The 54,442-nt window shown below is 64.0% G+C and carries 60 protein-coding genes (1 of these 60 only partly in view); 27 read left to right on the top strand and 33 right to left on the bottom strand.

Features of this window, described 5'->3' with window-relative positions; genetic code table 11:
• Window positions 1-8 carry the 5' portion of a DUF7533 family protein gene (locus tag AMS69_RS05790; RefSeq protein WP_053967141.1) on the bottom strand. 244 nt of this gene lie to the left of the window's left edge, so 8 of the gene's 252 nt are visible here — the first part of the coding sequence; the start codon lies at window positions 6-8; the stop codon falls past the left edge of the window.
• Between the two features lie 111 nt (window positions 9-119).
• Here AMS69_RS05790 and AMS69_RS05795 point away from each other — a divergent pair, with 111 nt between their 5' ends.
• Window positions 120-611: a metallophosphoesterase gene (locus AMS69_RS05795; protein WP_053967142.1), complete on the top strand. Its 492-nt coding sequence runs from the start codon at window positions 120-122 to the stop codon at window positions 609-611.
• 3 nt (window positions 612-614) lie between these two features.
• Here the strand turns inward: AMS69_RS05795 and AMS69_RS05800 are convergent, their stop codons facing one another.
• Window positions 615-1,679, bottom strand: a complete 1,065-nt coding sequence (locus AMS69_RS05800) for a type II glyceraldehyde-3-phosphate dehydrogenase (protein ID WP_053967143.1) — start codon at window positions 1,677-1,679, stop codon at window positions 615-617.
• A gap of 192 nt (window positions 1,680-1,871) precedes the next feature.
• On the opposite strand from AMS69_RS05800, the gene AMS69_RS05805 reads away from it, so the two are divergent.
• Window positions 1,872-2,831, top strand: coding sequence for an aminopeptidase (locus tag AMS69_RS05805; protein WP_053967144.1), 960 nt, complete (start codon window positions 1,872-1,874; stop codon window positions 2,829-2,831).
• Between the two features lie 121 nt (window positions 2,832-2,952).
• Here AMS69_RS05805 and AMS69_RS05810 read toward each other — a convergent pair whose 3' ends face one another.
• Complete coding sequence (locus AMS69_RS05810; RefSeq protein ID WP_053967145.1) at window positions 2,953-3,369, bottom strand: DUF1648 domain-containing protein; 417 nt, start codon at window positions 3,367-3,369, stop codon at window positions 2,953-2,955.
• A gap of 110 nt (window positions 3,370-3,479) precedes the next feature.
• Here AMS69_RS05810 and AMS69_RS05815 point away from each other — a divergent pair, with 110 nt between their 5' ends.
• The 3 genes from AMS69_RS05815 (at window position 3,480) to AMS69_RS05825 (ending at window position 5,551) form a co-directional block, all read left to right on the top strand.
• Window positions 3,480-4,133, top strand: a complete 654-nt coding sequence (locus AMS69_RS05815; RefSeq protein WP_053967146.1) for an HVO_0476 family zinc finger protein — start codon at window positions 3,480-3,482, stop codon at window positions 4,131-4,133.
• A gap of 1 nt (window position 4,134) precedes the next feature.
• Window positions 4,135-4,758, top strand: a complete 624-nt coding sequence (locus AMS69_RS05820; protein ID WP_053967147.1) for a protein-L-isoaspartate(D-aspartate) O-methyltransferase — start codon at window positions 4,135-4,137, stop codon at window positions 4,756-4,758.
• A gap of 61 nt (window positions 4,759-4,819) precedes the next feature.
• Window positions 4,820-5,551 (top strand): protein-L-isoaspartate O-methyltransferase family protein, encoded by a 732-nt coding sequence (locus tag AMS69_RS05825; RefSeq protein ID WP_053967148.1) that lies wholly within the window; start codon window positions 4,820-4,822, stop codon window positions 5,549-5,551.
• Here AMS69_RS05825 and AMS69_RS05830 read toward each other — a convergent pair.
• Entirely contained in the window at window positions 5,548-5,994 is a 447-nt protein-coding gene (locus tag AMS69_RS05830) for a DUF7382 domain-containing protein (RefSeq protein WP_053967149.1), read from the bottom strand. The genes AMS69_RS05825 and AMS69_RS05830 overlap by 4 nt on opposite strands.
• Window positions 5,995-6,069: 75 nt before the next feature.
• Between AMS69_RS05830 and AMS69_RS05835 the strand changes: the two genes are divergently transcribed.
• Window positions 6,070-7,134 (top strand): ATP-binding protein, encoded by a 1,065-nt coding sequence (locus AMS69_RS05835; protein ID WP_053967150.1) that lies wholly within the window; start codon window positions 6,070-6,072, stop codon window positions 7,132-7,134.
• Window positions 7,135-7,146: 12 nt separating this feature from the next.
• On the opposite strand, the gene crcB is transcribed toward AMS69_RS05835, so the two are convergent.
• Genes crcB through AMS69_RS05850 form a run of 3 tightly spaced genes read right to left on the bottom strand, consistent with a single transcriptional unit; the run spans window position 7,147 to window position 8,239 of the window.
• Window positions 7,147-7,506, bottom strand: coding sequence for a fluoride efflux transporter CrcB (gene crcB / locus AMS69_RS05840; protein WP_053967151.1), 360 nt, complete (start codon window positions 7,504-7,506; stop codon window positions 7,147-7,149).
• Complete coding sequence (locus tag AMS69_RS05845; protein WP_053967152.1) at window positions 7,506-7,889, bottom strand: fluoride efflux transporter FluC; 384 nt, start codon at window positions 7,887-7,889, stop codon at window positions 7,506-7,508. Before AMS69_RS05845 ends, crcB begins: the two co-directional genes overlap by 1 nt.
• Before the next feature lie 2 nt (window positions 7,890-7,891).
• Window positions 7,892-8,239, bottom strand: a complete 348-nt coding sequence (locus AMS69_RS05850; protein WP_008307758.1) for a hypothetical protein — start codon at window positions 8,237-8,239, stop codon at window positions 7,892-7,894.
• Between the two features lie 305 nt (window positions 8,240-8,544).
• On the opposite strand from AMS69_RS05850, the gene AMS69_RS05855 reads away from it, so the two are divergent.
• From AMS69_RS05855 to AMS69_RS05870, 4 genes are all read left to right on the top strand, one after another.
• The gene (locus AMS69_RS05855; RefSeq protein ID WP_053967153.1) at window positions 8,545-10,506 is read left to right on the top strand and encodes an archaea-specific SMC-related protein; all 1,962 of its coding nucleotides are present in this window, start codon (window positions 8,545-8,547) and stop codon (window positions 10,504-10,506) included.
• A gap of 44 nt (window positions 10,507-10,550) precedes the next feature.
• Complete coding sequence (rdfA, locus tag AMS69_RS05860; RefSeq protein WP_053967154.1) at window positions 10,551-11,168, top strand: rod-determining factor RdfA; 618 nt, start codon at window positions 10,551-10,553, stop codon at window positions 11,166-11,168.
• A gap of 216 nt (window positions 11,169-11,384) precedes the next feature.
• Window positions 11,385-12,488: an aminotransferase class V-fold PLP-dependent enzyme gene (locus tag AMS69_RS05865; protein WP_053967155.1), complete on the top strand. Its 1,104-nt coding sequence runs from the start codon at window positions 11,385-11,387 to the stop codon at window positions 12,486-12,488.
• Window positions 12,489-12,561: 73 nt separating this feature from the next.
• Entirely contained in the window at window positions 12,562-13,857 is a 1,296-nt protein-coding gene (locus tag AMS69_RS05870; RefSeq protein WP_053967156.1) for an NUDIX domain-containing protein, read from the top strand.
• A gap of 24 nt (window positions 13,858-13,881) precedes the next feature.
• On the opposite strand, the gene AMS69_RS05875 is transcribed toward AMS69_RS05870, so the two are convergent.
• Window positions 13,882-14,628: an MBL fold metallo-hydrolase gene (locus AMS69_RS05875; RefSeq protein ID WP_053967157.1), complete on the bottom strand. Its 747-nt coding sequence runs from the start codon at window positions 14,626-14,628 to the stop codon at window positions 13,882-13,884.
• Window positions 14,629-14,725: 97 nt separating this feature from the next.
• Between AMS69_RS05875 and AMS69_RS05880 the strand changes: the two genes are divergently transcribed.
• Together AMS69_RS05880 and AMS69_RS05885 are read left to right on the top strand one after the other, a co-directional pair.
• A complete protein-coding gene (locus tag AMS69_RS05880; protein WP_053967158.1) occupies window positions 14,726-15,862 on the top strand; it encodes a site-2 protease family protein in 1,137 nt (378 codons plus the stop codon).
• A 110-nt stretch (window positions 15,863-15,972) separates the two neighbouring features.
• On the top strand, window positions 15,973-16,827 hold the full coding sequence (locus AMS69_RS05885) for a ZIP family metal transporter (protein ID WP_053967839.1): 855 nt from the start codon (window positions 15,973-15,975) through the stop codon (window positions 16,825-16,827).
• Window positions 16,828-16,841: 14 nt separating this feature from the next.
• Here the strand turns inward: AMS69_RS05885 and AMS69_RS05890 are convergent, their stop codons facing one another.
• The 5 genes from AMS69_RS05890 to AMS69_RS05910 all read right to left on the bottom strand — a co-directional run bounded on the left by AMS69_RS05890 (window position 16,842) and on the right by AMS69_RS05910 (window position 21,560).
• Window positions 16,842-17,141 (bottom strand): CPCC family cysteine-rich protein, encoded by a 300-nt coding sequence (locus AMS69_RS05890; RefSeq protein WP_004590819.1) that lies wholly within the window; start codon window positions 17,139-17,141, stop codon window positions 16,842-16,844.
• A 68-nt stretch (window positions 17,142-17,209) separates the two neighbouring features.
• Window positions 17,210-17,494: a DUF6360 family protein gene (locus AMS69_RS05895; protein WP_004515308.1), complete on the bottom strand. Its 285-nt coding sequence runs from the start codon at window positions 17,492-17,494 to the stop codon at window positions 17,210-17,212.
• A 34-nt stretch (window positions 17,495-17,528) separates the two neighbouring features.
• Window positions 17,529-18,689 (bottom strand): nicotinate phosphoribosyltransferase, encoded by a 1,161-nt coding sequence (locus tag AMS69_RS05900; protein ID WP_053967159.1) that lies wholly within the window; start codon window positions 18,687-18,689, stop codon window positions 17,529-17,531.
• 62 nt (window positions 18,690-18,751) lie between these two features.
• Window positions 18,752-20,110: an Hvo_1808 family surface protein gene (locus tag AMS69_RS05905; RefSeq protein WP_053967160.1), complete on the bottom strand. Its 1,359-nt coding sequence runs from the start codon at window positions 20,108-20,110 to the stop codon at window positions 18,752-18,754.
• Window positions 20,103-21,560 (bottom strand): Hvo_1808 family surface protein, encoded by a 1,458-nt coding sequence (locus AMS69_RS05910; RefSeq protein WP_053967161.1) that lies wholly within the window; start codon window positions 21,558-21,560, stop codon window positions 20,103-20,105. The genes AMS69_RS05905 and AMS69_RS05910 overlap by 8 nt, the downstream gene beginning before the upstream one ends.
• A 145-nt stretch (window positions 21,561-21,705) precedes the next feature.
• Here AMS69_RS05910 and AMS69_RS05915 point away from each other — a divergent pair, with 145 nt between their 5' ends.
• Complete coding sequence (locus AMS69_RS05915) at window positions 21,706-22,278, top strand: cysteine hydrolase family protein (protein ID WP_053967162.1); 573 nt, start codon at window positions 21,706-21,708, stop codon at window positions 22,276-22,278.
• Between the two features lie 105 nt (window positions 22,279-22,383).
• Here AMS69_RS05915 and AMS69_RS05920 read toward each other — a convergent pair whose 3' ends face one another.
• Entirely contained in the window at window positions 22,384-23,238 is an 855-nt protein-coding gene (locus AMS69_RS05920) for a hypothetical protein (protein ID WP_053967163.1), read from the bottom strand.
• A 227-nt stretch (window positions 23,239-23,465) separates the two neighbouring features.
• Here AMS69_RS05920 and AMS69_RS05925 point away from each other — a divergent pair, with 227 nt between their 5' ends.
• Window positions 23,466-24,149, top strand: a complete 684-nt coding sequence (locus tag AMS69_RS05925; protein ID WP_053967164.1) for a lipoate--protein ligase family protein — start codon at window positions 23,466-23,468, stop codon at window positions 24,147-24,149.
• Window positions 24,150-24,173: 24 nt separating this feature from the next.
• A complete protein-coding gene (locus tag AMS69_RS05930; protein WP_053967165.1) occupies window positions 24,174-25,505 on the top strand; it encodes a dihydroorotase in 1,332 nt (443 codons plus the stop codon).
• Here AMS69_RS05930 and AMS69_RS05935 read toward each other — a convergent pair.
• The 5 genes from AMS69_RS05935 to AMS69_RS05955 form a co-directional block, all read right to left on the bottom strand.
• Entirely contained in the window at window positions 25,497-25,862 is a 366-nt protein-coding gene (locus AMS69_RS05935; protein ID WP_053967166.1) for a DUF7268 family protein, read from the bottom strand. The genes AMS69_RS05930 and AMS69_RS05935 overlap by 9 nt on opposite strands.
• Window positions 25,862-26,791, bottom strand: coding sequence for an ABC transporter permease (locus tag AMS69_RS05940; RefSeq protein WP_053967167.1), 930 nt, complete (start codon window positions 26,789-26,791; stop codon window positions 25,862-25,864). The genes AMS69_RS05935 and AMS69_RS05940 overlap by 1 nt, the downstream gene beginning before the upstream one ends.
• Window positions 26,788-27,870, bottom strand: coding sequence for an ABC transporter permease (locus AMS69_RS05945; RefSeq protein ID WP_080508806.1), 1,083 nt, complete (start codon window positions 27,868-27,870; stop codon window positions 26,788-26,790). The genes AMS69_RS05940 and AMS69_RS05945 overlap by 4 nt, the downstream gene beginning before the upstream one ends.
• A 20-nt stretch (window positions 27,871-27,890) precedes the next feature.
• Window positions 27,891-29,636 (bottom strand): ABC transporter substrate-binding protein, encoded by a 1,746-nt coding sequence (locus tag AMS69_RS05950; protein WP_053967168.1) that lies wholly within the window; start codon window positions 29,634-29,636, stop codon window positions 27,891-27,893.
• A 97-nt stretch (window positions 29,637-29,733) separates the two neighbouring features.
• The gene (locus AMS69_RS05955; RefSeq protein ID WP_053967169.1) at window positions 29,734-32,406 is read right to left on the bottom strand and encodes a dipeptide ABC transporter ATP-binding protein; all 2,673 of its coding nucleotides are present in this window, start codon (window positions 32,404-32,406) and stop codon (window positions 29,734-29,736) included.
• 86 nt (window positions 32,407-32,492) lie between these two features.
• On the opposite strand from AMS69_RS05955, the gene AMS69_RS05960 reads away from it, so the two are divergent.
• The gene (locus AMS69_RS05960) at window positions 32,493-33,011 is read left to right on the top strand and encodes a DUF7529 family protein (RefSeq protein ID WP_053967170.1); all 519 of its coding nucleotides are present in this window, start codon (window positions 32,493-32,495) and stop codon (window positions 33,009-33,011) included.
• 18 nt (window positions 33,012-33,029) lie between these two features.
• On the opposite strand, the gene AMS69_RS05965 is transcribed toward AMS69_RS05960, so the two are convergent.
• Together AMS69_RS05965 and AMS69_RS05970 are read right to left on the bottom strand one after the other, a co-directional pair.
• Window positions 33,030-33,470, bottom strand: coding sequence for a hypothetical protein (locus AMS69_RS05965; protein ID WP_053967171.1), 441 nt, complete (start codon window positions 33,468-33,470; stop codon window positions 33,030-33,032).
• Window positions 33,471-33,481: 11 nt separating this feature from the next.
• A complete protein-coding gene (locus AMS69_RS05970) occupies window positions 33,482-34,213 on the bottom strand; it encodes a DUF5806 family protein (protein ID WP_053967172.1) in 732 nt (243 codons plus the stop codon).
• 115 nt (window positions 34,214-34,328) lie between these two features.
• Here AMS69_RS05970 and AMS69_RS05975 point away from each other — a divergent pair, with 115 nt between their 5' ends.
• Entirely contained in the window at window positions 34,329-34,700 is a 372-nt protein-coding gene (locus AMS69_RS05975) for a universal stress protein (protein ID WP_004515292.1), read from the top strand.
• Window positions 34,697-35,218 (top strand): GNAT family N-acetyltransferase, encoded by a 522-nt coding sequence (locus AMS69_RS05980; RefSeq protein ID WP_053967173.1) that lies wholly within the window; start codon window positions 34,697-34,699, stop codon window positions 35,216-35,218. The genes AMS69_RS05975 and AMS69_RS05980 overlap by 4 nt, the downstream gene beginning before the upstream one ends.
• On the opposite strand, the gene AMS69_RS05985 is transcribed toward AMS69_RS05980, so the two are convergent.
• The gene (locus AMS69_RS05985; protein ID WP_053967174.1) at window positions 35,215-35,649 is read right to left on the bottom strand and encodes a universal stress protein; all 435 of its coding nucleotides are present in this window, start codon (window positions 35,647-35,649) and stop codon (window positions 35,215-35,217) included. The two genes, AMS69_RS05980 and AMS69_RS05985, sit on opposite strands and share 4 nt — an antisense overlap.
• 124 nt (window positions 35,650-35,773) lie before the next feature.
• Between AMS69_RS05985 and AMS69_RS05990 the strand changes: the two genes are divergently transcribed.
• The 4 genes from AMS69_RS05990 to AMS69_RS06005 all read left to right on the top strand — a co-directional run bounded on the left by AMS69_RS05990 (window position 35,774) and on the right by AMS69_RS06005 (window position 40,542).
• The gene (locus tag AMS69_RS05990; protein WP_053967175.1) at window positions 35,774-36,238 is read left to right on the top strand and encodes a universal stress protein; all 465 of its coding nucleotides are present in this window, start codon (window positions 35,774-35,776) and stop codon (window positions 36,236-36,238) included.
• 96 nt (window positions 36,239-36,334) lie between these two features.
• Window positions 36,335-38,644, top strand: coding sequence for a PAS domain S-box protein (locus tag AMS69_RS20405; protein WP_162230985.1), 2,310 nt, complete (start codon window positions 36,335-36,337; stop codon window positions 38,642-38,644).
• 84 nt (window positions 38,645-38,728) lie between these two features.
• Entirely contained in the window at window positions 38,729-39,820 is a 1,092-nt protein-coding gene (locus tag AMS69_RS06000) for a DHH family phosphoesterase (RefSeq protein WP_053967176.1), read from the top strand.
• A gap of 284 nt (window positions 39,821-40,104) precedes the next feature.
• On the top strand, window positions 40,105-40,542 hold the full coding sequence (locus AMS69_RS06005; RefSeq protein ID WP_053967177.1) for a hypothetical protein: 438 nt from the start codon (window positions 40,105-40,107) through the stop codon (window positions 40,540-40,542).
• Here AMS69_RS06005 and AMS69_RS06010 read toward each other — a convergent pair whose 3' ends face one another.
• A complete protein-coding gene (locus tag AMS69_RS06010; RefSeq protein ID WP_053967178.1) occupies window positions 40,543-40,974 on the bottom strand; it encodes a DUF5807 family protein in 432 nt (143 codons plus the stop codon). It lies immediately after the preceding gene.
• Window positions 40,975-41,078: 104 nt separating this feature from the next.
• Here AMS69_RS06010 and AMS69_RS06015 point away from each other — a divergent pair, with 104 nt between their 5' ends.
• Window positions 41,079-41,504, top strand: a complete 426-nt coding sequence (locus AMS69_RS06015) for a dCTP deaminase (protein ID WP_053967179.1) — start codon at window positions 41,079-41,081, stop codon at window positions 41,502-41,504.
• A gap of 26 nt (window positions 41,505-41,530) precedes the next feature.
• On the opposite strand, the gene AMS69_RS06020 is transcribed toward AMS69_RS06015, so the two are convergent.
• From AMS69_RS06020 to cheB, 10 genes are all read right to left on the bottom strand, one after another.
• Entirely contained in the window at window positions 41,531-43,426 is a 1,896-nt protein-coding gene (locus tag AMS69_RS06020; protein ID WP_053967180.1) for a hypothetical protein, read from the bottom strand.
• Window positions 43,423-43,905 (bottom strand): hypothetical protein, encoded by a 483-nt coding sequence (locus AMS69_RS06025; RefSeq protein WP_053967181.1) that lies wholly within the window; start codon window positions 43,903-43,905, stop codon window positions 43,423-43,425. Before AMS69_RS06025 ends, AMS69_RS06020 begins: the two co-directional genes overlap by 4 nt.
• Window positions 43,906-43,988: 83 nt before the next feature.
• The gene (locus tag AMS69_RS06030) at window positions 43,989-44,867 is read right to left on the bottom strand and encodes a CheF family chemotaxis protein (protein WP_053967182.1); all 879 of its coding nucleotides are present in this window, start codon (window positions 44,865-44,867) and stop codon (window positions 43,989-43,991) included.
• 100 nt (window positions 44,868-44,967) lie between these two features.
• The gene (locus tag AMS69_RS06035; protein ID WP_053967183.1) at window positions 44,968-45,396 is read right to left on the bottom strand and encodes a DUF7112 family protein; all 429 of its coding nucleotides are present in this window, start codon (window positions 45,394-45,396) and stop codon (window positions 44,968-44,970) included.
• A 5-nt stretch (window positions 45,397-45,401) separates the two neighbouring features.
• Window positions 45,402-45,788 carry a 30S ribosomal protein S6e gene (locus AMS69_RS06040; RefSeq protein ID WP_053967184.1) on the bottom strand — a complete coding sequence of 129 codons (387 nt, stop codon included), beginning with the start codon at window positions 45,786-45,788 and terminating at the stop codon, window positions 45,402-45,404.
• Between the two features lie 66 nt (window positions 45,789-45,854).
• On the bottom strand, window positions 45,855-46,718 hold the full coding sequence (locus AMS69_RS06045; RefSeq protein ID WP_053967185.1) for a CheF family chemotaxis protein: 864 nt from the start codon (window positions 46,716-46,718) through the stop codon (window positions 45,855-45,857).
• 59 nt (window positions 46,719-46,777) lie between these two features.
• The gene (locus tag AMS69_RS06050) at window positions 46,778-48,010 is read right to left on the bottom strand and encodes a HEAT repeat domain-containing protein (protein ID WP_053967186.1); all 1,233 of its coding nucleotides are present in this window, start codon (window positions 48,008-48,010) and stop codon (window positions 46,778-46,780) included.
• Window positions 48,011-48,016: 6 nt separating this feature from the next.
• Window positions 48,017-48,826: a CheR family methyltransferase gene (locus AMS69_RS06055; protein WP_053967187.1), complete on the bottom strand. Its 810-nt coding sequence runs from the start codon at window positions 48,824-48,826 to the stop codon at window positions 48,017-48,019.
• Complete coding sequence (gene cheA, locus AMS69_RS06060; protein WP_053967188.1) at window positions 48,823-50,802, bottom strand: chemotaxis protein CheA; 1,980 nt, start codon at window positions 50,800-50,802, stop codon at window positions 48,823-48,825. The genes AMS69_RS06055 and cheA overlap by 4 nt, the downstream gene beginning before the upstream one ends.
• A gap of 2 nt (window positions 50,803-50,804) precedes the next feature.
• Window positions 50,805-51,914, bottom strand: a complete 1,110-nt coding sequence (gene cheB / locus AMS69_RS06065) for a chemotaxis-specific protein-glutamate methyltransferase CheB (RefSeq protein ID WP_053967189.1) — start codon at window positions 51,912-51,914, stop codon at window positions 50,805-50,807.
• Window positions 51,915-52,084: 170 nt separating this feature from the next.
• On the opposite strand from cheB, the gene AMS69_RS06070 reads away from it, so the two are divergent.
• From AMS69_RS06070 to AMS69_RS06085, 4 genes are all read left to right on the top strand, one after another.
• Entirely contained in the window at window positions 52,085-52,519 is a 435-nt protein-coding gene (locus AMS69_RS06070; RefSeq protein ID WP_004515274.1) for a chemotaxis protein CheW, read from the top strand.
• Window positions 52,520-52,607: 88 nt separating this feature from the next.
• Window positions 52,608-53,333 carry an RAD55 family ATPase gene (locus AMS69_RS06075; protein ID WP_053967190.1) on the top strand — a complete coding sequence of 242 codons (726 nt, stop codon included), beginning with the start codon at window positions 52,608-52,610 and terminating at the stop codon, window positions 53,331-53,333.
• 156 nt (window positions 53,334-53,489) lie between these two features.
• Window positions 53,490-53,825 carry an ArsR/SmtB family transcription factor gene (locus AMS69_RS06080; protein WP_004515272.1) on the top strand — a complete coding sequence of 112 codons (336 nt, stop codon included), beginning with the start codon at window positions 53,490-53,492 and terminating at the stop codon, window positions 53,823-53,825.
• An 83-nt stretch (window positions 53,826-53,908) separates the two neighbouring features.
• Window positions 53,909-54,184 (top strand): DUF7521 family protein, encoded by a 276-nt coding sequence (locus AMS69_RS06085; RefSeq protein ID WP_004590763.1) that lies wholly within the window; start codon window positions 53,909-53,911, stop codon window positions 54,182-54,184.
• Window positions 54,185-54,442 lie beyond the last annotated feature (258 nt).

The following is a 54,442-nucleotide window of genomic DNA, read 5'->3' on the forward strand; positions in this document are numbered from 1 at the left end:
CGTGCCATCGGTCGTCGTAGACGGTGCCTGAACAAAAGCATCGTGCCTGCGTGACGCCTGCGGCCTCACCAGCGGCGGGGGACATACGTTGAAGTCGCTGCCGACTGAAGGTCGCTGGTATGCTGATCGGCATCGTCTCGGACACGCACGACAACGCGCCGCAGGTCGAAGCCGCAGTTGAGACGTTCGCTGACACGGGCTGTGAGACGGTCGTCCACTGCGGCGACTTCGTCGCCCCGTTCTCTGTGACGCCGTTCGACGGCGACTGGTCGTTCTACGCCGTTCGCGGCAACAACGACGGCGAGTGGGCGGTCCAGTCCACCGTCGAGGACTTCGGCACGTACTTCGGCGAGATGGGCGAGCTAACCGTTGACGGACACGGCATCGCCGTGTACCACGGCACCAGCGGCGAACTCGTCGACGCGCTGGTCGAGTGTGGCACCTACGACTACGTGCTCCACGGGCACACCCACGAACGCGGCCGCGAGGAGCGCGGGGGCACGGTACGAATCAACCCCGGCGGTATCTCGATTCCGCCGGCTCCCGAGCCGTTCTCGGTCGCGACGCTCTCGACGGAGACCGGCGAGGTCGAATTCCACGAACTGGGGTGAGAATCAGTCGTCGGCGTGACTGTCGACGCGCTGTGGGCTGCCGTCGTGTTCGACGAGGCCGCGACCGACACCGAGCGCTTCGTCGGTGCGTCGGATGCTCTTCTCGGCGCTTGCGGTCCGTTCGGAGAGCGCGCGAATGGCGTCGATGTTCTCCGGCACGACATCGGCTTCCTGGTGGATGGCCTGGAACAGGTAGAGGTCCCGGCCTTCGACCGTGATGGATTCGGCCCAGATACAGTTTTCCCACACGTCACCGCGCGGGCGACCAGCGTCGCGGGTGTACTCCTTGAGCTTCCCTGCACCGTCGATACCAAGCGTCTCAGGAATGAGGAACAGCCGCGATTCGTCAGTCAGCAGTGACGTGACCTCCTCTGTCGTTGGCTCGCTTTCCAGCGTGACATTGACACTGTGAGTGTGCATCTGCGTTGTCGGGACCTTCATTCCCATCGTGTCGATGTCGAGGTCGGGAAAAATCGTCTGGACGTCAGGACCGTGGTGGGAGGGGATTTCGACGGGGTCGGGAAGTGTGTCGTTGATCGGGCCGCGCCCGGTCTGGCCCGGATCAGCACCGCGCCGGACCAGTGTCACACGTGATTTCTCAACGCCGTATGATTCCTTGAGCGGTGCGAGGAGGCGTGACAGGCCTGTTGTATTGCAGGAGACGACGCGGGCCGTGTCAGCCCCGACCGCATTTTCGTAGTTTGCGCGAGCATTGAAACTCACATCTGCCACAGCAGCGTCCTCCCCACCCTGGAAGATGGCTGGCGTGTCGTGTTCGGCATACAGCGATGCGTTAGCCGCGCCGACGCCACTTGGCGTGGTGTCGACGATCACGTCGCTCGTTTCAATGAGGTCATGGACCGTACCGGCCGTCGCGAGATCGGCTTCATCGAACGGTTCGCGGCCGTCCGCGGCATAGAGGTCGTAGCCGCGGTCGTCTGCGATAGTTGCCTCGAAGTTCGGCGAGCGCTTTGCGACGCCCGCTACTGTCATATCTGGCTGGACACGCACCGCGTCAGCGACGCGTTTCCCGATGGTGCCGAAGCCGTTGATGCCCACGTGGAGCATGTACGCACATACCTCCGGGGAGAGTATATTCTTTGTGATTAATATACGGAGAAATTAACTCAGATAGTTGTACCTCTGGATATTGTGAACTTTTAGCACGAATTATCAGAAAACACCGAGATGTGGCGTGTTTCCATGCAATACGCCGACAGTCTATCAAGAGTTATTCAGGCGGAGTACGCAGTCAGTTGTATGGACAACTCGTCGCTCCGCGCGCCCGCCGAGACTGCCGTCAAACAGTGCCTGAACCTCCAGTCCGACGAATCGTGTGCGGTTGTCACTGACGACCAGCGGAAATCAATCGGCGAAGCGCTGTATCGCGTCGCCACAGAGATTACCGACGACTCCGTTTTCGTTCGCTACCCGCCGGGCGAACAACACGGTGCGGAGCCGCCCGCGCCGGTCGCTGGCGCGATGGCAACCGCCGATGTCGTGCTCGCCCCGACGACCAAGAGCCTGAGCCACACCGAGGCCCGGACCGACGCCAACGAGGCCGGTGCTCGCGTTGCGACCCTGCCCGGGATTAGCGAGGGCGTGTTCCTCATGGGGTTAGACGCCGACTACCACCGCATCGAACAGCACTGCGAGGATGTGCTGGCACAGGTGAAAGACGCCGATGAAATCCGGGTCACCTCGCCACAGGGTACCGACATCACGTTCGGCATCGGCGCTCGCGAGTGGCATATGGACACTGGCATCGTCCACGAGCCCGGCGAGATGTCGAACCTCCCTGCCGGTGAAGTGTTCCTCGCCCCGGAGACGGCCGACGGCACATTCGTCGTCGACGGGACGATGCGCCCCCACGGCAAACTCGACGGGAAGCGCCTCACCTTCGAGGTCGAGGACGGCTACGTCACGGATATCGACGACCCCGACATCCGCGCGCAGGTCGAGGACGCCGCCGATGAGGTCGGACGGGACGCCTACAACCTCGCCGAGCTCGGTATCGGCACGAACGTCGCTGTGACCGAACTCGTCGGCTCCGTCCTGTTAGACGAGAAGGCCGGCGGGACGGTCCATATCGCTATCGGCGACGACCACGCGATGGGCGGGGACGTCCATGCGCCGATTCACCTGGACGGGATTCTGACGGAACCGACCGTGTATGCAGATGGGGAGGTTATAGACCTCCCAGAAACGAACGGCGACTGACGGGAGCCGTGAGGACGGCGAGGAAGCGGAACTTCCTCGCGTTGAGTACGAGGCCAGAACGGTTCTGCGACAAACAGAAATAGAAGCGTGGGTCGCCCATGCCGACCGCTGGTAGTTTCTGCTACCCGTGTGCATATTCCGTCTTCACAGCGTACCCGACGACGAAAGCCGCCCAGACGAGCGATCCGACGAGGACGAGGTCGAACGGGACCGGGTAGCCGAGGTTCCACGCGAGTACGAGCCCGTGTATCGCCCCCATGAACGCCATCGTTGCGACGGTGACGGTGGCCGCTACGTGCGGCACGTCCGGCGGGTCGTAGCGGAACGTCCACTTTAGCACGACGAGCGTAGCGATCATCAGTGCCGGCATAAGAACGACACCGACCGGCTTCGAAACGTAGTTATCGGGCCTGCCCGACGCGGAGAAGTGAATCGCGACTTCGGCGGGGAGGCGAGACCAGACCGCCACGCCGGCCAGGGCTGTCAGGGCGATGATGACACCGCTTACGATGTCGGCACGGCTCTGTTGGCGCGCCATACCCGTCGTTTGATCCGGCGGCGCAAGAAAGGCAGCGTGACTATGCGAGACAGAACCACGAGCAGCGCCGTGGCGACGACCATTTACGGGAGCGCAGTCAACGCCTGCATATGACAGACGCTACACCGGGCGACCGCATCGCCCTCCCGTGTCCGGCCTGCTCGCCGGACCTGGAAACGGTTCACGAGGTGCTGAAGCCGGGCGGCCACGTGACGGTTCGCTGTACGGACTGTGACCACGTCCACAAGGAACAACTGCCGGAGGAGGAGACACTAGAGCGAAGCGTCGTCGTCTCACAGGACGGGGACTCCTTCACCGCGGAGGTCGACGTGCCAGCCGAAGAAGAACTGTCCGTCGGCGAGGAGTTCCTGCTGGAGACCGAAGAGGCCGTCGTGACCGCGCGCATCACCAGTTTAGAGACCGCGGACGGCCGCGAAGACGAGGCGGCCGCCGAGGACGTCGAGACCATCTGGTCGCGGGCCGTCGGCAACGTCTCGGTCAACGTCACGATGCACCCGAAAGACGGCACGCACGACGAGACCGAGAGCTTCAAACTCCACGTCCCCGGCGACTACGAGTTCGTCGTCGGCGAAACCGAAGCGTTCGGTGAGGAGGAGTTCACCGTTGAGGGGATTCACGTCCGCGACGACGCCCACGGCTACGACCACGAGAACATGGACCACGACGGTGACATGGGCATCGCGAAGGACATCAACCGGCTGTACGTCAGGGACGAGTCGACCACGGCGTGGTCTGCGTGGTAGGATGGCGGACTGGGACCGGCAGCGGTCGCGGCTGTCTGACCGTCTCCGAGAGCGGGTCGTCGACGAGGACGTTCTCGCGGCGATAGCGTCGGTTCCGCGCCACCTGTTCGTCCCGGACGACAAGCGACACGCTGCCTACGCCGACCGCCCGCTCCCGATCGGGTCGGGTCAGACGATTTCTGCGCCACACATGGTCGCAATCATGGCTGAGATACTCGACCTGTCTCCCGGAGACCAGGTGCTTGAGATCGGCACTGGGTGTGGCTACCACGCCGCGGTGACTGCTGAACTGGTCGGCCCCGAGAACGTCTACAGCGTGGAGTACCATGCGCCGCTCGCCGACGACGCACGGGAAACGCTAGATGCGACCGGCTACGGCGAGGTTTCGGTTCGAGCCGGCGACGGCAAGCAGGGGTGGCCAGAACACGCGCCTTATGACCGGACGTATCTGACCTGTGCCGCGCCGGAGTTCCCCGCCCCGCTCGTCGACCAGACCCGCGACAGCGGTGTCCTCCTGGCCCCGCTCGGCGACGGACAACAGCGCCTTATCCGGGCGGAGAAACAGGCTGACGGCACAGTTAATCGCGTCGACCACGGCGGGGTTCGATTCGTCCCGCTCCAGTAGCGGTTTCGACAGACGTGGCCGTTGTCGCGCCATTGATATAGCTCTGGCCGAATATAGTGGTATGGACCCGGCGGTACTGCGGGACGACATGGTCGACAGCCTGCAACACGACAGCAAGGGTGTCGTCCGGAGCGCGTGGCTGTCGACAGCGATGCGCGCCGTCCCCCGCGAGGCCTTCGTCGGCGAGCAACAGGCCTACTCCGACCGCCCCTTCGAGCGCCTTGGAACGCGCGTCCTCTCGCCCAGCACCGCCGGCCGAGTACTCGAAACTCTGTCACCTGCGGAAGACGACGATGTGCTCGTGGTCGGTGCTGGTGTCGGCTACACGGCCGCAGTGCTGGCAGAACACGTCGGCGCAGCGAACGTGCATGCAATAGATATCACGCGCCGCCTCGTGATTGAAGCCCGGCAGAACTTGGCAGAAGCAGGCTACGAAGCCGTCCTCGTCGACCGCCGCGACGGGGCCGACGGACTGCCCGAATACGCTCCGTACGACCGGATTCTTCTGGAAGCCGCCGCAATCGACCCGCCCAGGGCGCTCCTCAAGCAACTGACCGACGACGGGCGGCTGGTGATGCCGCTGGGAACCGGCGAGCAGTCGCTGGCCGTCGTCGACGCCGACGGGTCGGTCGAGCGACACGGCACCGTCGCCTTCCAGCCGATGCTCGTCGAGGGTGAGCAGGCCGACACCGTCGAGCGCAACCGGACCCACCGCGAGGACCGCGAACACGCCCGGCGGGCGGCCCAGTCTCGCGCCGGCTGGGAGCAGGAGTGGATCGACTGGGACGGCTAGGGCGACTTGACGACGAGCAGGTCGGTGTTCGAGCGAGCGTCCTTGTAGCTGCTTCCCGCCGGCGGTTTCACCTCGAACGTGACCGTGCCGTCCTGTTGATTCGGCCCGAGCGACGGCGACAGCGAGAGAGTCGCGTTCCCTTCACCACCTGTCTCGCCGGTCTTGACTGACGAGAGCGTCGCCGTCCCGCTCTTGGCGACGACCGTTGCGCCGGAGACGGGAGACCCCTTCGAGTCGACGACAGTGACAACGATGTCCTGTGACCCCGGATTCGCCACTTCCGGGTGTGGCTCAACGTCGACTTCCGTCACTTGTAGCGTCTCGATTCCCGAAATAGTGCTCATCATCACGGAGAGGCAGGCGACGCCGACCACCAGCGCGATAACGAGGCGAATCGGCAGTCCTTCGATAGCACGCTCGTCGCGCCACAGCGAATCTGACATGGACTGGTGTGGTTCCGAACTCGTATTTGAACCCTCGGACGAACGTTCAAATACCGGAACGGGGCAACCGCCGGCATGGTCGTTCTCGGACGCGAGGAAGCGACGGGGCCAACGACACGGCTGGGCCACTATCGGGCCCGCGACGGGAGCCGCGGTGCTGAAGTCGATCTCGATGTCGACCGGCCACACGTCGGCCTCGTCGTTGGCAAACGCGGGTCGGGGAAGACGTACACGCTCGGTGTCCTCGCCGAGGGATTGGTTGCTGCTGAGGGGGTCGCCCCGGTCGTCATCGACCCGATGGGGGCGTTCACGCCGCTCGGAACTGCGGATGTGCCTGCGACGGTCATGCATCCCAGCGTTCGTGCGGACGCGCTCGACCCGCGTCAGTGGTGTACGGTGCTCGGCCTCGACCCCGAACAGGGGCCGGGAGCACTTGTGTGGCGAGCGGCGGCCGAGTGCGCAACCCTCGATGGGATGCGCTCGTGGGTGGCCGACGCGGATGCGGCGGCGGGGACTACCCGCTCGGCAGCGAACTATCTCGCGCTCGCCGCATCATGGGATATCTTCGATGCTGCGGGTATCGAGACGGGAACGCTGTGCAGCGATAGCCTGACTGTGCTCGATATGTCGGGACTCGCCGCTCGACCAGCCGGTGCGGTTCTCGCCGCTGTCGCGACTTCGCTGTACGACGCTCGGATGGCCGAACAGACGTGCCGACTGCCGTGGCTGCTGGTCGACGAAGCCCACGCGTTTACCGACGGCGTTGCTCGGCGTCCGCTCCGCCGTCTCGTCACGCGAGGCCGTCAGCCCGGTGTGAGTTGTGTGCTGGCGACACAGCGACCCAGCGCCGTGCCGGCGACGACCGTCTCTCAGACCGACTTGCTCGTCGCCCACCGACTGACGAGTGCGGCTGACATCGACGCACTGCAGGCCGCCCAGCCGACGTATCTCGACGGCGATTTCGCGGCCCGGCTCCCGGAGACGACCGGTGACGCGCTCGTCGTCGACGACGGCACCGAATCCGTCCATCACGTGACCGTCCGCGAGCGGCGGACACCCCACGGTGGCGGGACCCCGCGGGCAAGCGACCTCGACGCAGACAGAGAGCAGGAATGCTCTGTGGCACGTGCTGAAAAATGACGACTCTATGAGTCACACGACCTGCACGAGGCCCCAGGCCAGCCCGATTGCGGCCAGCGCACAGACGAGGTTGCCGACGGCGTTGAGAGCGGCCAGCGCCACGTGGCCGTCCTCCCACAATCGAACCGTTGCGACCGAAAACGAGGAAAACGTCGTGAACGACCCGCACGCGCCGACGCCGACCAGTAATGCCGCGTCACCGGTCACACCGGCGAACGTGACCAGTCCCAAAACGAAGCTCCCGATGACGTTCACGGTAAATGTCCCGAGCGGGAACGTCTCTTGTTTGACGGCCCCTGCCAGATAGTGGCGACAGAGTGCCCCGAGTGCCCCACCGGTCCCGACCAGATGCGCCGGTTCGATAGCGACCATCAGCGCTCACCTCCGGTGACCAGCCGGACGGTTTCACGGCCGACAAGGACGCCGGCAAACCCCAACGCGTAGCTCCCAACGACGTTCGCAACAGCCCACTCGGGTGTCAATACTGTCTCCACCGCGAACGTGCTGTAGGTGGTAAACGAAGAGATGAAGCCGGTCGAAGCGGCCAGTTTCGTTTCGCTGGCCAGCGCACCGACCTGCAGCCCTTCGTACACGAGTACACCGAGTGCGAAACTGCCACAGACGTTGACCAGCAGCGTCCCCTGTAGTCCCGGAAAAAAGAGGCCGACGAAGTACCGAAGGTTCGAACCGGCGAACCCTCCGAGGCCTACGAGAACGATAGTTTCGACCGTTACCAGCGGGTGGGTATCCGCCATCGCTACTCTCCGAGTATCTCCGCCAGCCGTGCTTCACCGAGTGTGTCGACGAGCTGTGCGAGTTCGATAACTCGCTCTTCGCCGAGCGCATCCACGAGTTCACGGATCTCTGCCGGGTCGAACGTCCGGGCGACGTAGCCGAGATTCTCTACCATTCGCGTGGTCCGGTCGAGTGTTTCTTCATCGGGGCGCAATGTCAACGGCCGATTAGTGAACTTCCCGTTTTCGTTGAAGTAGCAGAACCGTAACTCGGCGGTGTCGCTGTCATCCGGATCGACGATCTGCAAGACGCCGTACCCACTGTCCCACTCGTCCAGTTCGACCTCAAGTAGCGTTTCGTAGCGGGTCACAGGACTTGCTTCTAAACACGTAGACTTATAGATTGGCATATCGAGAACGAAAACAAGCGATATAAATTACCAATCACAACAAAACAGCAATCAAGCGAGAACAGGACGCACTTCCTCGGCGATAACGCTGTACCGGAATAATATTGGTACAGGTGTTATTCCGGAACGGTTGTCGGCGTATCGACAGTCTGGTGTATCCCATCGTGTCGAGCCTTCCGCTGTAACCCGTCACCAGAGACGCCAGTGGCTAAAATGGTTTTCGGCAATGAAATTATTTTTATATCCGCTCCAACTACGGCAGAGCAATGCCAGAATCAAAACAGGGATATAGTGTCGCCCATTTCGAGGTCACCAATATCGGTGGGATCGATGAGACAGCAGTCGATATTCCGCCGGGCGTGACGGTCCTGACGGGGAAGAACGCCACAAACCGGACGTCGTTTCTACAGTCTATTATGGCGGCGATGGGGAGTACGCAGGCCACGCTGAAAGGCGACGCCGACGAGGGGCGCGTTGCCCTCACGTACGGCGATGAAGTGTACGAACGGACGCTCACGCGAGCGGGGGACGCTGTCCAGTTTGACGGTGAGGGATACCTTGACGATCCAGCGGTCGCCGACCTGTTCGCGTTCCTCCTCGAAACCAACGAGGCGCGCCGGTCAGTTGCCCGCGGCGACGATCTCCGCGAAATCATCATGCGGCCGGTCGACATCGACGCGATCCGTTCGGAAGTCGAACAACTGGAAGCGGAGAAAGGCGAGATCAACGACGAGCTTGCCACGGTTGAATCCCGCCAGCGTGACCTTCCGGACCTCGAACAGCGCCGGACCGAACTCCGCGAGCAGATTGAGGAGAAACGCGAGAAACTCGCCGAGCGCGAGGAGGAGATAGACAACAGCAGCCGGGATATCGAGGAGAGCCGTCAGGAACAGGATGTCCTCGAAGAGAAACTCGACGAACTCCGCTCGACGCGGTCAGACCTCGAATCTGTCCGGCGTGATATCGAGGCACAGGAGGAGAGTATCTCCTCGCTGAAACGCGAACGATCCGATCTCGAAGACGAGCTGGACGAACTACCGGAGACGCCGATGGGCGACCAGCAGCACCTCGAAGACGAAATCGCAAGCCTGCGTGACCAGCGCCAGCGGCTGAACAGCGAGATATCCGATCTTCAGAGCCTGATCCAGTACAACGAGGAACGGCTCGAAGAGGAAGACTACGACGTCATCCAGTCGCTTGAAGACGCGCCCGAAGGCTCCGGCGGCGCGGTGACAGAGCAACTCCTCGAAAGCGAGGACGAGGAATCCGTCGTCTGCTGGACGTGCGGCTCGACGGTCGACCGGGAGCAGATCGAAGATACTGTCGACCGCCTGCAGGACCTCCGCCGGGGGAAAGTCGAGGATCTCAACGACATCAAGTCGGAACTCGACGATCTCAAAACCGACCAGCGCGAAGCCGAAAAGAAGCAGCGCCGCCGCGAGAACGTCGAACGGAAGATACAGGAGACCGAAACGGAGATCGAACGCCGCGAGGAGCAGATCTCCTCGTTGAAGGACCGGCGCGAGGAACTGACTGCGGACGTCGAGTCACTGGAAGACGAGGTCGACAACCTCGAATCCGAGGACTTCGACGAGATCCTCGCGCTACACCGGGAGGCGAACCAGCTCGAGTTCGAGATCGACAGTCTGGAGTCCGACCTCGATGACGTGTCCGCTGAGATTGAGGAGATCGAGGAGCTGGTCAATCGGGCCGACGACCTCCGTGAGGAGCGCGACGCCCTCGTCGAGGAACTCACCGACAAGCGGACGAAAATCGACCAGATCGAAGCCAACGCCGTCGACCAGTTCAACGAGCACATGGACGCCATTCTCGGTATCCTGGAGTACGAGAACCTCGAACGAATCTGGATCGAACGCATCGAGCAAACCGTCCGTGAGGGGCGACAGAAGGTCGACAGAACGGTGTTTGAGCTCCACATCGTTCGAACCACCGAGAACGGCGCGGCTTACGAGGACACCATCGAACACCTCAGCGAGAGCGAGCGTGAGGTGACCGGCCTCATCTTCGCCCTCGCGGGCTATCTGGTGCATGACCTCCACGAGAGCGTTCCGTTCATGCTGCTTGACTCGCTGGAAGCCATCGACTCGGCGCGGATCGCCGAACTCGTCGAGTACTTCGCTGACTACGCCGAGCATCTCGTCGTGGCCCTCCTACCGGAGGATGCGCAGGCGCTGGACGACGACTTCAACCGCATCACCTCGATCTAACCCCGTAGTCTTTTAGTTCCGGTTACCGTACGTGGGACCAACAGATGGCGAATACGACAGACGGCCGGCCGTCGAGCAAGGTCGCTCGACTTATCGACGAGTACGAACTTGATGGACTCGGTGCGGAGATGGAGGCTCGCTGGACGGGTGACGGTGAAGAGCGGATGAGTCTCCGTGATCTCGCGGAGTTTTTCAACAAGCGCCTCCTCGAACGTGAACTGGTCGATGCGGGCCTGAGCGCGCTTGAAAGTGACGTGGAATCGACCTACGAGAACCTCACTGGTGACGACATCAGCACGGGCGTTCGGACTGATACCGTCAACCGACTCGAACGCAACGGTGTCGATGTCGACCGTCTCGAAACCGATTTCATCACCTACCAGGCCATCCGGTCGTATCTGAAGGAATGGCGCGGCGCGGAGTATCAGGGGCTGTCCGACGACGAGAAGATCGAAAAGGACCTCGAAAGCATTCAGCGACTCCTGACCCGAACGCTGTCGGTCACCGACCAGCGTATCGAGAAACTGCGCGATACGGGCCGCATCGACATCGAGGACTTCGAGGTATTTCTGGACGCGCAGGTGCTGTGCCAGTCCTGTGGCAGCCAGTACGCCGTCGCGGAGTTCTTCGACCAGGGCGGCTGTGCGTGTCAGCAGGACTGAGCGCCACTTCGGACTCTCTCTGAATTCGCGGAGGCATCCGCAACGACATTGAATTAGTAGAACAACCGATAGCGGTTGTGGAATCCAACGAAACAAACGATTTGAGGATACCGGGCTGCCGTAGAATGGAACCGTACTGCCGTCCCGGGAATCCGCCGTCGTAGCTGCCTGCTGAGTCACACAGGGCTGAAGACATCGGGGGCCATTGGAACGGACATGGACCCAGGCGACCTCCGAGCGTCGATTCCGGCACTCGAACGGTGTACGTATTTCAACACAGGGGCAAGCGGGCCGACGCCGCGCCCAGTGGTCGACGCTGCGACGGCGTTTCTCGAACGTCACGCTTTCGACGCGCCTGCGGCTGAGGGACCCTATACAGTTGCGTGGGACGCTATCGCGGCGGCCCGCGACGTCGTTGCCGGCCATATCGGGACCGACGCCGCCAACGTCGCGTTCACTCGCAGTACCGCCGACGGGGTCAACATGGTCGCGGGGGCCATAGACTGGCAACCCGGCGACGTGGTAGTCCGGACCGACCTCGAACACCCGGCCTGTACGCTCCCCTGGGACCGGCTGGCCGACACCCACGATGTCGAGGTCCGGCTGCTGGAGACCGACGGCGGGCGGCTCGACATGGCAGCCGTGAACGATGTCGTGGCCGACGCCAGGCTCGTGGCGCTGAGTTCGCTCACCTGGACCCACGGGACAAGACTCCCGGTTTCGGCCGTCGTCGACGCGGCCCACGACGCCGGCGCGCAGGTGCTCGTCGACGCCGTCCAGTCCGTCGGGCAACATCCCGTTGACGTGACCGAATGGGGCGCGGACTTCGTGACCGCGGCGGGGCACAAGTGGTTGCTGGGCGTCTGGGGAGGCGGGTTCCTCTACGTCGACCCGGATGCGTATGACCGACTCCACCAGACCCGCATTGGCTATCGAAGCGTCGAAGACCCCGGCGCTGACGGATACGACTACCACGAGGGTGCGCGCCGCTTCGAGGTCGGCACCACCTCGCCGGTTCCCTACGTCGCGCTCGCACATGCCATCGAAACGGTCGAGGCCGTCGGGTTCGACACGATTCAGCCCCGCGTCGAACGGCTGACCGACCGGCTCAAGGACGGGCTCGGCGACCGACTGCTGAGTCCCCGCGACTACGAGTCGGGACTCGTGACGTTCACTGCTGATGACCCCGAGGCGACCGTCGAGCGACTCGCGGCTGAGGGTATCATCATCAGGTCGCTCCCCCATCCCGAGGCGCTCCGGGCGTCCGTCCACGCGTTCAATACGGCCGACGACATCGACCGCCTGCTCGACGCGCTATAGCCTTTACAGCGTCCTGCTGTGACTGGCGTTACAGCCCCGGAGTTTCTTGCCCTGACCGGCCGTTCCTCCTCGCATGGAGACACGCCCCGTCCTGACGTGCTTCCTGCGCAGCGAAGGCGAGGTGCTGCTGTTGCGCCGGAGCGGTGCGGTCGGCTCGTATCGGGGCCAGTGGGGCGGTATGGCAGGACACGTTGCCGACGATGCCGGGCGGGACCGGGACCCGGAGACAGCCGCCCGGGCCGAAATCGATGAGGAGACCGGGCTGGCCGACGCGGTGACGCTTGTCCGGCAGGGCGACTCGTTTCAGGTCACAGACGCCGACCATGGGGTCCGCTGGCAGGTCCACCCGTTTCTGTTCGACTGCGAGGCCCGCACAGTCACGACGAACGAGGAGACGACCGAGACCGCGTGGGTCCACCCGCCTGAAATCCTGATCCGTGAGACGGTCCCGCGGCTGTGGACCGCCTGGGACCGTGTTCGGCCGCGAGTGGCGACCGTTCGCGAGGACCGGACTCACGGCTCGGCGTGGCTGTCACTCCGGGCGCTGGAGGTGCTACGCGACGAAGCCGCCCTGGCTGACGCCGGACGGAGCGACGACCTAGAGACGGCCGAGCGGGACGGCGACGACTGGGACGCGCTCGCCGCGCTCGCCGCCGAAATCCGCGAGGCCCGCCCCTCGATGGTCGTCGTCGCCAACCGGGTCAACCGAGCGATGGCCGCCGTCACCGCCGAGTCGCCGATGGCCGTCGAACAGGCTGCGACAGAGACACTGAACCACGCGGTGACCGCCGACCGCGTGGCCGCCGCTGTCGCCGCCGAAAAAGTCGGCGACCGCCTTGCCACGCTGTCTCGGTCCGGGACAGTCCGCGCAGTGGTCGACGCCACTGCTCCCGAGGCCGTACTCATCGCCGAGTCACGGCCCGGCAGTGAAGGCGTCGGCGTCGCAGAGACACTCGCTGATAGCACTGCTGTGACACTGACAACCGACGCGGCCTTCGGCCACGGATTGGATGCGTGGAGCGCCGACACGCTCGTCGTCGGGGCCGACCGCGTCTTCCCAGACGGTCGCGTGGTCAACAAAGTCGGGACCCGGTCGGCGGCCCTGTCGGCGGCCGCCGCGGAGACGGACTGCTACGCGGTGTGTGCAACGGACAAGATCGCGCCACGCGCTACGTGGGACAGCGAGGAGCGAGAGCCACAGGGGATGTACGACGGCGACGCCGACATCGCCGTATTGAATCCGACTTTCGACGTGACGCCGGCGTCGGCAGTGACGGTCGTCACCGAACGCGGCGTTCTGGAGACGAGCGATATTGAAAAGATCGCTGACGCCCACCAAGACCGGAGTGAGTGGGCCGAGCGGCGGTGATATCCGAGAGCTGCAGGCGCTGGCTCATTGCTCGTCTAGCACGACTGGAACGCCGGCTTCGGCCACGTCGGCGGCGAACTCACGGGAGTCGGCTTCGAGGTTAGAGAAGGTGTTGTAGTGGACAGGCATCACGAGGTCCGGGTCGATGGTTGCGGCAAGGGAAGCGGCCTCGTGGCGGTCCATCGTCGCCCGCGGGCCGATGGGTGGACACAGCAGCGAGACTTCGAGCGTCCGGTGGCCGGGCAGCACGTCTGAATCCCCCGGATAGAAGGCTCTGGTCCCCTCGACGGCGATCATGAAGCCACAGCCAAAGCCCTCCGGGTGGTACGGGCTGCCATCTGGCCGCGTATGTGGGCCGTCCGGTTCGTTGTACGCCGGCGTCGACCATATCGGCACGTCCCCGACTGTCGTCTGTGATTTCATCCCGACTTCGACAACGTCGTAGGGCAGCGAGGACAGCGGCGGGAGGTCCCGGTCGCCGACACGCTCATCGATCCCCTCGTAGGCGACGATTGTCGCGTCCTCGCTCGCGACGCGCTCGATACCGTCCGGGTCGTAGTGGTGGACGTGAGTCACACAGACAACGTCGCCGTCTTCTGCGCGGTAGTCGCTGCTCGGTGGATGACCGATTCCGTCCGTGTGGGGTTCCCACTCGCCGGTGAGGACGCCGTACCGGCCCGGGTCGACGTACACCACCGTGTCGTCGCCGGCGAACCGGAGCGTCGCGTACCCCAGCCAGTCGACGGTCAGCCCGTCGTGTCGAACTGTCATTGACCGTCGGTACGCGCTACACCCTGAATAAGTCCGCTACTCGTCGGCGTCGGTCCCCGGCAGAAGATATACCCGACCGGTGCCCGTCTGCTCGCCTGTGCGAAACTTCCACATCACGACGGTCTGGGGGATTCCGATACGGGTCAACATCTCGTTGCTGGTCTTTTTGCCGGTGCTGGCCTGGATTATCGGCAGCGGGGCGCAGATAGCGGTGTACGCGGGCATCGTGAGTGCCCTGTCGGGCGTGTCGCTCGACCTCACGGTCCTGACCGCGGGCCAGACCCCATGGCTCATCGGGACCGCCGCGGCCGTCGGCCTGTTCGCCAGCGTCGCCCTCCACGAACTGGGCCACGCATGGGCAGCGATGCGCTACGGCCTCCGGGTCGAGTCGATTACGCTCTGGATTCTCGGCGGTCTCGCCAACCTCGAAGCTATGCCCAAAGAGTGGAACCGGGAACTCGTCATCGCGCTGGCCGGCCCGGCGGTGAGTATTCTGACCGGGCTTGCCTGCTACGCCGCACTGTTTGCCCTGCCCGCGAGCGCGCAGGTGACGCTGTTCGTTATCGGCTGGCTAGCCGTCACGAACATCTTTCTCGCCGTGTTCAACATGCTGCCGGCCTTCCCGATGGACGGCGGCCGCGTGCTCCGGGCACTGCTCGCACGAAAGCGGCCGTATGCGACGGCGACCCGAATCGCCGCTCGGATCGGGACCGGGTTCGCCGTGCTGTTCGCCGTCATCGGCGTCCTCTCGTTCAGCCCGCTGTTGCTGCTACTCGCGCTGTTCGTCTACGGTGCTGCATCGAGTGAATCCCGTACCGTCGCGCTGGCAGCGCTGCTTGAGGGGCTGACCGTCGATGACGTGGCCAGCCCGCTCGACGCAACTATCGAGGCCGACGCAACCGTCGAGGACCTCGTCGACCGGATGTTCGCTGATCGGCGGACCGAGTTCGCTGTCACGCGCGGCGGCGACGTGATTGGCGTCGTCACAGTCGGCGATTTCAGGACACTCTCGAAGACCGAACGCGAAGCCGACACCGTCGCCGACCTGATGGACACCGACCTGCCGCGATTTGCCTCGGAGACGGCAGCCTTCGATGCGCTCGTCGAACTCGACACCGCCAGAGCCACTGCCGCATTCGTCGACGGCCCCGAGGGAACCCGTGTTGTCTCCCGCGAAGACTTTGCCAGTGCGATGGAGATGCGGCGGCTCGTCGGCTCGCCGGAACCGTTCTAGCAGCGGGGCTGAGTCGCTGAGGCGTTTTCGAACAGCCAGATCGAACTGGTCCGCCACTCCCGCGCTAACGGTCGGTACACCCAAGAGGTGGCGACGTGCACTACTGGACAATGCAATCCGGGTTCGTCGACCTGTTCGTCGACCTCGTCGGCACCGACCCGCTGATAAACGGCCTCGTTGGCGGGCTCATCATCGCGACGATGAATCTCTTCGGCGCGTCGCTCGTGCTGGTCTGGCGTGACCCTTCTGAGCGGGCGCTGGACACGGCGCTTGGGTTCGCCGCCGGCGTGATGCTGGCCGCCGCGTTCACGAGCCTCATCATCCCCGGCATCGAGCAGTATTCGGACGGAAACCCGGTTCCGACGCTCGTCGGCGTGGGCCTGGGAGCGCTGTTCCTCGACCGGGCCGACGGGCTCGTCCCACACGCCCATTACCTGCTGACCGGCAGCCGTCGGTCGGACGCGGCAAACCCCAGTCAGACCCTCCCGGTCGACGAGTCGAAACTGACGGGCGTCATCCTGTTCATCCTCGCGATTACGCTCCACAACATCCCGGAAGGGCTGGCCGTCGGTGTCGGCTTCGGCGCGGCCGCCGGCGACCCGCTCCAGATCGGGAGCGCGCTCTCGTTGATGCTCGCTATCGGTATCCAGAACATCCCCGAGGGACTGGCCGTCTCTGTCGCGGCAATCAACGCGGGTCTGGATCGTCGGCTCTATGCCGTCTTCTCGGGAATTCGCTCCGGCGCCGTGGAAATCCCGCTCGCAGTACTCGGCGCTGTCGCCGTCGTGACCATCGAACCGCTCCTGCCCTATGCAATGGGCTTTGCGGCGGGCGCGATGCTGTTCGTGATTTCCGACGAGATAATCCCCGAGACGCACCAGCGCGGCTACGAGCGGGTTGCGACGCTCGGACTGATGGCCGGCGTCATCGTCATGCTGTATCTGGACATCGCGCTCGCTGCGTGAGCCAGCAGCCAGCGTTACTCTTCGTAGGGCCAGTTCGGGTCACGGTCGAGGTCTGTCGGCTCCTCGCAGTCACCGGCTTCGTCAGGGGAACACGCCCCGTGTTCGCGGAAGTTCTCCCGCGCTTCCGTGAGTGACACGTGATTCGTATCGCTGACGAACTCCGCGTCGCCGAACTGAATGGGGTCGTCGAGCCAGTGACACACCGGACACATCTCGTATGACCCGGGTCGGCCCTCCGGGAGTGTCTGGTAGCCACAGCACGGGCAATAGCCCAGTTCCCGTGCGGCTGGATTACCGGGCGTCTCGGTTGACATATTTCGTGGTATGTGTCTTCACACCATAGAATTATCGAACCGCGATGCATGACTATCGCCGTGACGGACTACTCCGACTGTGCGTCCTCGACTTTCTCCGCGTACTCCTCCAGTTCGGCGGCCAGTTCGCGGGCCTGGGCCGCCGACAGCGTCACCGAGTCAGCGTGTGGCTTCACCGCGTCGAGGTCGGTGTTGTCCATCTCCAGCTGGAGTTCGACATGGTCCGGGTTCTTCCGCGGCGCGGTCACGTTCAGGACGGCCAGGGCCTCCTCCTCGAAGCCGTGACCCTCTACCTCACCGTCGAGCAGGTCAAAGGTCGTGTACGCGTTGACCTTCATGATGCGGTCGACCATACGCCGCGTAGGCGGGCCGGCGACTTAACGCCCGTTACTCGTCCCCGACGCCCTCGTAACCCACCCGTTCGGCGTCGTCCGCCGCGCGGTCGACAGCGGCATCGAGGTCGAACTCCCGGACGACGTCGCCGTCCCGAATCAGCGGCTCCATGAGCGAGTCGGCCCCGGCCGGCCCCTCGCGCTCGGCCAGTCCGAGGTGGTGGCCGCCGTCGGCGGTCCGGTACACCGACTTCTTCCCGGTGAGCTTCCCGCGCTTGGCCGCCGGCTCGCCGTCCACCTCGACGATGTCTAGCGCGAAGTCCAGCGGGTCGGCGTTGGCGACGTAGCTCCCGACGCCGAAGCCGTCGGCCACGTCCCGAAGCTCACGGAGCGTCGTCGGGGTCAGTCCCCCGGAGAGGAACAGGTCCACGTCCTCGTGGCCGTAGGCGTCCAGCGTCCAGCGGACTTCGCGGACGATGTGCCGGAAGTCGCCGCGGCGGGAGCCGGTCGTGTCCAGTCGGACGCCGGCAAGGTCGTCGATGGCTTCGGCCGCCCGCAGCGCCTCGTCGGCCTCGTCGCTGTAGGTGTCCGTCAGCGCGATGCGGGGCGTCTCCTCGGGGACGGCCTCGTCGAAGGCTTGCCACGCCGCCTCCTGATTGCCCCGGCCGAAGCATATCATCAGCGCGTGGGGCATCGTCCCGCCGGCATTCCGGCCGATGACCTCCCCCGCGGCGACGTTCGAGATGCCGTCGAGCCCGCCCAGAAGCGCCGCCCGCTCGACCATCGCGCCGATGGAGGGGTGAACGTGGCGCGAGCCAAAGGAGAGTACTGTCGACTCCGGCGCGGCGTGGCGGGCTTCTAACGCCCGCGTCGCGATGCCTGTCGGATGCGAGAGAAACCCAAGGAGCGCGGTCTCCAGCCGACAGAACTCCCGATAGGACCCCTCGATTCGCATTACCGGGCCACCGTCGAACAGTTGGCCCTCCGGAAGCGCGTCGGCGTCGACGCTTCGGCCCTCCAGTAGCCGGGCGGCGTCTTTCAGCCCCGCCAGCAGCTTCCACCGACCTGTCGCGAACTGGTTTGCCGTCACCTCGGCGACCACGTCCGGGTTCTTGCCCGCGTGCTCCAGCGCTTCCATCGTCCGGTCGAAGTAGGCGTCGGTCGCCCGCCCCTCGCGAATCGCCTCCGGAGAGACGATGTCGAACTCCTCGGTCATTGTCCCGTGTTCGGCCGGGCGAGGGAAAAAGCGGTCCGGTCGACGGTCGCGGGACAGCGCTCTCAGCGCGCCGGGTCGTGTATCTCGCTCAGGTCGCCGACCGCCGGTCCGTTGACGATGCGGACGGTCTCCCCCGACCGGACCACGCGGAAGGCGTCGTTGAACTGCGATTCGTCGGGGACGACGTAGACGTTCTCGCGGGGCTGGCTGGCGCCGTGTTCCTCTGTCAGCGCCGCTCGGTAGGCCCGTTCGAACTCCCTCGCGTCTTCCTCGGTATCCCAGCGCGTCTCCCAGACGTAGCCGTAGCCGCCCGAGCCGTTGCGGTAGGGCACGACGAGGTCACCGCCCCAGCCCGCCGAAATCTCGCTCTCGTAGCTGTAGCGGTCGCCATCCACCTGCCCGTTGTGGTACATCATCGCATAAACCGAGGTCTCTCCGACTGTGTCGCCGACCGGGTCGTGGTCGAAGCGGCTCCACTCGTCGGACGAGCGGTCCGCGACGCTGACGTTTACTGGCTTTTCGTCGGGATATTTCTCCGGGTGGAGTACCTGCTCGGTGCTATCCGGGAAATCGTCGTGCAGCGCGTCGACAGCGCTCCAACCGCCGTCCGAGCGCATTTGATCGACGAACCGCGGCCCGGTGACGTAGGGCTGATAGAGGACGGTGAACAGCCCCTCGTTGTAGCTCGGCGACTGGTTCCCGCCGTCCCCGTCATCGCTGCCTCCCCCGCTGTTCGTGCGATCAGGGAGCGCGATGCAGCCCCAGCCGTCGCCACAGCGGCGCTCGTAGAGGATTCGGACGTAGTTGGCCTCGCCCTCGGTGACACCCTGCCGTGACAGCTGTGTGTCCTGCGTCTTTGCGGACCCGTTCAGCCCGAAGTGCTGGTCCTGCAGGGCATGAACGAGTTCGTGTGAGAGCGTCCGCCGGTCGATCTGTGGCGTCTCCGTCGGGCTGACGATGACGATCTCGTCGCGACTCGGCGAGTAGTAGCCCTGAACCGTCGTCGACAGCGTGTTGTCGATCTCCTCGCTGCTGCCCGAGTCCTCGCCGATGAGCAGGAGCGCCTCCCACACCTGGTCGTTCCAGGGGTCCTGTGGACGGCTGCTGCCGCCGCTGCCGTTGCCCCCCGAGCGATTCTGGTACTCGGCTCGGGAGATAACCGAAACCGGGACCGACTGCTTGAACTCCAAGTCGCGGACCTGCTCGACGCGGGCCATCGTCCGGGCGACGACAGCCGCTCGCTCGCTCTCGTTCAGTCCGTCGTCGGTCGTCACCGACACCGGGTCGTCGTACCAGTACCCGTTCTCGTAGCCGATGGCGTCTTGCCCGGTTGGCGTCTCGGGGTGGTCGCTGCCGCCGAAGGAGGGGACCGTACAGCCCGCAAGCACGACCGCCAACACGACGAACAGTTCCTTACGCATCGTGGACCTCGCCCAGTTCGTCGGCTGTCGGTGCGTTCACGACGGTGACGGTCTGCCCGTCGACCCTGACCGAAACAGCGTCGGTGTAGGGGCTGTCTTCCGCTATTATCCAGTGGCCCTCGGCGGTTCGAGTGCCGCCCCAGTGAGCGATGACTGCCGTCCAGGCGTCGGCGAACTCCCGAGCGTCGGCCTCGCTGGCCCAGGTCGTTTTCCAGACGTAAGCCGTCTCGTCGCCGCTCTCGTAGACGTGCATCCGGCCGCCCTGCCAGCCGTCGGTCGCTGGCAGGTCGTAGTTGTACGGATCGTCGCTGTCCAGCGATCCGTCTTCGTAGTTGATGACGTCCCGCGTCTGGACGACGCTCGACTCGTTGTAGTCATCGGCGATGGTGTACGCCATCGACCCCGCAATGGCTGAGGGACCAACGACGGCGTAGTCGGGACGGTCGCGGTCAGTCGAGGGTCTGACCCGCTCCCAGTCGTCGCTGGAGCGGTCCGCAAGCGAGACTGACTCGGGTTCCCACTCGGGGTAGCGCTCGGGGTATGTCACTTCGGCGGCCCCGTCGGGATAGTTGTTGTATGCGTCGTTGACGGCGCCCCAATCGCCGCGCTCTCGAAGGTCACCGATCAGTCCGGGCCCGTCGCTGTAGGGGAAATACTGCATGAAGTTGATGCCGAAGTGGCGGTCGCCACCGCCACCGCCGCTCTGAGCAGGCCTGTCGATACAGCGCCATGCCTCGCCACAGCGGTCGGTGTAGGCCTGGGTGACGGCGACGGCGTCGCCTTCGACCACGCCGTTCCGACCCTGCACCTGATCCCGCGTCCGTGCGTCACTTTCGAGGCCGAACTGCTGGTCCTGCAGGGCGTGGACGAGTTCGTGGGCCAGCGTGCCCCGGCTAATCGTTGGCGTTTCGGAGTCGCTGACGATGACGATTTCACCGCGCTGGCTGCTGTAGTAGCCCAGCACGCTCTCGCCGCGGTTGCTGTTCTGGACGGCGATGGAATCGCGGTCCTCGCCGATGAAAAACAGCGCCTCGAACTTCACGTTGTCAAACCGGCGCAGCGAATCGCCGGTCTCGCCGCCGCCCGTGCTGTTGCGGTACTCGGCCCGCGAGACGACGGAGACCGGGACTGTCTCCTCGAACTCCAGCCCGCGAATCCGCTCGACGCGGGCCATCGTTCGTGCGACGACGGCGTCCCGCTCCGTCTCGTTCAGTCCGTCCTCGGTTGTTACCGACAGCGATTCGTTGTACCAGTAGCCGTTCTCGTAGCCCAGCCGGTCCGTCGCAGGCGCTTTCGGGGCGGAGTCGTTGCTCCCGTAGTCAGTCGCGGGTTCGCTCGGCGTCAGATCGACGTTGCTCGACTCCGTCTCTGGCGACGCGGTGGGTGCCTGACACCCCGCAAGTAACAGCACAACGGCACAGAGAACGACGAGGGCGAAAGGGCGGCGCATCTACTTCCACGGTAGGTCACCACAGTGAAAAGTCACACGCTCACCGTGAGTACATTCGTCGGGCAGACCGATTTTTGTGTCTGTTTCCGCCGTCCGAACTACCGCCAGAGTAACTTTCGTAGTCGCGCCCCGCCAAAGCTCCCGCATGGAACTCGACCCAGCGCAGACCGCTCTGGTCGTCGTTGACATGCAGAACGGCTTCTGTCACCCCGACGGAAGCCTCTACGCACCGGACAGCGAAGCAGCTATCGCGCCCTGTACCGACCTCGTCGACCGTGCCCGCGACGCCGGCGCGAAGATTGTGTTCACCCGCGACGTGCATCCGCCCGACCAGTTCGAGGACACCCACTACTACGACGAGTTTGACCGGTGGGGCGAACACGTCGTCGAAGATTCGTGGGAAGCCGAACTCGTCGAGGAACTCGACCCACAGGACGAGGATCTGGTCGTCGTCAAGCACACTTACGACGCCTTCTACCAGACGGAACTGGAGGGCTGGCTCGACGCCCACGGCGTGAAGGACCTAGTTATCTGTGGCACGCTCGCGAACGTCTGTGTGCTCCACACCGCCTCCAGTGCCGGCCTTCGCGACTACCGACCAGTGCTTGTCGAGGACGCCGTCGGCTACATCGAGGACGAACACCGCGAGTACGCACTGGACCACGCCGAGTGGCTGTTCGGCGAACTGACTGACAGCGACGCCCTCACGTTCGCCTGACGGATGGGCGGGGACCCAGTTCGCGGCGATAGCGGCGAGGTCGGGGACGGTCCCGAGTACGACCTGAATTTCCGCAAACACCCGGAGCGCTACGGGGAGTCGTAGCTACGTGGCGTCGTCACCGGTCGTATCCTGCTCGATAGTCACCTGCACCTTCTCGCCGACGACGAGGTCGATGTCCTCGCCGACGAGTTTCGCGCCGAAACGCTTGCGGCCACAGAACAGTGCGATACCTGTTATTGGTTCGCCGTTTGCCAGTACGGTCAGGTCGTCCCATGCGACTGTGCGACCGTCGGCTGTCCCGAGACGCGCTCCGGCGATAGCGGCGACCGCTGTCCCGTCCCCGGACAGCAACCCCCCGCCCGAGTAGTGTGGCAAACCGCCGTCGAGGACGCCCGAATCGTCGCCGTCGACATCGTTGGCGATGCCAGCGAAGGAGTCACCGGGTGCTGGATGGACCGGCTCGTCGAGTCGGACCCACGTCTCGCCGCCCTCGACGACAGTGCCCGTCCCGTCCCATGACAGCGGCGTCACGTCGACAGCCACGTCGACCGGCAGTGACCCCGATGCCCGATAGGGGTTCGTGTCGGGAGCACGGAAGCCGAGATGGATGTGGTTCGGAACCCACGGCGCGAAAAAGCCCGCCCGGACCAGCTCCCCGAGGTCGTCCCCTACGGCGACCGTTTCGCCGGCCTCGACAGTGGGGTCGACGTGCAGTAGCCGCGCCACAGTGTCGCCAGTATCGACCAGAATGAGGTGGTCGTGTTCGGCGGCGTAGGCCTTCGGCGGGGCCTGCACTGTTTTCGTATCCAGAACCTCACCGGCGACCGGTGACGGCGCGCGCTCGCCGTCGGGATAGAGGTCGATGGCACACCCCTCGTCGTGGGCGTCGAACGGCGAGTTGTACAGGGAAAACCGGTAGTACTGAAAGAGTACGTCTCGCGGTATCGTGACGGCCATCGACGGCGATTAGCGATGTATCACTATGGCTCTGTCGTCCGAGGATTCAAAACCCATGCCGGGACCACCGCTTCGCGTGCGCTGACGACCGCCGCGGCGGGGGCAGCGGGTGTGCGACACGTCCCGCCGCGACGACCACGTGTCGCCTGTTCGCTATCCGCCCCGCGAGAGATTCGTCTACTGAACTGGCAGACCGTTTTAATCCCGAGGGTCCGTATAGTCTGCCTATGCGTCTGCTACGGGGCCGCGCCGCCGACCCCGAAACCGACTTCGAGCGGACCCGCGAGATGGCCGAGACGGTCGCTGAAGACCGCGAACCAGCCCTGCGAGCCTGGCGACCGCACAGACAGGTCGCGTTCGGCCGCCGTGACGCGAACAGCGACGGCTACGACCGAGCGTGCCGGGCTGCTCGCGACCGGGGGTACACCGTCATTGAGCGCGCCGTGGGGGGCCGCGCCGTCGCATACACCGGATCGACTGTTTCGTTCTCCCTCGCCGTCCCGACCGATGACCCGCGAGGGAGTATCGACGACCGCTACGAGTGGGCCAAAGCCGCTGTAAAACGTGCCCTCGACGACTGCGGTATCACTGCTCGGACCGGGGAACCGGACGCTGCGTTCTGTCCGGGGAGCCACTCGCTTCAGGCCGACGGCAAAATAGCCGGGCTCGCCCAGCGCGTCCACCAGTCCGTCGCCGTTATCGGCGGCGTCGTCGTCGTTCGGGACCACGAGGCCATCGCCGGGGTGCTGGCCCCAGTCTACGAGACACTCGATGTCCGGTTCGACACACAGAGCGTCGGGAGTGTCGCCGACGCTGGAGGGACCGACGACCCTGGCCGAGTCATCGCGGCGCTGGAGCAGTCACTGGCTGACGGCCGTGACGTGTCGGTGCGCACCATCCGAGAGACTTAGGGGCGCGCCCGGCCGACAGGGCGTATGCTCATTCGTAACGCAACGCTGCCGGACGGCCGCCAACGCGACGTTCGGGTGCGTGGCGAGTCAATCGTTGAAGTCGGTCGCGATCTCGACGCGTCCGACGAGCACGTCATCGAAGCGACTGGCAAACGGCTGTTTCCGGGAATGATTGACGCGCACGTTCACTTCCGCCAGCCCGGCTACCCCCACAAGGAGACATGGGAGAGCGGGTCGCGGGCCGCGGCAGCCGGCGGCGTCACAACCGTTGTCGACCAGCCAAACACCGATCCGCCGACCATCGACGGCGAGTCGTTCGACGAGAAAGCCGAGTTCGCCGCCGACTCTGTCGTCGACTGGGGTATCAACGGCGGCGTTACGGCCGACTGGATTCCGAACGTCCTCCTGCGCCGTCGCCTGTTCGCGCTCGGTGAGGTGTTCCTCGCAGACTCGACCGGCGACATGGGTATCGAGGCCGACCTGTTCGCAGACGCACTGGAGGCCGCCACCGACAACGACGTGCCGGTCACCGTCCACGCTGAGGACGCCGATTACTTCAACAGCGACGCCAAGGCCCGCGACGACGCTGACGCATGGAGCGCGTTCCGCACCGCCAAGGCGGAGGCGAAAGCCGTTGAGCGGGCCTGCGCCGTCGCGAAAGAGCACGACGCGACGATACACATCGCCCACACATCCACGCTGGAGGGTGTCGACATCGCCAGCGAGGCCGGGATGACGACCGAGGTGACGCCACACCACTTGCTGCTCTCCCGGCGTGACCTCTCTGAGCTGGGGACCTTCGGGCGGATGAATCCGCCCCTGCGCCGCGAAAAACGCCGCCAGAAGCTCTACGAGCGTGTCGTCGACGGCACCGTCGACATGATCGCGACGGACCACGCGCCACACACCCGCGAGGAGAAAGACGCCAGCATCTGGGACGCGCCGTCAGGCGTCCCCGGCGTCGAGACGGTCCTCCCGCTCCTACTGGCCGAAGCCCGTGACCCGGACAGCGGGCTCACCTACGAGCGCGTTCGGGACCTCACCGCACGCAACCCTGCCGACGTGTTTGGCATCCAACAGAAGGGCGCTATCGAAGCCGGCAAGGATGCCGACCTCGTACTCGTCGATACGACTGAGACAAGCGAGATCAGTGGTGAGACGCTCCACTCGAAATGTGGCTGGACACCGTTCGAGGGCTACGATGCGGTGTTCCCTGAATGGACGATGGTTCGGGGGACGGTTGTCTACGAGCGCGGCGACGCGCTGGACGCTGCAGACACAACCGCTCAGGAAGACGTGTTCTACGACCATCAGGGCGAGAACGTCCGGGGCGCGGACAGCGAGCGGCTAGAGTAACGCCGCGACGACGGACGTCCCGACCATTATCCCGCCGCCACCGCCACAGAGTCGTGCCATCGCTCGCCGCGAATCGCGCTCGGTCCAGTTGCTCCGTGTGTCCATGTGTTCCTGCATCGCTTCGATGCCGCGACCGGCGAGTATCGACCCTGACCAGCCCAGCAGGCCAAAGCCAAACACCAGTGCGCCGAGAGCGAACACCGTCGCTTCGCTCGACCGTGCATCGCCGGTGTACAGCGTCCAGCCCGCCATGCCGAGGCTGCCAAGCAAGAGGCCGACGACCAGCCCGCTCCCAACCAGCCGAACCCGGGCCGCGACGTACTGCCGTAGCCGAGGTGGGTCACCGCGCTGGGCCATCAGTCGACCGCTTCGCGCATCCGCGGATCGAGCGCGTCGCGCATCCCGTCACCGAGCAGGTTGAATCCAAGGACGGTGATAGCGAGGAACAGCCCCGGGAAGAAGGAGAGCCACCACTCGCCCGTCAGGAGGCCGTTCTCGACACCACGGGATAGCATCAGGCCCCACGACGGCGTCCCTGCCTGCGCACCGAACCCGAGGAACGACAGCGCCGCGAGGTCGATGATGGCGAGTCCGAAGTTCAGCGTCGACTGGACGGTAATCGGCGCGAGTGTGTTCGGCAGGATATGCCGAATGAGAACTCGCGGATCAGTCGCGCCAAGCGCGACCGTGGCGTCGACGTATTCATCTTCGAGCACTTTGAGCGCGGCTCCCCGGACAACCCGGGCGAACCGCGGCGTGTACACCAGCACGAGCGCCACCACGGCCCGCCAGAGGCCGAGGTCTCGCGGGAAGATGGCGACCAGCGCAAGCGCGAGCAACAGCGGCGGGAACGCCAACAGCACGTCCATCGTCCGCATGATGACGTTGTCGGTCACGTCGCCGTAGTACGCCGCGATAATCCCCAGACCGACACCCACGGTCGTCGATGTACCGACAGTAATCGTCCCGAACTTCAGGGCCAGCCACGCGCCGTACAGGCTCCGCTTGTAGATGTCACGCGCCGCCGCATCCGTGCCGAACAGCTGCTGGTTCGCGGGCGCGGGACCGAGCCAGCCGGGCGGCGCGCGGTCGGCAATCTCGGTGCCCAGCTGCGAGCTTGTGAGCGCGCCGAAGTCGTAGGTCACGCGGGCGTAGATGGCGACGGCTGCCATGCTGAGGATAATCGTCAGCCCGACGACGGCGAGGCGGTTCGTCAGCAGGTCTGCGAGGAACGGAGACGCTCGTAGGCGTCCCAGCGTACCCCGTGTCTCAGTGTCCGTACTCATTGTTGAATCCGTGGGTCGAGGTAACTGTAGGTGACATCGACGAGGAGGTTCACGAGCGTGAACAGGAGGGCGAAGGTGAGCACTGTGCCCTGAACGACCGGGTAGTCAGAGACGCCGATGGCGGTGACGATGGTCAGCCCCATCCCGTTGATGCCGAACACGGTTTCGGTCAGCACTGCCCCGCCCAGCAGCGTGCCGAACTGGATGCCGATGACGGTGACGACCGGAATCAGCGCGTTCCGGAAGCCGTGTTTCATCAGCGTGATCTTCGCGCCCTGCCCTTTCGCCCGCGCGGTCCGGATGTAATCCTGCCGGATGACTTCGAGCATCGAGGAGCGCATCATCCGCGAGATGAGCGCCGTCGAGTAGACGCCGATGACCACTGCCGGCAGGAACAGGTGATGGATCGCCGAGAGGAACGCTTCGGTGTTCCCGAGCAAAATTGTGTCGACGGTTATCATCCCAGTCAGGGGCAGCTCACGACCCAGCAGCGTCCAAGTGTCGGGTAAGAACAACGTCGACTTGATGCGGCCGCTGGTCGGGAACACGTCGAGATACGTCGAGAACAGCAGGATGAGCAGCGGCCCGGACCAGAATATCGGTACGGAGATGCCAGTCAGCGCCCCGATTCGGGTGACGTGGTCCGTCAGCGAATCCTGTTTGACTGCCGAGATAATGCCCAGCGGCAGACCGAGCAGGATGCCTGCTGCCTGGCCGTAAATCGCGAGTTCGAGCGTGATTGGGAGGCGGTCCGAGATGACCGAACGAACGCTGTTCCCGCGGCTGATGCTGTAGGACTGGCCGAAGTCGAACCGCGCCGCATCCCACAGGAAGCTCAGGTACTGCTCCCAGAGCGGCCGTCGAAGTCCCAGCTCAACACGTATCTGTTCTAGCTGTTCGGCCGACGCGCGCTGGCCGGCGATGACGATCGCCGGGTCGCCCGGTGCCAGGTGGAGAATCGCGAAGACGACCGACGCCACGCCGAACAGCACGGGGATGAGCAACAGCAACCGCTTGATGACGAACCGTGGCGGTACCACCGGCTCGATCAGCCTGAAAAGAAACTGTGTCCAGTTCATTCGAAAGTTCTCTTGAAGCGCTACTGCAGCTCGACCGTGTTAAGATACGGGCCACCGACGGAGCTGACCGTGTAGGAATCTTCGACGACAGCCTCGTTGACCGCCCGGAGCGTCTCGGCGTAGTCGATGAACACCCAGGGGGACTCGTCGTAGGCGATCTGTGCGGCCTCCGCGTACATCGTCTCGCGGTCGCCTTCGGCGTAGGTCCGCTGGGCCTCGCGGACGAGCTCCATATAGTCGGTGTTGGCCCACCCGGAGACGTTGAGCGTCGAGTACCCTTCCGTGTCGAAACTGACCCAGTCCTGGCCGTCGGGGACGGCGTCCATCTCGACTTTCGGGTCAAGCAGGACGTACATGAAGTTGTCCGGGTCGGCGTTGTCGGTGTACCAGCCGAGGAAGCAGGCGTCGTGTTTCCCGGCGGAGGTGTAGTCCAGGTACGGTCCGAAGTTGGAGAACTGGTTGATGTTGACCGTCAGGCCGATGTCCTCCAGGTCGGATTTGACCTGGTTTGCGGTCTGGACCGGGCTGGGGTTGTATCCCCGGGGATTCGAGAACGTCGCGAGTTCGAACTCGAAGCCGTCACCGTAGCCCGCCTCTTCGAGCATCGACCGGGCCTGGTCCTTGTCCGTCGGGTACGGGTCGAGGTCGTCGTTGTGCCCGAGCACGTCCGGCGGGAGCGGCTGGGAGGCCTGCGTTGCAAAGCCCTGATAGATCTGGTTGACGATGGCCTCGGTGTTGACGGCGTGGGCGATGGCCTGGCGGACCTGCCGGTCCCGGAACGGCTCGAACCGGGCCATGTTCATCGCCATGTAGCCGTGGTTGATGCCGTTCTTCCGTAACAGCGTCGCCGTCCCGCTCTCCTCTGCGCGCTGGAACCCGGAGGAGTCGAGGTTGTCCGTGATGTGTGAGGCCCCGTTGATCACGTCCTGCACCCGCGTGCTGTTTTCGGTGATTGTCTTGAAAATGACCGTCCCGACGTTCGGACCGTCGCCCCAATAATCGCCGTTGGCCGTCAGTCGGATGCGCTCGTTCGGGTTATCGAGCGTGTCGAACTGGAAGGGGCCGGTCCCCGCAGGTTCGGCTCCGAGGTCAGCCTGGCTGTCGCCCATCGCTTCGATCTGGGCCTTCGAGAGGACGGCCGCGGCGAACATCGCCAGGTTCCGCAGGAACGGGGCGTACCGTTGCGTGAGTTCGATCGTCAGTTCGTAGTCCTGGCTCGCGTCGACGCTCTCGATCCAGTCGCCCAGCGTGAACGGCCCGTATCCCGAGCGGGTTTCGTCGCCGAGGTAGTACTGGTAGTCGCTCTGGGTGAAGCGCTGCCAGGTCGCCTTGAAGTCCGACGCGGTGAACTCCTCGCCGTTGTGGAACATCACACCCTCTCGGAGCGTCAGCGTCGCGGTGGTTCCCTCGAGAGAGTAGTCGGTCGCGAGTCCATCCTCCAACTGGCCGCCGCTTCCGGCCGCAAACTGGATGAGCGTATCGAATATCTGGTTGGTGACTTTCGCGACTTCACCGCTCGTCGTCTGCTGGGGGTCGTAGTTTTCGGGGTGGTCACCGCGGGCGTACACGAGCGTCTGGTCGCTCGTTCCGTCCCCGCCGTCGCCGCCGTCGCTACCGTCGCCATCAGTGCCGCCGCCACCGTCGCCGCCGTCGGTGCTACCACCGTCGCCACCGTCGCCGGAACAACCTGCGAGCGTTGCTGCTGCCGCGGCACTGCCGGCCGCGGTAAGGAAGCTCCGCCTGTCGAGAGAATCACCAGATGACATGGGACTTTCTTCAAACAGATCTATTATAATTGTACCGGATAGAACAATGATTCTGTTATATATCTCCTGAGAGTTATGTGCAGCTAAGTAATATTATTCAGGCACTGTCGCCGTCTTCTTGCTCGTACAGATGGCAGGCCGCTGGGTGGCCATCCGGCTGGAGTTCGGGGTGCTGTGTCTCACAGACGCTCTCGAATCGGTCGCGTAGCACTGATGCGGCGGCGTCCCAGTCTTCCTCCGCGAGATGTTCGATCGACGTTTCGACGACGCGGCGGTTCTCTCCGGTCAGGTTCGTGTCGAAGAACCGGTCGAACATCGTCTGTTTGAACGCTGCCATCGGCGTCTCTCCACTGCCGCTTGGCGGCTCGGTGAGGTCTGCGCCGCCGTCCGTCGCCGCTGTGACGCTGTCGGCGTTTTCGGCCTGTTCTCGGACTGCATCGATGGCGATGGCCTCGTCCTCGACCCGTTGCCGATAGTCCATTACCTCGCGGTACGTCTCCTGTTCGATATCGATATCCGGCGGGATGACCTCGGGACAGCGAGTTCGGAAGTGACAGCCCGACGGCGGGTCAATCGGCGACGGGACATCGCCTTTCAGCAGTATTCGGTCGGCCTCGACGGTCGGGTCCGGCTCCGGGATCGCCGACATGAGCGCCCGCGTGTAGGGATGTTTCGGGTCCGCGAACAGGTCCGGGGTGTCGGCGATTTCGACCACCTCGCCGAGATACATCACGGCGACGCGGTCACAGATGTGGCGCACCACACTCAGGTCGTGGGCGATGAACAGGTACGTCAGGCCGAACTCATGCTGGAGGTCTTCAAGAAGATTGATTATCTGAGCCTGCACGCTCACATCCAGCGCCGAAACGGGTTCGTCACAGACGATGAAATCGGGGTCGACGGCGAGCGCGCGAGCGATGCCGACCCGCTGGCGCTGTCCGCCTGACAGTTCGTGCGGGTAGCGGTCGTACTGGTCGGGGTCGAGCCCCACCGCCTCCATGAGGTCGGCCACCCGTTCGACACGCTGCTCGCGGCGGGAGCCGTCCCCGGTGTCTTCCGGGAGGTCGTGGATCTTCAGCGGCTCCATAATCGTCTGGCCGACGGTCATCCGTGGATCGAGGCTGGACATCGGGTCCTGGAAGATCATCTGCAGGTCCCGACGGACTTCCCGGAGCCCGCTCTTGTCGAGGTCCGAAAGGTCTTGTCCGGCGAACACAACCGTTCCGTCTGTCGGTTCGAGAAGCCGGAGGATTGTCCGACCGGTCGTCGATTTCCCACAGCCGGACTCGCCGACGAGTCCCAGCGTCTCGCCCTCGTAGATGTCCATCGAGACGCCGTCGACAGCCTTGACTGACTCCGGTTCGCGGCCGATGTACTTATCCAGCAGGTCGTCGGCCCGCGAGAAGTGCTTTTTCAGCCCGTCGACCTCCATGAGCTGTCTGTCCGTTCGCGTCGTCTCCGTTGCGGCAACGCCGGTGTCGCCAGTGCCGTACTCGTCCGTGTCGAACGACTCGAGGATACATTTCGAGCGGTGGGTGACGTCGTCCGGGCCGTGCTGGAGATACGGAATGTCGCCCTCGCGACACTCCGGCTCGGCCCACGGACAGCGGTCGGCGAAGTGACACCCTTCGGGCATGTCGATGAGGCTCGGGACGTTGCCTTCGATGGGAGTCAACCGTTCAGTCCCCTCGCCCGGTATCGACTCAAGCAGCGTGTACGTGTACGGATGGGACGGATTCTGGAAGATCTCCTCGACCGGTCCCTCTTCGACGATTTCGCCGGCGTACATCACGGCGACGCGGTCACAGGTCTCCGCGACGACGCCGAGGTCGTGGGTGATGAACAACACCGACATCCCGAGGTCCGCCTGCAGGTCGTCGATGAGGTCCAGAATCTGTGCCTGAATGGTTACGTCGAGCGCCGTCGTCGGCTCGTCGGCGACCAGCAACTTCGGTCGGCACGCCAGCGCGATAGCGATGAGGACGCGCTGGCGCATCCCGCCGGAGAACTCGTGGGGGTACTCGTCGACGCGGTCGGCCGGTTCGGGGATACCGACCTCTTCCAGCAGCGAGATGACATCCGACCGGATCTCCTCGTCCATCTCGCCGCCCCGGCTGATCGAGGGCGTGATTTCACGGACGGCGTTGAACCACGAGTCGTTTCGCTTGCTCCCGTAGCGGTGGAGGCGCAGGCTCTCCGCGACCTGTTCCCCGACTGTTATCGCGGGGTTCAGGGATGTCATCGGGTCCTGGAAGATCATCCCCATATCGCCGCCGCGGATGTCCCGCATCACCCGCTCCGGGGCCGCCGTCAGATCGACGTAGCCGTCGGTAATCGTGACGGGCGCGTCGCCGCTCTCCGAGAGGGCTTTCTTCGGGGCTTCCCGGATGAACTGCGTGGCCAGCGACAGGTCGTCAGCCGTCGTGTCAACTGATGCGGGGAGACGACTCCGGTCGACCGTCGCCGCGTCGATAGTGATGAAACCGCTGTCGCTGTCCTCTGTCCCTACTGCCTTCGGATACTGCCGGGACAGCCGCGTGACGGTCTCAACTGCGCCGAACCGGATCTCCCCACCGGCGATGTGACCGGGCTCATCGACGATATCCATCGCCGAGAGCGCTGTGACGGATTTCCCCGAGCCGGACTCGCCGACCAGACCGACGGTTTCCCCCTCCCTGACGGTGAGGTCGATGCCGTCGACGGCTTTGACGGTGCCGCGGTCCGTCTCGAACTGAGTTCGGAGGTCAGATAACGTTAAGAGGTCGCGCATCTGTCCCCCACTTCTCAAAATACCAGTAAAACTGTTGTGCCACTATCCCACCAACAATTTATCCCGGCCGCCGCCACACTCGACGTATGAACGACCCTGCCGACCCCGAATCTAACCCCTTCGGCCGTGTCGTCGGTCACTGGGAGCAGGTCATCGACGACATGGCGGCGACGGCAACACAGTACCGCGACGACGGCCGCGAGACCATCGAACTCCACCCCGGCGACGTGACGGTACTGACCGGCGAGCCGCGGACAATGGCCGAACAAACCGGCGAGTACGAGCCAGAGACCCGGCGGCTCGGCTTCGATGTCGTGGTTCCCGGCGACGAATTCCGGCGGGTCGCCGACGCGCTCGAAGACCGCACCGTCGACCGCTCCGAGGTGTTCCGGGCGACCGGCGACGGGATGGTGTTCCTGCTTGTCGCGCTGGAATGTGGCGACGACCTCGCCGTGCTCGTGCCGCTGTACTACGACCAGACCGACCGCGCGGACCTCTCGCAGGTCGCAGACGACCACGGACTGTACTCACATATCCGGCCGCTTACCGACGACGAGGTGGTCACCGTCAACCACGAGGACCCAGAGCCGTTCTTCCCAGACTGAACCCCCGTTCTGGTACGGTCACCGACTGCGCGACTGTGCTCCCTCTCGGACTCGGGTCAGCCGGTACGCCGGCACGTCGAAGACGATGCCATAGAGCAGTCGGTTGCCGATGACACCGACACCGAAGCCCGAGAGGACGGCCGCGAGCACGAGCGTCGTCGGCCCCTCGGAAAGCGTTACGAGGCCGGCGACAGCCCCGGCAAGCACGATGAACGACGCCAGTGCGGCGACCTCCGGGTAGACGCCCGGGACCGCGTCGTGTTCGACGACGGCCATCGCGATTCCAGTCAGGAGTCCGAACCCGACAACCACCGCCAGGACGCCGACCAGCGCTGTCCCTGCCTCCGCGTAGCCAAGCACCGCGCCGCCGATGCCGATGGCCAGGTCCGTCCGTAGCACTTTCTGTGTCGCCTCGTTGGCCGACATCGACGGCTGTGTGTCGGGGTCGATGTCGTCCATCTCAGCCCTGTCTACTCGTCGACCTGGAACTCATTGCCACACTCCGGACAACACACCTCGTCGTGCCGCAGCGCCGCCGACTGCTCGCGGACCTCCCGCATCACCGAGGAAATCCGGTCTTCGGCCTCCATCTCGTCCTCGACGGCGAGGTCGACGCCCTCGACTTCGAGCAGGAACTTCGCGACCTCGGTGGCCTCGTACATCACATCGTCGAGGTCCTCAGCGGTGAAGAAGTCACACATCGCACCGTAGAGGAACGTCGCGCCAGCCTTCCGGACTTTGTCCTCGAAGGCAGCGCGGGCCTGATTGACCGCCTGTGGCGTGTACGTGTCCGTCATGAACGGGACGAGTTCCGGGAGGTTCTCCCCGATTTTCGTCATCTCGACGCCCGTTTCGGTCCGGAAATCGGCGCAGAGGCGGGCGATGGCCCACTCGCGGGCGGTGATGTACGTCCGGTCCCGGAGGAAATCGTTCGCGCGGTCGTAAGTCCCGCCTTCGATCTTCTTGAAGCGGTCGTATTTCTGTACGTCGGACGGGACGTCACTGGCTTCCGACACCGCTGTCTCATTGCCTGACTCGGCCGAGACTGTTTCTTCCGAGGCCGAGTCAGCGGTATCACTCTCCGTGGCGTCAGCGTCGTCGGCTCTGTCATCCGCGGCCGCCGGCTCATCCGGTTGGTGTCCGGCCGATTCGTCGTCTGCCGCCTCGACATCCGTCTCGTCCGGCGGTGCGCCCTCAGTCATAGCCGAGCATGCGTGCCCGCGGTGAAAAAGGGTATCGCCGCCGTCCCGCTGTCGTTGTCCTCTCCTAACAGTTCAGCCGGGTGGCTTTTTTACCGCTCCCATGCATGGCCCGAGTATGAAAATACTGCTCGGTGTCGGGGGCAGCGAACTGTCCTACCAGGCACTGACTGAAACACTCGAACGCGTATCGGAAACAGGCGACGAGCTGACCGTCGCTCTCTTCGAAAACGAAGACACCGATGCCGACGTTGAGACCGTTCACCAACGGATACAGGAGCGTATCGACGAAAGCGGGCTCGAACCGCCGCTTCGACGCGTCGAGGGCTCCTCTCCGGGAAGCGAACTGGTGAACATCGCCGAGAGCGAGGGGTTCGATAGAATCGTCCTCGGTGGCGGCGGTCGCTCGCCGCTCGGGAAGATACAGCTCGGCCCCATCGTCGAGTTCGTCCTCCTGAACGCACAGACGCCGGTGACTCTCATCCGATGACCCGCACGTATCCAGACGAACCCGCCGAAGCGTTTCCACAGCCACCGCAGACGATTACTGACCGCGAGGACCGCTCCATCGACGTCATCCCTGCCGACGACGCCGACACGGAGAGTCTCGTCGAGATGTATCTCGACTTCGACCCCGCCGACCGGGCGCAGGGTATCCCGCCGGTCAAGGAGGAAGCCATCCGCGAGTGGCTCGAAACGATCCTTGACGGCGACTGTGTCAACGTCGTTGCCAAACACGATGACACTGTTGCCGGCCACGCGACGCTGGTTCCAGACAACGAGGACGAGCACGAACTCGCTATCTTCGTATTACAGAGCTACCAGGGTGCTGGTATCGGGACGGCGCTGGTCGAGACGCTGCTTGGGTACGGCCAGTCCGAAGGTATCGACCACGTCTGGCTCACCGTCGAGCGGTGGAACGACCCGGCGATATCGCTGTATGAGAAGGTCGGGTTCGAAATCAGTAGCGCCGAGAGCTTCGAGATAGAGATGGCGATCCGGCTTTAAACGGTAAGGACCGGCTGGCTGGCGTACTCGATGACGTAGGTCGCCGCGCGCCCGACGGCCTCTTCGCTTTCGTCTTCGCGCGGGACGACGATGAAATCCGCGTTAACGTCCTCTGCCACGTCGAGGACGACACTGCCCGGTGTTTGCATCAGTCGCGTCTCCGAGAACGCGGTGGCGGACGACGTTTCGAACGCACCGTCGTGAGCGTCGCGGAACCGCTCTCGGATGCTTTCGGTGAACGCTTGATGCTCCTCGGCGATCGCGGTCGCGCTCACGTTGCCGCTGTCGATATCCCGGTGGAGCCGTTCGTCGATGACGAACAGCAGGTGGAGATCGGCGTCATACCGCTCCGCGACGGCGATCGCGTACTCGGCCGCTCGTTCCGACTGGTCGCTGCCGTCGACCGGCGCGAGTACGAGGTCGATGTCCATCACTCGCCAGTGCGACCCCGGCCGGCAAAAATCCACCGAGGTTCGTGCCAACTCCGCGGTGTCAGCCGGAGCGTCCCTCGCCGTGACCAACAGTGTATTTAGTCGCGGCTTCGATGCGTGGTGTATGTTCGATACGGTGGTCATCGCCACGGACGGCTCCGGCAGCGCAGAGCGGGCCGTCGAAGCGGCGCTGGACCTGGCAGCGCGCTTCGACGCAACTGTCCACGGGCTGTACGTCGTCGACACCGGCGAGGTTGAGACGACGCCCGAAGAGGTTCGCGAGGCGCTGGAGCGCGCGCTGGCGACCACTGGCGGCCGCGCCCTCTCGTTTATTCTGGAGGCCGCTGACGCCGAGGCAGACGAGGAGCTCGTCACCGCCGTCCGCGAGGGGGATCCGGCCGACGAAATCTGCAAGTACGCGGTGGAACACGACGCCGATGTCATCGTCAGCGGGACCCGCGGCCGCCACGGTGAACACGGGTACCTGCTGGGGAGCGTCGCCGAGGAACTCGTGCGGGAGGCCCCGATGCCGGTGCTGACCGTCCGCCAGCTCGAAGGGGAGCCAAATCCCGAGCGAACCGGGGTCTGAGGTACCGCTCGAAGCACTGGGGCGTCGGCCGCACCGCTCGACCGACTGTAAATTTGACAGTAAGGTTATATTTCTACACCACGTATAGACAACGAGATGTATCGTCAAGTCCGCGTACTCCACGTCGACGACGACCCGGAGTTCGCCGAGGTAGCCGCCACGTTTCTGGAACGTGTCGGCGATGGCTTCACTGTCGAGACGGCGGCGAACGTGAGCGACGGGCTTGCGCGTCTCGCCGAGGCGTCGTTCGACTGTGTGGTTTCGGACTACGATATGCCTGAGACGAACGGTATTGCGTTTCTGGAGACCGTCCGGTCGGAGTATCCGGACATACCGTTCGTTCTATTCACCGGCAAGGGAAGCGAGGAGGTCGCCAGCGAGGCCGTCTCCAAGGGCGTCAGCGATTACCTGCAGAAGGGCCATGGCACCGACCGCTACACCCTGCTCGCGAACCGAATCCAGAACCTCGTCGCGCAACACCGCGCGGAGGCGGGGCTGGAGTCACGTATCGAACAGCAGTCGGCCCTGGCGGCGCTGGGTACGTCCGCCCTCTCCGGCTGTGAGCGACAGACGCTGTTCGAGGAAGCGGTCGAACTCGTCTCGGATGCCCTCGGCACGGAGTACTCGAAGGTACTCGAATACCGCCCCGACAGCGATAACTTCCTGTTGCGGGCCGGCGTCGGCTGGCAGGACGGACTGGTCGGCACCGCGGTCGTCGGGGCCGGCGAGGAGTCCCAGGCCGGGTATACGCTCAAGACCGAGGGGGCAGTCGTCGTTGACGACCTAGCCACGGAGGACCGCTTCAGCGGCCCGCCGCTGTTGCTGGACCACGGCGTCGTGAGCGGTATCAGCGTCGTCATCGGCGGGACCGACGACCCGTGGGGCGTCCTGGGCACCCACTCGACCGACCAGATTACGTTCACCGACGACGACGTGACGTTCGTCCAGAACGCCGCCAACCTGCTGGGGAACGCTATCCAGCGCCAGCGGTCCGAGCAGCGCCGACGCGAGAGCGAGCGCCGGTTCCGCGAGATAGCGGAGGTCAGCCCCGACACGATATTCCGTCTGGATACCGACGGCGTATTCACCTACGTCTCCCCGGTCATCGAATCGCTTCTCGGCTACACCCCAGAGGACCTCGTCGACACTTCATTCCGGACATACGTTCCGGACGAGAGCATGGAAACGGCGTTCGACGGGTTCTCTCGGGTCGCGGCTGGCGAGACCGTCCGCGAACTCGAACTGCGTCTTATCGACGCCGACGGGGACCTGGTCGACATTGAGGTCAGCGCCAGCCCGGTCACACACGATGGGTCAGTTCGGTTCGTACAGGGTCTCGTGCGGGACGTAACCGAGCGGACGAAACGCGAGCGCCGGCTTCAGCGACTGAAGGCGCAGTACGAAACCCTGATCGAGAACCTCCCCGAGATGGGTGTGTTCCTCTTCGACCGCGACTGCCAGTACACCGTTTCCGGCGGCGGTGAACTCTCGTCTGTCGGCCTCACGTCGGCCGACTTCGAGGGGGCGACGCCACACGACCTGTTCCCGGAAGCGATTGCCGACGAACTCGAACACTACTACCGGGAGGCGCTTGACGGCCGCTCGAGCCGGTTCGAGCAGGAGTACCAGGACAGGCAGTACCAGGTCCAGACGGTTCCCGTCCGGAACGACGACGGGGATGTCATCTCCGGGCTGGCGGTGTCGGAAGACGTCACGGAGCGGCGAGAGCGCCAGCGGACGCTCGAACGCCAGAACGAGCGCCTCCGGGAGTTCGCTGGCGTTGTCAGCCACGACCTCCGGAACCCGCTCAACGTCGCGCAGGGACAGCTCAAGCTGGCCCGGACCGAGTGTGACAGCGATCACCTCGACAACGTCTCCGCGGCAATCGAGCGGAGCAACAGGCTCATCGACGACCTGCTGACACTTGCCAGCAACGGGGACGAGGTCACCGAGACGGAGTCGCTGGACCTCCGAGCAGTCGCCGAAGGATGCTGGCAGAACGTCCCGACAGGCGACGCGACGCTCGCAGTCCGGACCGAACAGACGATTGTGGCGGACCGGGGCCGGCTCGAACAGCTCCTCGAAAACCTCGTCCGGAACGCGGTCGAACACGCACGACCCCGCTCGGAGGTCCCGGCCGACGCCCCGGATGGAGACGCCAGCGGCCTGACGGTGACCGTCGGTGCGCTTGCTGACGGGTTCTACGTCGCAGACACCGGCCCCGGAATCCCGCCAGAGGAGCGCGACGAGGTATTCAAGGCGGGCCACTCGACTGCCGCGGACGGAACCGGGTTCGGGCTTCGCATCGTCGAGCAAATCGCTGACGCCCACGGGTGGACGGTCACTGTGACCGACAGCGACTCCGGCGGCGCACGGTTCGAAGTTCGCGGTATCGAGACGGCGTGACCGACGCGCCCACACACCGCCGTGGCAGCGTCCTGTCACGGTCGAACCCGACGGCTTCTTGACGCCACGTCCGCTTGCTGGGGCATGGACGATTGGCTCATCGACGACGACCGCCTCTCTATCGGCCGCAAATCCGTACTCCCCGGTGAGGGGTTCTTTATTCCGGACTCCTACGAGGAAGAGCAAGCCGAAGCCGAAGCCGCCGAGACCCTGGACGACGCCGGCGTCGTCGTCATCGCAGACCCCGACGCCGACGGCCTGGCCTGTACCGCGCTGATTCGCCAGGCCCACGGCGAGGGCGCGCTGTTGCCCGCCGGCCCGCACGAACTTACGGAGGCACTCGAATGGACCGCTGAGTACGCCGATCCCGGTGTGACCGTCTTCATCTGTGACCTCTGTCCCGACCGCGAGTCCGACATCGCTCCTCTCGGCTCGCTGGTCGACACCGCCGAGCGGGTCGTCTGGTTCGACCACCACCAGTGGCCTGACGACCTCGCAGACGACGTGGACGCAGCGGGTGTCGAACGCACTGTCGGCGACTCCGACGAGGTGTGTACCGCCGACGTGGCGCTGTCGGAACTCGACTACGACTTCGACGAGCAGTGGGCCGACCTTGCCGCCGTCACCCGCGACCACGACCTCTGGATACGCGACGACCCCCGCAGCGACGACCTCGCGGACCTGTCCTACTGGAGCGAACCCGAGGAGTACATCGAGGCGGTCCGCGACCACGGCCCCGACCTCTCCCCGGAGTTCCACGAGTTCCTCGACGAGAAGCGCGTCGAGAAGGAAGCGCTCATCGAGAAGGCCGTCGACCGGGCCGAACTCCGCGACGTGGGCGAGTGGACGGTCGGCGTCACCTACGGCCGCTGCTCGCAAAACGAGGTCGCCGAGGCCCTGCGCGAGCAGGGTGCGGACGCCGCCGTCATCGTCAAGCCGGCCGGCTCCGCCTCGATTCGCGGGACGGACAGCTTCGAGCGCGCCCACGAGGTCGCCCAGCAGGTCAACGGCGGCGGCCACCCGAAAGCCGCGGGCTGCAAGCCCGACATCTACGACGACATGATGGATTACGCGCACCACTGGACGACGCAGGGTGCGGTGGCGAAGCAGGCTATCGTGGATGCGTTTCGGCGGCTGCCCGAGGAAGAGGAGGAAGGAACGGACACCGAGCAGTAGCTTTTCTGTGGGCTATCCCTATCGCGCTCGAACCGTGTGAGAGCGCGGCTTTTTCGCCCACGTTTTTCTCCGAGTGAGTCGCGACCGGCGTGAGCGACTCCGAGGATAAAAAGGTGGACTCGGACGACGCAGGGTGCGGTGGCGAAGCAGGCTATCGTGGACGCGTTTCGGCGGCTGCCCGAGGAAGAGGAGGGAGGCGTCGATACCGACCGATAGGCGGATTGTGGCGGTGTCTCACCGCCCGACCCAACGTTGATTTGTCCCTCCGCCGTCACTGCCGGGTGATGCCCGAGTCCCTCCACACGCGAATCGCGCGCGAGACAGCCCTGAGAACGCACCTCGGAAGCGCCGTCGCCGTCGGCGCGACGCTACTGGTTCTCGATGGCTCGATACGGTACGCCGCGGTCGCGGCGACGCTCGCCTTGTGCGTCTGGCTCGCTGCCGACGCCGCGCAGGTCGCTGTCGGTGACTACGCCGACCACGTGGTGTTCGGACTGCTCGTCTTCGGCTTCGTGGCGTACACAGTCGCGGCCGCCGGCCCGACGTGGGTCGTCGTCCCCGGGGCGCTTCTCGGCGGCTGGTTCCTCCTCGACGGTATCCAGCATCTCCGCCACGGCGTCACCCGTGACGAGGTCGGCGTTCCCTACTCCCACGACGGCGGTCCCGTAACGGGCCTGCCGAAGGCACTGCTCATCCGACTGGCCGAACCCGTCTTGCTGTAACTACTCCCCGACGACCCACTTGTCGCTGTACCGTTCCCCGCAGGCACACACCGCGTAGGCGTGGACCACGTCGCCCTCGGCGTAGAGGCCGCCCACGTCCTCGTTCTGCTCCTCGGCGAAGGCAAAAATAAAGCGGGTCGTGTGGTCGCTCTCCGGTTCCTCTTCGGCGACCGGACAGACCGCGCCGGTCAGGTCGTCGCCAATATCGCCCTCGGTTCCCATCGCCTCCTGGGCCAGCCCCATCGGGTCGATACCGGTCGCTGACTGGAACGCGCTCCGGCCGTCGTCGCCCGGCAACACGAGGGCGTGCCCGTCCTCGACTTCGTCGGCGTACTCGGCCAGCGCACCCGGGTTCGAGACGGCGTCCTCGTGGAGGAAGAACAGCACGTCTTCGGGCCGCTCGCCAGCCAGAAACTCCGTGTGTTTGGTCATGCAGAGAGGGAGTCACTCGCCGGGCAAAAGTGCCGCGTTCCTCCCGCAGGTCTTTGTCCCGTCGTAGCCTCACTTTTAGGCACACTCACGGCATACAGACGCACATGACCGACTTCGCCGAGTACGTCACGGACATCGTCCACGAACCGACCCAGACCGACAGCCCGGGGTTGGACCTCACCGTCGCCGGGGTGTACGAAGTCGTCGAGCCGGGGCGCATCGACTTCGGCGGCGGCGAACTCGACCCGGCCGGCGTCACACCCCATTCGAGCGAGAAACGAGACCCGGCTGACGACTACGAGTGGTGGACGCTACGGGGTGGCCAGTACCTCGTTGAGTACAACGAGTCGCTGACCGGCGCGGCGACGGTGACGCTCCAGCCCCGGACGGAACTGCTCGAACGCGGAGCGACCCATCCGACGCTGCACGTTGATACGCTCCCGCGCGTGCCGCTGTCGGTCGGCGGCGCGGGGCTGAAGCTCAAGGAAAACGCCCGTGTCAGCACGATTGTGGCGGCAGACAAGGAGTGACGCATCCGGTCCCACCGTCCCCGCCGCTACCAGTACGACGGCGTGCTTCCGTACAGCCGCATGAAGTGAAGCCGTTCGCTCACGGCCCGCGAGAGCGGGAGGAGAAAGTCGCCGGTGTTGGGGAACAGCGTGACACCGGAGACGAGGAGATAGCCTGCTGTCAGCCCAGCGGCGACACCGAGAACGGCCGCTCCGGTTGCCTCGAACCCGCCGACGGCTGTGTCGAGGAGTACCCAGCACCCGACGCCGGCAGCGACCGTCAGCGCGGCGAGCGCGTACAGCTGGACGGCCTCGCCGAGGACTAGGTCACCGACCGCGATTACGCCGAGATAGAGCGGGACGCCGGTCAGGACCGCGGTACCGAAGCCGACTGCGGCCGACCGCCCGGCGGTTTCGAGGGCGCGCCGAACCGCCGGTAGCCGTATCACCCAGTAGACGCCGACCGCGTAGAGTGGGTGGAGATACCGCATCGTGAGCATGTGATGTAGCGGGAGTGTCGTGAGCGCCAGCCCGAGCAACAACAGGACGTACACCGCGGTGAACGCATCGACGACAGTAACGGGGGCCGTCTGTCCGGCGAGGCGTGGCCGCCGGAGACTGACCCCGCGAGCGAGTCGGCGGGCGGCGAGCAGTGGATAGACCACGACGGCACCGAGCAGCGGCATCGATTCGAGGACACTGAGATTTACCGCGGCGTCCTGTCTCGGCAACAGACTGTCGATGTACCCGTGTCGAAGGAATATCCGACTCATCCGCTCAGGGTCAAGTAGGACGGCGTAGGACGCGCCGAACTGGCCGAGAATTCGCGACAACACGCTGCCGCCGGAAGCGAACTGCCCGCCGGTGGCGTCGCTCCCGCTTGTCCCGCCTGCTCCGCCGTCGCCGCTGAGCACGTCACCGCTGTACTCCGGCAGTAGCCGGGGCGGTTGCAGCGGCTGGCCGGAGATGGCCAGGTTCGTCAGGAAAAACGGGACCAGCGAGACAGACAAGGTGAGTCCGACCACCAGCAGCTCCCGGAGGTCGTTGGACCGGGCGGTCGGCAGGTCGACGGCCGCGATGGCCACCAGCAAGAAGAACCCCTCAGGGGCGTGAACCCACGTCACGGGCCCGACCCAAGCGTAGGTGAGCGCCCTGAAGCGTCTGGCGACGGTCGCGGAATCAGCCTCCCGGCTTCGGTAGAGAGTGTAGAGCACACAGACGACGAACAGCGCGGTGACGCTGTGGCGCTTCGGCAGGCTCGCCCAGAACCCTATCGGCGTCGCGAATGCGGCCGTCAGCCCGGCAACCACGCCCAGCCGGTCGGTGTACAGACGACTGACCAGCCGATAGAGGACGACGGCGGTGAACGCCGCTGCCAGCGCAGTCGTAAACTGAAGCGCCAGTAGCGGGTACCAGTACGGCGACAGCGGCGTCGCAACGAGTAGATTACCGACGAAGGCGGCGGCTCCGACGGCAGCTCCGACTAGGATACACAACCGGCGTCGGTCGAGCCAGACGCCGACACCGGCCGCCACTCCAATGACAGCGAACGACCAGAGACCAACCACCAAGACCCGGACATCCGCAACCAGCGAGACGGCTTCGAGCGCGAGCAGCCAGACGGCGGAGACAACTACGATGCCGTAGTTCCGGCCGTACACGCGGCCGTCGACGAGGTACGTTCCCGGCGAGGCCCCGGACGCGGGGCCGTACACCGCCCGGTCGATGAACAGGTGTCCGTCGACGACGCCGACGAGCGTATTCGCGAAGGTGAACTGGTCGTTTGAGAAGAACCCGAACCGCCAGTAGAGCCCGAACCACGCGAGCGCGGCGAGACAGAGTGTTGCCCCGATGTAGTTCCCGAACGCCACACGGAGCACTGCGACCCCGAGGGTGTCGGTATCGACGCCGGTGTCAGGCGTGAACCGCTCGCGGACGCTCATTGCCGGACCTCGATCGTTATTTGCGTCACTGTGATCTGTCGCTCTCTGTCGCCTTCCCGGATCCATATCGTCAGCACTGCGTCGTAGCTACCCCGGTTGATCCGTTGTGGACTGATGCCGATGGGCTTCGGCCGGAGTCGCATCCGCGTCCCTTCGGTCCCGGCCAGCTCGTACCGGCTCGTCGCGGTGATCCACAGCGACGGGATATCGATCGTGTACCTGACAGCTGGGTTCCCAGTGACACGATCTACGGTCATCACTGCTGGCGGTGCGTCCAGATGGTACCGGCCGGACCCGAACCGCCCTTGGTTGAGGGTAACCTGTTCTGTTGGCACAGAATCGACGGTCACGGCGGTGCTTCCGTCACCCACCGACGGTCCCGCCTGGGTGATGTCCACGGCGCCAACGAGCGGTCCCGACGCGACGGCGAGAATAGAGACGAAGAGCGCGAACGTGGCTGGCACCACCCACTCAGTCATAGTGTACCCGACATTGACTACCGTCGTATTTCACTCTACGGTAGCGATTATCGCTTTGGATAATGCGGCTCGGAGACAAGCAGTCAGGCGTTCACGTCTTCGAGGTGGCGGCTGGCGACGATCTTGCCCGTCGGCGTAAGCGTCGGGCCGTCAGCGCCGTCCTGTACGAGTCCATCGGCAGAGAGGTCCTGAAGAATCATCGACACCTGTGAGGAGTCCTTGCCGAGAATACTCGCCAGCGGCATCCCGTCCATATCGCCGGTCGAGTACATGGCGACCAGCACCTCCTTCTTGTCCTTCGTGAGCTCGACGTCTTTGAGCTCCTCCATGAGTTCGGCGTATTCGCGGCGGAGATAGCGCCCGAGGATGGACATCTTACGGTTCGACGCCATCGCGGCCAGCGTCGTCATGGCCGTGCCGTCTTTCATATGCCGGACTGTCAGTACCGGCCGGCTCTTGCCGTTAATCTCCCGCGTGTTCCGGTCGAAGTCCGACACCGTCTTGAGGTCGACGGCGAACGACCCGTCGTTGCGCCGGAACTCGACGTTACCGGGCGTGAGAAACAGTTTCGCCGACTTGAACGCCTCGTCGGTGACGCGACCACCGACGCGGGCGCGCTCTTTGACCGTCGTTTCGGTACCGTTGATAACGGCCTTGAACAGTACCGTCCCGAACTTCTCGATTTTTTCGTCGCCGGCTTCGATAGCTGCGACGAGTCGCTTTCCCTTTCGCTCGAAGGCAATCGTAACCGTCGAGTCGAAGAAATCGCCCAGGTCGGGCGGGACCTGCCCGATGGCGATGTCGAAGATAGAATCCAGTGGAATCGTCAGCTTGTCGTCCTCGCTCGCGGCCAGTACCAGCCGCTTCTGGGAGAGGACGATCCGACCCTTGATTGGGTCGCCCCGACCGGCCACTTCGGAGTTGAATTTACCGACGAAATCCGCGATCACTGATTCCGACATTCGTCCGTTACCTGATGTACATCAGCACTGATATTGAGCGTTTCGCGCGAGTATCAGCAGCAAAAATCGGATCTATTCGGGAAAACAGGGGCTACTGGCGTCAATTATCGAGAGTTCGAGCGATATCTGACAGCGAGGAGTCCGGTCCGCCCGTCGCTGTATAGACGACGCGCTTGCCCGGTGTCCGGAGGCCGTATTCGGTTCCGTCGGTGACCACGTCGAGGTGCGCCGAGCCGCCGAGCGAGATCTCGCTGTCGGCAACCCACTCCGCGAGGCGGTTCGTCCCGTCCCGTTCGCGGGCCAGTCGCCGATTGTCGGCAACGTGTGAGATCACCGGCTCGCCGTCGAGGCTCGTCTCGACGACAGCGTGGTATCGGTCGCCGTCCAGTGCAAGACGGACGGTGTCGCCGTCGTCGAAATCGAGCTCGTCCGGGAGTGTAACCCGCGGTCGGTCGGTCCGGCCCACCGACTCGACAGGAACGCGATGCGTCTCGACGGCGTCGTGGTCACTGGGAACGCGGTCCGGCACGTGACTTACTCGTCGTCGCCGAGAAGGTCGGCCACGTCGTCGCTGCCGCGGGCCGTGATCTTCGCGTTGATCTGGCGCGTGTCGTCGCTGACCTCGCGGCCGCGGACGGTGATCCGCTTGCGCTCGCCGTCGGTGGTCGGCTCGAAGCCGACGCCGCCATCGGACATGATCTCTTTCGTCATGACGCCGCGAACGTCAGGTCGCATCGGTCGGCCGGAGGTGTCCGAGCCGCCGGTCAGTTCAAGTGTGTACCCGTCGAGGCCGACAGCGCCGCCGTCGACCTCGTCGCCGAGCTCGCGGCCGATGAAGCGGTTTGCGTCCTGTCCGTCAACGTCGATCTGGTAGGTGTGGCCGTCCTCCGGGTCGGAGACGGCGACCGTGAATTCTGCCATACCTGTTCTCAATCAACCGCGCTTCAAAAACGCGTCGAACCGTCCGTCCCGGCCACACGGTCTCGGTTACTGGTCAGCCATCGCATCGCTCGCAATCGAACGGCCCCGGGCCTCCAGCTGTACCTCCCGGCGTGTCCGGACCGGCTCGAGGATATCAGCCTGCATCAGCCTGTCGTACACGTCTTCGACTTCCTCGATCTCCATGTCGACGAAGTCCGGGATCTTGAACGGTGAGATACCGGAGTACAGCGCCATCAGCACTTGCGTCTCTTTGTCGGAGAGGTCCACGTCGTCGGCGATATTGCGCTGCTCGCCCTGCCGGACAAGTCCCTCGATGAGCGAGACGTGTCGGGGCGTCCCCGAGATGTGGGTCTCGACGCTGGTGCCCTCGATGGTGTGTTCGACCTCCAGCAACGGTCGCTCGTCGCCCCGAATCGTCTTCTCCTTGGCCTCAACGGTCCCCACGTCGTCGATGTCCAGTTCGACGAACGTGCCGCTGGCGATGGCCAGATTGATGCAGTCGCCGTCGAGCTTGAGCCGCCCCTTCTCCCAGCCGCCATCCTGAACAACGCCACCCTTGACTGCGGGGTGGTTGACGAGGACGACGGTCTGGTCGAGCAGCGTACTGTACAGTTTCTCCTGGAACTCCTCGGCCTTCTTCGCCGAGATGAGTGTCACGTTCCGGCCGGCCTGCACCTTGATGTAGCTGTCGACCTGTGCGAGTGGCTGGTTCATCTGGCTGGCCGTGACGCTGCTGACCTTCGACAGCGGGATGGTCCGCTTGCCGTCGTTGGTCGCGAGGACGAGCCGCTTGTTCGAGAGGAGAATCCGGCCGGGTAGCCACTCGATGTCGTTTCGCTTCCGCCCGTCCGAGACGACCTGGACGAACTTCCCCTTCGTATCGACCAGTGCGTGTTCTCCGTCGCTCATCGGTTAGCCAGCTATCGCTCTGATGTACGCCCCGGCCCGTCTTAATCCACTCGGCTGACTCATCCGCGGCCACCGAGCTTCGAGATGGCCGAGAAGGCCTTCTTCCGGACTACGTCGTGTTCAGTTTCGTCGATGAGTTTATCGAGCGTTTTCCGGGAGCGCTCGCCTCCGACTTTTCCGAGTGTGAAGATGGCCTGTCCACGGACCTCGGGGTCGACATCGTCGTCCTGCACGATTTTGAGCAGCCGCCGCTCCACCATGTTGTCGTCGCCGCCGAGTTCGGCGAGGCTCGTGGCGGCGAACTGCCGGAGCATCTGGTCGTCGTCGCTGAGCGAATCGACGAGCGACTCGATGACCCGGTCCCGCTCCTCCTGACTGGTGACTCGACCGAGCATCCATGCGGTGTTGCGACGCTGGGCTGCCTGCGTGCTCTCTTCGAGAATCTCGACCAGCGGGACGACGACGCTCCGGTCGTCCGTGTTCGAGAGCTTCTCGACGACGGTATCCCGTATCTCGTGGCTCTGTTCGGTCGGAACGTTCGACAGCAGTTCGATGAGCGAGTAGACGGCCGTCCGCCGGACGGCGGCCGAGTCGTCCGAGAGGGCTTCGATGAGATAGTCGACCGGTCGGTCGTTGCCGAAGTTCCCGAACGCGCCGACGGCGATGCGCCGGACCCGCTCGTCGTCGTCCTCGTACAGCGGCAACAGCGCCTGGAGCGCCTGTCGATTCCCGATGTTGCCCAGCGCGTCGGCAGCCTCGCGCCTGACGCCGGCCTTCGGGTCCGACAGGACCGACTCAAGCGGTGTCGTCGCCCGCGAGTCGCCGATCTTTCCGGCTGACCGGGCCGCTCGTGCCCGTACTCTCGGGTCAGGGTCCTCGAAGCGCTCGGCGAGCTTCGGGACCGCGTCGGCCTGGTCGAGGTTGCCGAGGCCGTTCGCTGCTGCCATCCGGAGTTCCGGTACGTCGGCGTCGAGGACCTGCATGTACGCCTTCGCCTTCACCCAGTCAGCGGCGTCGTCTTCGAGGTCGACGCCGGCCATACTCCCGATAAGCTGTGTGATTGCGTCGCCACCGAGTTCGTCAAGCGAGTCGATAGCCGCGCCGGTGATCGCGTCGCTGTCGCTCTGGGCCGCGTCCACGAGTGCGTTGACCACGTCGCGCCGGTCGTCGTGGGCGTCGAAGTTTCCCAGTAGCTCCGCGGCACGGGTCTTGACTCGCTCGTTGTCGCTCTCCCTGAGGAGGCGGATGAGTTCCTGTGCCTTGCCGTCTCGTTCCAGTTCGTAGAGGCTCATTGGTCGCTACACACGCCGGTAGATGCGGTGTCGCTTATCGACCGCTTCGAATGAATCCCGGCACTCCGCGGGCAGCGTTTCGGTCATGCCGATCATGAGGTAGCCGCCCTCGCGAAGCGACCCGCGGATCGTCTCGAAGATGGGGACCTTGAACTCCGAATCGATGTAGATGAGGAGGTTCCGGCAGAACACCAGATCGAAATCGCGCTTGGGGTCGCCCCGGATGAGGTCGTGTTGCTCGAACGTGACCATCTCTTTGACGCGGTCCCGAATCTGGAACGTGTTGCCGTCCTGCTCGATGTACTTCGTGAAATCGTCCAGTGGTTCCAGTTCATCAGCGATATCAGTTGTCTGGGAGGTCGTGTAGGTCCCGGTGCGGGCCTCTTCGAGGATGTCGGCGTTGATGTCTGTCGCTGTGATCTCGATCTTGCGGGCGTCGATGTCTGGATCGTCGAGTGCCAGCATCGCCGCCGAGTACGGCTCCCGGCCGTCGGCGCTCGGGGCCGACCAGAGTCTGACGCGACGGTTGTCGTCCGTAAGCTCTCGGAGGACCGGCCGCAGTCGCTCCCACGCGTCCGGGTTCCGGAAGAAGCCGGTGACGTTGATCGACAGCGAATCGAGCAGTTCCTCGCGCTCGCCGTCGTCGCGTTCCAGCAGTCGCTGGTAGGACTGGTAGTCCTCGGTGTCGGTCCGACGCATCCGCGCGGTGATGCGGCGGTCGAGATACGAGTCGTTGTAAAAGCCCGACTCGAAGTCCATCTCTTCGCCGATGAACTCAACGAGATCGTTGAAGGTCCGTTCGCTGCCTTTGTTCATAGCGTCACCACGTCGAGGATGTGGACGATGTTCCCGTCGCCGAGAACGGCCGTGCCCGAGAGGCCGGGCGTGCCCGAGAGGATGCCCTCAAGCGGCTTGACGACGACCTCTTCCTGACTGTTGACAGAGTCACAGTGAAGCGCGACCTGCCGCTCGGATTCGCGGATGCGGACGAGCATCCCGTCGCCGTTGGCCGTCTCGCCCTCGATGTCGAAGGTGTCGTCGAGGTGGATGACCGGGTAGATCTCGTCGTTGTGCTTGATGACCTCCTGTCCGTTGACCTGTTTCGCCTCCTCCGTCCCCGTAATCTCGTCGACGTTCTTGATGGGGACACCGTACTCCTCGTCGCCGACCTTGACGAACAGCACCTTGACGATAGCCATCGTCACCGGCAGGCGCAGTGAGACGGTCGTACCCTCGCCCGGTTCGGAGTCGACGCTGACTGACCCGTCGAGCTGGGAGACCGTGTCGTGGACGACGTCCATTCCGACGCCGCGTCCGCTGGTATCGGTCACTTCGTCGGCCGTCGAGAAACCGGGGTGGAACACGAGGTCATACACCGCGGAGTCGTCCATCGCGTCCAGTTCCTCTGGCGAGCGGACGCCTTTCTCGATGGCTTTCTCTCTGATGCCGTCCACGTCAAGTCCGGCCCCGTCGTCTTCGACTTCGATGATGACGTGGTCGCGCTCACGGGATGCCCGGAGCGTGATGTGGCCGGTCCGCGGTTTGCCCGCCTGTTCGCGCTCCTCGGGCGGTTCGATGCCGTGGTCGACGGCGTTGCGAAGGATGTGCATCAGCGGGTCCGAGATCTCGGTGAGGATGGTCCGGTCGAGTTCGATGTCCTCGCCCTCGATGTCGAACTCGATGTCCTTGTCGAGTTCGCGTGCGAGGTCCCGGACGAGCCGCGGGAACTTCCCGACGACTTTCTTCAACGGGATGAGCCGCATGTCCATCACCGTGTTCTGGAGGTTCGCCGTTATTTTGTCCAGTTCGTTCAGCGTCTCGCTGGTCGAGTCGAGGTTGTTCTGCTCGACACCGCGCCGGAGTTTGATCCGGCTTGTGACCAGTTGCTCGACGAGCCCGTGGAGGTCGTCGAGCTGGTCGACGTCGACCCGGACGGACTTGATTTCGTCGACGCTGTGTTCCTCTTCGGCCCCCGGGTCGGGGTCCGCGCTCGCGTCCGAACCGGTATCGCTGCTGGTGTCGGCGTCTCCCCCGCTTATCAGCTCGTCGGTCACGTCGGTCACGTCGAAGCTGTCGACCTTCCCGGTCGTCCCGAGTTCGGCGTCGACAGTCGCCGCGTCGGGGCCGTCGAGATACAGAACAAACGTGTCCTCGAATTCGCCGTCCTCGATATCGGCGCGGCTCGGACTTGAATCGAGAATGTCGAACCGCCCCTCGATGGATTCGACGGCCAGCATCGAATCGACGCCGAGCATATCCGAGTCTCCGACGCTGATTTCGGCCTGCAGGACCTGCTCGTCGACGGCATCGCCATCGACCTCGACATCGCTGACGCTCGCATCCGTGGTGAGCGACTCGTCGCTGTCCGACGAGTCGCCGTCGTCTCCCGTTTCCGTGCCGCCCGCGGCGGCGGCCCCCTCTTCGAGGACGGCGCGGAGTTCGTCGACCATCTCGTCGGTCTCCGTCTCCGATTCGCCGTGTTCTTCGATCTCCCCGACGATGACCTCTATCTGGTCGACGCCGGCGAAGACAAGGTCCATCAGGTCCGGCGTGACCTCCATCTCGCCCTGGCGCATCTCGTCGAGCAAATCTTCCATCGCGTGCGCGAGGTTCGCCGCGTTGTCAAAGCCCATCGCTCCGAAATTGCCCTTCAACGTGTGGGCTGTCCGGAAGATCGAATCCATCGCCTCCGTGTTGGAGGGGTCGGATTCGAGTTCGAGCAGTGAGTTGTTGAGTTCGGTAATCGCTTCTTCACTTTCACGGATGAATGCGTCTAGATACTGGTCGTCCATTGTCAGGTCACCTCAGTGGTAATCGTGTCGATAATGCCGTCCGCAATGTCGTCGATAGGCAAGACAGTGTCCACACAGCCCGTCTCGACGGCGCGCTTTGGCATGCCGTACACCGCGGACGTGGCTTCGTCCTGTGCGATAGTCTTGCCACCGGCCTGCTTGATCCGCCGAATCCCGTCCGCGCCGTCCTCGCCCATCCCGGTGAGGATGAGCCCGACGAGCGGGTCGTCGATCGTCTCTGCGGCCGTTCGCATCGTCACGTCGACGGCCGGACGGACGCTGTTGACCGGGTCGTCCTGTGTCAGCTTTGTCCGCAGTCGCCCGTTCCGGTAGTTCTTGACCTCCATGTGCTGGTCACCGGCGGCGACGAGGCCCTCACCGCCGCCGATGCGCGCCCCATCGGTGGCCTCCCGGACCTCGTAATCGCTTCGCGTGTTGATCCGCTCGGCGAACCGGCCGGTGAACCCCTCCGGCATATGTTGGATGATGAGCACCCGGAGGTCTGCCTCGATAGGGAGGGTCTGCATTACTTTTTCTACCATCTTCGGGCCGCCAGTCGAGGAGCCGATAACGAGCGTCGGGTTCGAAACGTAGGCCGTCTGACCTGACGAACCCCCGGTTTCTCTCCGGTCAGCGGCCGAACCGCCGGCTGTTGTCGCTGCTGGCCCGCTGTCGCTACTTGTCCCGCCGCGGCTGCGCGTCGCGCCAACGTCGACCGCCGCGACGGAGCTGACCATCTCGACCAGCTGGTCTTTCAGGCGTGACATCTCCATCGACACCTCACCACCCGGCTTGGTGAAGAAGTCGACCGCGCCCTTATCGAGCGCTTCGAACGTCACGTCGGCGTTTTCGTCGGTGTGGGCCGACAGCATCAACACCGGTGTCGGAGACTCCGCCATGATGCGCTCCGTGGCTTCGATGCCGTTCATTACCGGCATCTCGACGTCCATTGTCACGACGTCCGGCTTGTGTTCGATAACGGCTGACACAGCCTCCTCGCCGTCACGCGCCTGCGCGACAACGTCGATACCGCCATCACTGAGGATATCAGAGATGACACTCCGCATGAAGTGAGAGTCGTCTGCGACCACGGCGCGGACACCATCTGCCATATCACCAACGCTCCCGTCGGCTAGGAGACATCGGCGAACGAGACATCCTCATACCTACTTCGAAATCGCGTTCGGCCCCGAAATAAATACTCCGCCCACGTAATCAAAGTTGATAGCCCAGCAGGCACCTTTATGCGCCACTATCCGCGACAGTGTGGATAAGAACCGCAATGGCAGCACAGTCAGCCACCACCGGCCAGGTACTCGAGTTCCAGCTCGGCTCGGAAACGTACTGCGTGAGTATCGACTACGTGACTGAGATCGTCGACATCGGCGAACTCACGTCTGTCCCGAACGCCCCGCCACACGTCCGTGGTGTCATGGACCTTCGCGGGCGCACGACATCGATTGTTGACCCGAAGGTCGTCTTCGGCATCGAGGACGAGGGCGCGGAGAAGCGTATCATCGTTTTTGACCCGGAAATCGTCGAAGAGCAGGGCGCGGCCGGCTGGCTCGTCGACGAAGTGTATCAGGTAGTGCAGGTCACTCCGGAACAGGTCGACCGGTCCCCCGCGAACGACGCAGGCTCGATTCGCGGCGTCATCAAGCGAGATGACAGTTTTGTTATCTGGGTGGACCCCGCCATCGTCCACGCTGGTGACTGATTCCGGTTTGTTTAGCGACACACCAGCAAGACTTTTTAACATTCCCGACAGAGAAGTATCTAATCAACTTCCAGTTCCTTCCGAAACTATGATTGAGCAAACCAAAACGGGGATCGAGGGCCTCGACGACATTCTGAACGGCGGTATTGTGAAGAACTCGACAACACTGGTGAGCGGTAACCCCGGCGCCGGGAAATCGATCCTCTGTCTCCAGTACATCTACAACGGCATCGAAAAGTACGACGAAAAAGGTATCTACCTCTCTTTCGAGGAGGATGAGTCGGACCTCCGAGAGGCCGCCGAATCCCTCGGCTTCGAAAACTGGCAGGACCACGTCGACAACGGCGATATCAAGGTGTACGACAAGCAGGTTCTCTTGCGCGAGAACGACTTCACGTCCTCGCTGGATATTCTACTGGAAGAACTCGAAGACGGCGACTACGACCGGCTGGTGCTTGATTCGCTTGCCATGTTCGAACTGTTCTTCGAAAACGAGAAGGAAAAACGGACCTACCTCCTGAAATTCACCGACATTCTCAGTGACAGCGGCCTCACGACGCTGATGACCAACGAACAGGGGGCCGTTTTCCCGGACACCGAAATCGGGCTGGAGAACTATCTGACTGACGGCAACATCTATCTCATCCAGACGCCGACCGACACCGGCGTGAACAGATACGTCTGGGTCGCCAAGATGCGAAAGCAGAACATCGAGACCGACATCTATCCGATGGAGATCGACCGCGGCGGCATCGATGTCCACCAGAACGCCAGCGCCTTCTCGATGATGAGCGAGGAAGAATCACCAATTTAGGAATAGGAATAGGCCATTATTACTCCGTAGAACGACGGATACAGACACACAGAACGCTATTTTCGCACGAACGCCCCGCAGTGCGTGTTTCCCCTTCTTTCACTCGATATCACAGGCGATAGCTTTATTATCGACTGAATTTATGATTTGATAACGATGGATTCAGGGGAGATTCTTCAGACGCTTGGTAATAAATACAGTGCCGAAATCCTTGACGCGACGGACGAACCGGTCTCCGCACAGGAGCTCAGCGACGAACTCGGAATCCCCATCGCGACGTGTTACAGACGGATCGATGAACTGACCGAACACGATCTGCTTGAACTCCACGACAATATCCTCTCTGACGACCGCCGTCGTATCAAGGTGTACCGGCGCAATGTCGACGAGGTCAGGGTCGACTTCGACGACGAACTAACAGTCCACATCGAAGAACGGTCGGAAGTGACCAACAAACTCGACGAAGCGTGGCGGACCCTGTCAGAGCGATAAAGCGGCTCTAACCGTCGTTATCACGAAAGATATTTTCGAGCATGGATTTAATAACGGGTTCGCTGTAGCACTGTACAGTGCTGATGATAGAACTTCTCTATGCCATATCGACGCTGGTGTTCGTCGTCGCCGGACTGACAATGGTGGGGATGGCCATGCGGGCATACATCCAGACATCTCGGCAGGCGATGCTCCACCTCTCGGTGGGGTTTTCGCTCGCTATCGCGGGCGCGGCTGCGACGATGATTAGCGCGTTCATCAACGACTTCGAGGGGGTGCGGTCGCTACTGCTGGTCAACAGTGGGTTGACGACCTTCGGCTATCTGTTCGTGATGTACAGTCTCGTCACGTACGAGTGACTACGTGTTTCGGCTACACCAACTGACCGGCCAGCCTCCGACCGGGTCTCTCTGTCGACGATGGTCTCGATGTCCATATTCTATAACCCGAACCCCAACCAGCCCAGAAGTACCAGACCTCTCGACGATACACCAGACGACCATTTCCATCGCTGATACCAACTTACGGAAGCGATTAAATCTGATTCTTGGAGGTGCTGTGGCTCGGCCACCGTCTTCAGGCCAAATTATAGGTGTTCTCTATGCAAATCCCGCTAA

Origin of the sequence: Haloarcula rubripromontorii (assembly GCF_001280425.1) — an archaeon.
GTDB lineage: Archaea > Halobacteriota > Halobacteria > Halobacteriales > Haloarculaceae > Haloarcula > Haloarcula rubripromontorii.

Bases quoted from the DNA above. Each gene is read 5' to 3' on its own strand.
- AMS69_RS05795 (WP_053967142.1), top strand. From the start codon at position 120: ATGCTGATCGGCATCGTCTCGGACACGCACGACAACGCGCCGCAGGTC.
- AMS69_RS05800 (WP_053967143.1), bottom strand. From the start codon at position 1,679: ATGCTCCACGTGGGCATCAACGGCTTCGGCACCATCGGGAAACGCGTC.
- AMS69_RS05805 (WP_053967144.1), top strand. From the start codon at position 1,872: ATGGACAACTCGTCGCTCCGCGCGCCCGCCGAGACTGCCGTCAAACAG.
- AMS69_RS05810 (WP_053967145.1), bottom strand. From the start codon at position 3,369: ATGGCGCGCCAACAGAGCCGTGCCGACATCGTAAGCGGTGTCATCATC.
- AMS69_RS05815 (WP_053967146.1), top strand. From the start codon at position 3,480: ATGACAGACGCTACACCGGGCGACCGCATCGCCCTCCCGTGTCCGGCC.
- AMS69_RS05820 (WP_053967147.1), top strand. From the start codon at position 4,135: ATGGCGGACTGGGACCGGCAGCGGTCGCGGCTGTCTGACCGTCTCCGA.
- AMS69_RS05825 (WP_053967148.1), top strand. From the start codon at position 4,820: ATGGACCCGGCGGTACTGCGGGACGACATGGTCGACAGCCTGCAACAC.
- AMS69_RS05830 (WP_053967149.1), bottom strand. From the start codon at position 5,994: ATGTCAGATTCGCTGTGGCGCGACGAGCGTGCTATCGAAGGACTGCCG.
- AMS69_RS05835 (WP_053967150.1), top strand. From the start codon at position 6,070: ATGGTCGTTCTCGGACGCGAGGAAGCGACGGGGCCAACGACACGGCTG.
- crcB (WP_053967151.1), bottom strand. From the start codon at position 7,506: ATGGTCGCTATCGAACCGGCGCATCTGGTCGGGACCGGTGGGGCACTC.
- AMS69_RS05845 (WP_053967152.1), bottom strand. From the start codon at position 7,889: ATGGCGGATACCCACCCGCTGGTAACGGTCGAAACTATCGTTCTCGTA.
- AMS69_RS05855 (WP_053967153.1), top strand. From the start codon at position 8,545: ATGCCAGAATCAAAACAGGGATATAGTGTCGCCCATTTCGAGGTCACC.
- rdfA (WP_053967154.1), top strand. From the start codon at position 10,551: ATGGCGAATACGACAGACGGCCGGCCGTCGAGCAAGGTCGCTCGACTT.
- AMS69_RS05865 (WP_053967155.1), top strand. From the start codon at position 11,385: ATGGACCCAGGCGACCTCCGAGCGTCGATTCCGGCACTCGAACGGTGT.
- AMS69_RS05870 (WP_053967156.1), top strand. From the start codon at position 12,562: ATGGAGACACGCCCCGTCCTGACGTGCTTCCTGCGCAGCGAAGGCGAG.
- AMS69_RS05875 (WP_053967157.1), bottom strand. From the start codon at position 14,628: ATGACAGTTCGACACGACGGGCTGACCGTCGACTGGCTGGGGTACGCG.
- AMS69_RS05885 (WP_053967839.1), top strand. From the start codon at position 15,973: ATGCAATCCGGGTTCGTCGACCTGTTCGTCGACCTCGTCGGCACCGAC.
- AMS69_RS05890 (WP_004590819.1), bottom strand. From the start codon at position 17,141: ATGTCAACCGAGACGCCCGGTAATCCAGCCGCACGGGAACTGGGCTAT.
- AMS69_RS05895 (WP_004515308.1), bottom strand. From the start codon at position 17,494: ATGGTCGACCGCATCATGAAGGTCAACGCGTACACGACCTTTGACCTG.
- AMS69_RS05900 (WP_053967159.1), bottom strand. From the start codon at position 18,689: ATGACCGAGGAGTTCGACATCGTCTCTCCGGAGGCGATTCGCGAGGGG.
- AMS69_RS05905 (WP_053967160.1), bottom strand. From the start codon at position 20,110: ATGCGTAAGGAACTGTTCGTCGTGTTGGCGGTCGTGCTTGCGGGCTGT.
- AMS69_RS05910 (WP_053967161.1), bottom strand. From the start codon at position 21,560: ATGCGCCGCCCTTTCGCCCTCGTCGTTCTCTGTGCCGTTGTGCTGTTA.
- AMS69_RS05915 (WP_053967162.1), top strand. From the start codon at position 21,706: ATGGAACTCGACCCAGCGCAGACCGCTCTGGTCGTCGTTGACATGCAG.
- AMS69_RS05920 (WP_053967163.1), bottom strand. From the start codon at position 23,238: ATGGCCGTCACGATACCGCGAGACGTACTCTTTCAGTACTACCGGTTT.
- AMS69_RS05925 (WP_053967164.1), top strand. From the start codon at position 23,466: ATGCGTCTGCTACGGGGCCGCGCCGCCGACCCCGAAACCGACTTCGAG.
- AMS69_RS05930 (WP_053967165.1), top strand. From the start codon at position 24,174: ATGCTCATTCGTAACGCAACGCTGCCGGACGGCCGCCAACGCGACGTT.
- AMS69_RS05935 (WP_053967166.1), bottom strand. From the start codon at position 25,862: ATGGCCCAGCGCGGTGACCCACCTCGGCTACGGCAGTACGTCGCGGCC.
- AMS69_RS05940 (WP_053967167.1), bottom strand. From the start codon at position 26,791: ATGAGTACGGACACTGAGACACGGGGTACGCTGGGACGCCTACGAGCG.
- AMS69_RS05945 (WP_080508806.1), bottom strand. From the start codon at position 27,870: ATGAACTGGACACAGTTTCTTTTCAGGCTGATCGAGCCGGTGGTACCG.
- AMS69_RS05950 (WP_053967168.1), bottom strand. From the start codon at position 29,636: ATGTCATCTGGTGATTCTCTCGACAGGCGGAGCTTCCTTACCGCGGCC.
- AMS69_RS05955 (WP_053967169.1), bottom strand. From the start codon at position 32,406: ATGCGCGACCTCTTAACGTTATCTGACCTCCGAACTCAGTTCGAGACG.
- AMS69_RS05960 (WP_053967170.1), top strand. From the start codon at position 32,493: ATGAACGACCCTGCCGACCCCGAATCTAACCCCTTCGGCCGTGTCGTC.
- AMS69_RS05965 (WP_053967171.1), bottom strand. From the start codon at position 33,470: ATGGACGACATCGACCCCGACACACAGCCGTCGATGTCGGCCAACGAG.
- AMS69_RS05970 (WP_053967172.1), bottom strand. From the start codon at position 34,213: ATGACTGAGGGCGCACCGCCGGACGAGACGGATGTCGAGGCGGCAGAC.
- AMS69_RS05975 (WP_004515292.1), top strand. From the start codon at position 34,329: ATGAAAATACTGCTCGGTGTCGGGGGCAGCGAACTGTCCTACCAGGCA.
- AMS69_RS05980 (WP_053967173.1), top strand. From the start codon at position 34,697: ATGACCCGCACGTATCCAGACGAACCCGCCGAAGCGTTTCCACAGCCA.
- AMS69_RS05985 (WP_053967174.1), bottom strand. From the start codon at position 35,649: ATGGACATCGACCTCGTACTCGCGCCGGTCGACGGCAGCGACCAGTCG.
- AMS69_RS05990 (WP_053967175.1), top strand. From the start codon at position 35,774: ATGTTCGATACGGTGGTCATCGCCACGGACGGCTCCGGCAGCGCAGAG.
- AMS69_RS20405 (WP_162230985.1), top strand. From the start codon at position 36,335: ATGTATCGTCAAGTCCGCGTACTCCACGTCGACGACGACCCGGAGTTC.
- AMS69_RS06000 (WP_053967176.1), top strand. From the start codon at position 38,729: ATGGACGATTGGCTCATCGACGACGACCGCCTCTCTATCGGCCGCAAA.
- AMS69_RS06005 (WP_053967177.1), top strand. From the start codon at position 40,105: ATGCCCGAGTCCCTCCACACGCGAATCGCGCGCGAGACAGCCCTGAGA.
- AMS69_RS06010 (WP_053967178.1), bottom strand. From the start codon at position 40,974: ATGACCAAACACACGGAGTTTCTGGCTGGCGAGCGGCCCGAAGACGTG.
- AMS69_RS06015 (WP_053967179.1), top strand. From the start codon at position 41,079: ATGACCGACTTCGCCGAGTACGTCACGGACATCGTCCACGAACCGACC.
- AMS69_RS06020 (WP_053967180.1), bottom strand. From the start codon at position 43,426: ATGAGCGTCCGCGAGCGGTTCACGCCTGACACCGGCGTCGATACCGAC.
- AMS69_RS06025 (WP_053967181.1), bottom strand. From the start codon at position 43,905: ATGACTGAGTGGGTGGTGCCAGCCACGTTCGCGCTCTTCGTCTCTATT.
- AMS69_RS06030 (WP_053967182.1), bottom strand. From the start codon at position 44,867: ATGTCGGAATCAGTGATCGCGGATTTCGTCGGTAAATTCAACTCCGAA.
- AMS69_RS06040 (WP_053967184.1), bottom strand. From the start codon at position 45,788: ATGGCAGAATTCACGGTCGCCGTCTCCGACCCGGAGGACGGCCACACC.
- AMS69_RS06045 (WP_053967185.1), bottom strand. From the start codon at position 46,718: ATGAGCGACGGAGAACACGCACTGGTCGATACGAAGGGGAAGTTCGTC.
- AMS69_RS06050 (WP_053967186.1), bottom strand. From the start codon at position 48,010: ATGAGCCTCTACGAACTGGAACGAGACGGCAAGGCACAGGAACTCATC.
- AMS69_RS06055 (WP_053967187.1), bottom strand. From the start codon at position 48,826: ATGAACAAAGGCAGCGAACGGACCTTCAACGATCTCGTTGAGTTCATC.
- cheA (WP_053967188.1), bottom strand. From the start codon at position 50,802: ATGGACGACCAGTATCTAGACGCATTCATCCGTGAAAGTGAAGAAGCG.
- cheB (WP_053967189.1), bottom strand. From the start codon at position 51,914: ATGGCAGATGGTGTCCGCGCCGTGGTCGCAGACGACTCTCACTTCATG.
- AMS69_RS06070 (WP_004515274.1), top strand. From the start codon at position 52,085: ATGGCAGCACAGTCAGCCACCACCGGCCAGGTACTCGAGTTCCAGCTC.
- AMS69_RS06075 (WP_053967190.1), top strand. From the start codon at position 52,608: ATGATTGAGCAAACCAAAACGGGGATCGAGGGCCTCGACGACATTCTG.
- AMS69_RS06080 (WP_004515272.1), top strand. From the start codon at position 53,490: ATGGATTCAGGGGAGATTCTTCAGACGCTTGGTAATAAATACAGTGCC.
- AMS69_RS06085 (WP_004590763.1), top strand. From the start codon at position 53,909: ATGATAGAACTTCTCTATGCCATATCGACGCTGGTGTTCGTCGTCGCC.